This window comes from Stenotrophomonas sp. GD03819, from assembly GCF_029841665.1.
GTDB lineage: Bacteria > Pseudomonadota > Gammaproteobacteria > Xanthomonadales > Xanthomonadaceae > Stenotrophomonas > Stenotrophomonas geniculata.
This window is the reverse complement of record NZ_JAOCEW010000004.1, coordinates 1-54,821: the sequence shown is the minus strand read 5'-3', so window position 1 is coordinate 54,821 and position 54,821 is coordinate 1. Positions and strand designations below refer to the sequence as shown.

Sequence of the window (54,821 nt, the reverse complement as noted above, 5' to 3'; positions counted from 1 at the left end):
CAGGCTTCCTGTCAGATAGGAACGCGGTGGCACGGCAGGTGCCACACCCCGATGCTGTCCAGCGAACATTGCCGCAACCTTGCCTGTCCTCGCTCCCGGCCACGTATGGACAGGCGCCGGTTACACAGGTGCATGCGATGTGTTCAGTGCTCCAGCGGTGGCGTGCTGGTCACGCCCGGATGCAATGGAAACTCGACACGGATCAATGCACCACCGCCCGGCGCATCCAGAATCGTGACGTGGCCGCCGTGGCGGTCGATTACCTGGCGCACCAGGTTCAGCCCCAGGCCCGCGCCTGTCTGCCGCGGCCGCAACCGCTGGAAGGGTTCGAAAACCCGTTCGCGCTGGTCGACCGGTATGCCGGGGCCGTCGTCCTCGACCTCCAGGCAGCTGCCTTGAACGCGCACGATGATCTGGCGTCCGCCATGTTCGGCAGCATTCAGTACCAGGTTGGAAATTACCCGCTCCACTGCGCCGGTCTCGCCGAGCACCGGGAAATGTGATTCCACCGCCACGGCTACGGTCTTGTCCGACTGGATCAGCAGCGGCGCCAGATCGGCGGCCACCCGTTTGGCCACCCGCGCCAGGTTGATTGTTTCCTTCGGCCCGTCTTCGTCCATGCGGTGCAGATCCAGCAGCTGCTCTGCCAGCGTCGCCAGCCGCGCCACTTCCACGGCCAGGCTGCACGAGGTGGCGTCGTCGGCCGCATCGACCTTTACCCTCAGAATCGCAATGGGTGTGCGCAGCTCATGCGCGGCGGCGGCGATGAAGCGGCGTTGCCGTTCGTGCCCTTCGTCCAGCCGCTCCAGTGCTTCATTCACCGCCGTCACCAACGGAGCGATCTCCACAGGCACAGCGGTTTCTGTCAGGCGGACACCGCGGCGGCTGGCGGAGATGTTGCGGGCTTCCTCGGCGATGCGCTCCACCCCGGCCAGGGCCCGTCTCACGATGATCGGTGTCAGGACGATGGTGGCCAGGCCCAGCAGCAGGAAGATCGGCAGGGTGATGATGTGTGCCGCCAGCGCCATCTGCCAGGTCAGCGTATCGGTTTCGCCATGGGCCATGATGGTCAGCTTGCCGGCCGGCCCGCTGTGCTGGCGGACCACGACGGCCAGGCCATCGCTGCGATCCCGCCCGCGCAGGTCGCCAAAGGGGATGCCATCCAGTGCGCCTACCAGCGAGGCATAGGCCGGCGGCACAGGTCCGAACGTAACGTAGTGGCCATGCTCATCCTCGGCGATGAACCATGCACCGGGAACGATCTTCAGCAGTTCGGCCAGTTCCGGTGTGTTCTGCACGTACAGTTCGCCATTGCGGTCGCGGTGCACCGCGTTGGCGGCCACCGGCGCAAAGGTCTGGATGGTGTAGTAGCCACCGCTGTCGGCACGTATCAGCACCATCAGCAGCGCGAAGAACGCCACCAGCAACGCCATTAGCTGATAGATCAGCGTTTTGACGATCAACGGACGCTTCAGCGATGGACGACGCGCCATTATTTGGCTTCCCGCATCAGATAGCCGACACCGCGGATGGCGTGTATCTCTACTCCTGCGTCGGCATCGGCCAGCTTGCGGCGAAGGCGCGATACGTGCGAATCGAGCGTGTTGGAATGGATGCCGTCATCGAATCCATACACCGCCATTTCAATCGACTCGCGCAGCACGGTGCGACCCAGACGCCGGGCCAACGCGGCCAGTACACGTATCTCACGGCGCGGCAGCTCCAGCCGCTGCCCGCCCACGCTCGCCTCGCCCGATGCCGGGTCGAACACCAACCGGCCGATGCTCACCAGTTCCACCTGCATGCCGCTCGGCCGACGCCCGGCAGCGCGGATGCGGGCGAACAGCTCCTCCAGTGCGAAGGGCTTGGCCAGATAGTCGTCCGCGCCCTCATCCAGGCCGGCGATGCGGTCCGGCAGCTGCCCCAGCGCGCTCAGCACGATGATCGGCACCCCGGGGTTGCGCTCACGCAATAGCGAAATCAATCCCAGTCCGTCGCCGTCGGGCAGGGTGCGGTCCAGCAATACCAGGTCGTGCGATCCGCACAGGGCCGCTTCGCGGGCCAGCGCCAGCGTGTTGGCTAGGTCCACCACGTAGCGCTCGCGCTGCAGGGCGGACTTCAGGGTAGCGGCCAGTTCGGCTTCGTCTTCGATCAGCAGGATGTGCATCGGCGGGGTTTGCGCAGGAAGGGGGCGTGGCGGGGCGGTTCGGCACGCGCCGGCACCGTATTACAGGAACATTGCGTGAACATGGCGTGCCTTCCCGATGTCCCGCAAGGCTGTCATGGACGCAGGAAAGCGGATGTCGGCGCAAGGTTCGCGCAATCCGGGCACTCCAGCCTTGGCGCCCTTTCGCTGATCCCACCCCCTGGAGTACCCATGAAGTTGTTCGTTCCGTTGTTGTTCGTGGCCGCGCTGAGTGGCTGCACCACCGCCAGGATGACCGTTACCCCCGATGGCCGACGCGGCGTCTCCATCGACTGCAGCGGCTCCAGCTCCTGGAGTGGCTGCTACGAAAAGGCCGGGCAGATGTGCCCAGGCGGCTATGTGGTCTTCAGCAAGGATGGCGACGACGGCAACGCCATCGCGGTGGGCAACAAGAACGGCTTCACCTCTACCCAGATGGCCACCCGCTCGATGCTGGTGGCCTGCTCGCACTGACACCGGGAGGGGAGGTGGGCAGCCACCTCCCCCTGTCATCATGGTTCGCAGCCCTGTGTCAGAAGCTGTAAGCCGCCTGCACATACACCCGCCGTGGCTCGCCGGGGAAATGCCCGTTGCGTTCAATGAAGCCACTGGCCGCGTACACCTTGTCGAACAGATTCTTGACGTTGGCCTGGAAGTGCCACTGTCTCCACGTGGTCTTCCAGCTCACGTCGAACACGGTGTAGGCCTTGACCGTCTGCCCATCCAGGCTGAGGCGTTCGCCGACGTGATCGGCGCCAAAGCCGATGGCGGAGTTGATCGCCGGCAGGTCGTAACGCGTCCACAATCCCAGCTTGTTGCGCGGCGCATTGGCGAATCGGTCGCCGGAGGCGTTGGTGATGCCATTCGGGCCGGCGTCCTTCACCCGCGCATCGTTGTAGGCGTAGGTCAGGTTCAGCACCCAGCGCTCGGTGAGGTCGGCCAGAAGGTCCAGCTCCATGCCGGTGCTACGTACCAGGCCCAGCGCGGCCAACTGGTTCACGCCACCGATCACCTCGCCGGTGGCCTGCACGATGTTGCTGCGGTCGATCCGGTAGGCCGCCATGTTCAAGGTCACACGGTCGGCCAGCAGCGACTTCATGCCCACTTCCCACTGCTTGCTGCGCTCGGCATCGAACGGTCCGCCAGCGGCCGGGTTCTGGTTGGCGGCACTCTGCGGCACGAAACCATTGGCGATGTTGGCGTAGACATTCAGGCCCTCGCGCACGGTGAACGTGCTACCCAGCCGCCAGCTGAGATCGTTGCCATCCACGCTGCTGCCACCCATGCGGTCCTCATCCTTGAAGCCATCCCAGCGCAGTCCGGCCAGCACATGCCAGCGTGTGCCCAGTGCCAGTTCGTCCTGCAGGTAGCCGCCATAGCGCTTGCTGCGGGTGGACGTGCTGCGCCAGGGCAGGGCCGCCAGGTTGTAGTCGTGCCAGGTACTGGCGCCGTACACGGGATTGAACAGGTCGATGCCGCGCACCGGCCCGGCGCCACGCGCAAGGTCAGCGCTGTTCGCGGTCTGTGCGGTGAAGTCCGCATCCAGCCGGTATACATCGGCGCCGAACAGCACCTTGTGCTCCACCGCGCCGGTGGTCGCCCGCCAGACTGCATTTCCGTTGGCAGTGAATGCGTCGTTGTCGCGGATCTGGTTGCGCAGCTGGCGGGTCATCCATTCGGCCACGCCATCGCGGTCACGATCGAGCAGGCCCATCGGCTCGTGGTACATCTGGTGCTCGTTGTTGCTGAACCAGCGGGCGGCGAAGTCCAGGTCCAGCGTGTCGAGCGGCGCGAAGCGGTACTGCGCCAGCGCCACCTTGGCGCGCATGTCGAGAAAGTCGCTGGCCTCGTTGTGGTTCCAGCGGCGGTCGGTCAGGAACGTGCCTGCATCGTTGACCGGCACGCCGCGCAGACGGTTGCCGCCAAGGTTCTGGGTGATGTCGGTGAACTGCAGCACCAGTTCGCCGGTCTGTCCGACGTCGAAGGCCAGCGAGGCATCGCCGATCACGCTCTCGCTGTCGGTGTTCCAGCGCACGCCCTTTTCATTGTCGGCATAGAGCCCGGCGCGATAGCGCACGCTGCCGGCGGCATTCAACGGCCCGGTACCCTCGATCGATCCGGCACGGAAGTCCTTGTCGCCCAGCTGGACCTCGATGCGGCGCTCGGCAGCGGCTTTGGGCTTGCGGGTCACGTAGTTGATGACACCGCCCGCATCACCCCCGCCATACAGCGCGCCTGCCGGTCCCTTCAGCACTTCCACGCGCTCGATGTTGAACAACTGCGGCACCGAGAATCCTGCATACGGGTCGCCGCGCAGACCGTCATACAGCACGTTCTCCTGGCGGAAGCCGCGCAGGGTCACCCCGGCATAGCTGAAATAGCTGATGCCGCTGATGCTGCGATAGAGATCGGTTACCTGACGCGCCGCCTGGTCGTCGATCAGTTCACGCGGGATGACCTGGATCGACTGTGGGACCAGCTCCAGCGGTGTATCCGTGCGGGTGCCGACCGCGGCATCGTCCACCCGGTACAGCGCCTGTGCACGTCCGCGAACCTCGACCTTGTCCAGGTCCTTGGGCGCGGCAGTAGAGGACTCGGCAGCATGGGCAAGCGGTGCCAAGGGCAGGGTCAGTGCCAGGTACAGGGTGCGTTGCAGGGGTGTGGGAAGAGGCATTGGGGAGGGGCTATGTGTCTGCAAATGAGAAAGATTAGCATTTGCAACACTTCGAAACCTACCCCCCGAATGCGCTATGGACGCGCGCCGGGGTCCGTATATGGGGTGCCCGCCAAGGCCACCAGTACCCCGGTGGCGCCGCGCACGATCAGCTGCAGCATGGCCTCGCGCGGGTCCTCGCCCTGCAGTTGGCTTGCCAGTCCTTTCTCATAGGCCGCCACCATCGACGCCAGCAGCATGGCCGCGCCCAATCGCGCTTCGGCGTCATGTCCGGGCCGGCCGACAGCGTCGGCCATCAATTGCGCCAGATCGTCAGTCAACTGCGCCTGCAGCCGTCGCGCGTGCGCGACCAGTACCGGGCTCTCCGCCACGGTGCCCCAGAAGGCGGCAGCACCGGCATTGATGCGCAGCAGTGGATGGCCCGCCTCCAGCAACTCGCGCACGAGTGACTGGAAGGCCATCAGCGGGGTCATTCCGCTGCGCGCCAACATGCCCTCGCGCAGCAGCGTGCGCGCCTCCTCATCGCGATCGAATACCAGGTCTTCCTTGCTGGCGAAGTAGTTGAAGACCGTCTTGCGTGAGACGCCCGCGGCTTCGGCGATCTCGGACATGGAGACGGCCTCGAAGCCCCGCCGGATGATCAGCTCGGTGGCGACGTCGGAAATCGCTTGTCGGGTCTCGGCTTTGCGCTGCTCGCGACGGCCAGGAAGCGGGGTCATGGGTGGTTCACGTGTGAAAACGTACACCGAGTGTAACATTTTTCCCGCCAGGGCGCCGACCCGGCGCTCACAAGGAATCTCCATGCTGTACGACGTCGTCATTGCCGGTGCTGGCCCGGTTGGCTTGTTCCTGTCCTGCGAACTGGCCCATGCCGGGTGTTCGGTACTGGTGCTGGAACAGGCCGGGTCTGCTGATTCGCCGTTGAAGCGCCTGCCATTCGGGCTGCGCGGCCTGAACGTCCCCACGCTGGAGGCACTGGATCGGCGTGGCCTGTTGGACGCGGTCGTCGCAACTCAGGTGCTCAAGCCCGACAAGGGCGCGCCGCCGCTAGGCGCCGCCCATTGGCTGGCGCAACCGCGGGCGCTGGGTGGCCACTTCGCCGGCATTCCGTTTGCGTTGGACGACGTCGACCGCACGCGCTGGAGCTGGCGCCTGCCGACGCCAGTAGGCACTCAGATGGCGGTGGAGCTGCAGGCCCTGGAAACGGTATTGGCCGAACGTGCGATTGCGCTGGGCGTTCGCATCGAACGCGGGCGTGCGGTACAGGCGGTGGATGCGCACGAGGCGCAGGTTGCCGTGCACATCGGCTCCGGCAGGGTCCACGGCCGCTGGCTGGTCGGTTGTGATGGGGCCCGCAGCACGGTACGCAAGCAATCGGGCTTCATCTTTGCTGGAACCGGGCCGGAGTTCACCGGTTACACGCTGCTGGTCGAACTGGCAGATGGGTGTGTACTCACACCGGGCCGACAGTTCACCGATCACGGGATGTGCAATTTCAACCCGCCAGGCCTGCTGGCGCTGGCCGATTTCGACGGTGGCGCGGGCCATCGCACGCCACTGGACCGGCACTCCGCGCAAGCGTTGCTGCGGCGGGTGTCTGGCCGCGAGGCAACGATCACTGCATTGCACCTGGCCACGACATGGACCGATGCTGCGCGCCAAGCGACGGCCTATCGCAGCGGCCGTGTGCTGTTGGCAGGTGATGCCGCGCACATGCATTCACCGTTGGGCGGCCAGGGGCTGAACCTTGGCATCGGCGATGCGATGAACCTCGGTTGGAAGCTGGCCGCCGTAGTGCGGGGCAAGGCTGATGAGGCGCTGCTGGACAGCTATCAGTCTGAGCGCCATCCGGTGGGCACCAAGGTGCTGGACTGGTCGCGCGCGCAGGTTGCGCTGATGCGTCCCGGGGCCGGCTCGCGCGCGCTGGCAGCGATCATGGCCGACCTGGCCGGCACCCGCGATGGGGCCACGTATCTGGCCGAGCGGATCTGGGGTGTTTCGCAGCAGCTGGAACTTGGCGGAGAGCACCCGCTGGTCGGCAGGAGCGCGCCGGACTTCCGGTTGGCCGATGGCCGCCGCCTGGGCGAACTGCTGAGAGCGGGGCAGGGGGCGCTGCTTGTTTTCGACCCGGCGTCTTCGCCGCCGCAGCATGGCCAACGCTGGCAGCCTTCCATCGCCTGTGCCGCAGATACTGGAGATGCGGCATCGGGTCTGGGGGCGGTGCTGGTGCGCCCGGATGGCATCGTTGCCTGGACCTGCGGCATAGGAGGAGATATGCCCGGCCTTGATTCGGCGCTTGCTTCCTGGACCGATCCGACGCGGTGATCTGCCGGCTAAAGCGCAGTCACCATCGTCTGCGAGCGACGGCTGGCCTCGGTCATCACGGAGGCCAGCTGCTTCAGTGAGTAGGGCTTGCGCAGCAGCGTGAAACCGTGGCCTGGATCGCGGGCCAGCAGTTCGCTGTAGCCACTGGTGAGAATGATCGGAAGATCGGGCAGGCGGCTGCGGATGGTGCGGGCGAGATCCAGCCCATTGGTCCCGGGCATGACCACGTCGCTGAACACCACGTGGAAACGCGCAGCGTCGCGCTCGAGCTCCGCCAGTGCCTCGTCGGCATTGCGCGCGAGTACGACGTTGTACTCAAGCTCGCGCAGCGCCCCGACTGCAAACTCGGCCACATCCACGTTGTCTTCCACCACCAGTACGCACAATCCGTGGCCATGCAGCAGCCCCTGTTGCGTGGTCGGCAGCTCGATGGTGGCGTTTTCCTGCGCCAGCGGCAGATACAACGTGAAGCGCGTACCGACACCGGCCTGGCTCTGTACGTCCACTTCGCCCTCGGACTGCTTGACGAAGCCGAACACCTGGCTGAGGCCAAGCCCGGTGCCCGCGCCCACTCCCTTGGTGGTGAAGAATGGCTCGAAGATCCGGTCCACCACGGACGGATCGATACCGGCACCGGTGTCGCTGACGCTGATCGCAGCGAAGTTGCCTTTCATCGGCGCCGCGAACCGCACGGAAGGCACCGATGTCAGCTGTTCCACATCGATCGTCACCTTGCCGTGGCCGTCAATGGCGTCGCGCGCGTTCACCGCGATGTTGATCAGTGCGGTGTCGAGCTGGGTCCGGTCCAGCAGTACCGGCAACGGGGCGTCGGGCAGGTTTACTGATACGGAGATGCGCGCACCCAGTACTGTGGTGATGATGTCTGAAAGCGCGCGCACGCTCTCGCAAAGGTCGAACACCTGCGGCGACAGGCTCTGTCTACGCGAGAACGCCAGAAGCTGGGCGGTCAGGCGAGTGGCGCGGTCAGCGGCGGTTTCGATGGCCTGTACATAGCGCAGGCGCGCATCTCCGGCTGGCCAGGTATGCAGCAGCATGTCCACGGAGCCGGTGATGACCTGCAGCAGATTGTTGAAGTCGTGTGCAACGCCGCCGGTCAGCTGGCCGATGGCCTCCAGCTTCTGCGACTGCCGCAGCTGTTCGCGGGCGCGTACCAGTTCAAGGTGGGCCTCGCGTGCCTGCTCGGTGATGGCCGCTACCTGGCGCGTGTGCCGGTCGCGCTCGATCACCCGTTCGGTCTGCTCGCTGACGACGCAGATGATGCCGGCCACGCCTCCGCAACCGGCACGCAGCGGCGAGTAGGAGAACGTCCAGAATGTCTCGCGCAACGTGCCATCACGGTCCATCATCAACGGCATGTTCTTGAAACTGCGGCTCGTGCCGCCGAAGGCGTCGTTGACAGCATCGACGACGTCGGCCCAGACGTCCGCCCAGACGTCTTCCAATCGGCTGCCCATGGCGCCGTGCAGCTTGCCGCCCAGCATCGGCAGGTAGGCATCGTTGAAGAAGAACGCCTTGTTGTCGCGGCCCCATGCGATCCACAGCGGCTCCGGAGAATCCAGGATCATCGCCAGCAGAGCGCGAAGTTCGGGAGTAGCGTTGGCGGCGTCGGCGGAGCGGGCCCAGTCGCTGTCCTGCAGCAGCCGGTAGGCGAGTTGATCGGGTGCCGAGACAGGAAGGGGGAAGGGATGCATGGCCGTGCGCGAAGAAAGGTGCCGCAGCTTAGCCGAGGTGATGTCATTGCGCTCTGCACAGGTCCTGCGCCTTGGCCGTCATCGGCCCTTCGGGCCGACGAGGTGGCTCACGGGGCGGCCTCTGACTTCACCATCATCCCTGCGCCAACAGCCTGCGTCATGGCACCGTCGTATTCCAGCCTCAGACACCCAGAAGCGAATTCACCTGCCAATCGGCAACCCGCGCATGGCTCACCGCCTGATGACTGCCGCATCCATCGCAGCGGAACAAGGCACCGCCCGGCAGCTGGACCAAGTTGTCTTCGCTGGCCGAGCGGGTTTCAGAGCAATGCCGGCAGATGACAGTGAGCGCCGTAATGCGCTCCACCCCGCCAGACAGGTCGAACACAGCTTCAAAGGCATGGATGACAGGGTGACCAGTGGCCGGCATCGGGAAAGTCGTCGCGGTGGGGGAGGCCTTATCCTGCCCTCCTGATCGTGACGGGCTGGTCATCCGCATGCATCGGAACGATCAAGATGCCGGGCGGCTCAGAGATCCTTCTTCCTGCCGCTCAGGTCGATCGGCCTGTCACTGCCCTTGCGCTCGCTCGACCACACTTCCACGCCCTTGTTGCAGCGGCTCTCGCGGGCAGCCACTTCGGGCGGCAGGTCCTTCAGATGCGGTGATTCCTGGCAGGCCTGATGCATGTTGCTGTCGTCATAGGTGGCACAGGCGCTGAGCGAAGCCAGGGCAACGGCGGTGAGGGAGGCGCGAAGCAGGGGCTGCAGGGTCATGGGGAGGTCTCGGGTGGTGCCGGGCTGGCCATGGAATTCAAATCCGTGACCCCGGGCACGCACAATCCGACCAACCGCACTTGTTATTCTATAACAGATGCGCGATAGTCCGGCGCCTGCTGCTGTCAGGCGACGCAGATCATCAGCATCATGCACAGCGCCAGCATCAGCACGAATACGCGCCGGCTCAGCGCAAGGCAGGCCAGGCAGGCGGCCAGTGCCCAGGCAGCCAGCAGCGCGCAGGCCAGCAGCCACAGCCCGATCACCATCAAGGATCCACTTGCCAGTGCGGACAGTGCGATTGCCTTGAACAGCGTCACGCCCAACACACTGCCGAGTACACCGGCCTGAAGGGCGATGGCATCGTGTCGGGCAGGGGCGGGTGGGTGGTGCATGTCGGCGGCGTTCGTTCGCTGCAAGGGAGGCGCAGCCACTGTGCCCGACGGCATATCCACGCCATGTGTTTTTCGCGCACGCGATGCGAAGCCGGCGCAGGCTTCAGTCGAACTCGCCCTCGGCCGACTCCAGCCGTTGCCGGTAGGCCGCCCGATGCTGATACAGGCGCTGGCACTCGGCGGACCTGTGGATCCGGCTGGCCGGTTCGTTGGCCACGGCGTCGCACATTCTTGCGATGTGGTTGTTGGACGCCAGTTCGGTCACGAAGAACACGGCGGTGATACCGGTACCGAGCAGCACCACGTAGAGCAGGCGGCTGAGCCAGCGCGTGCGCTTGCGCTCGAAGTGCTGCTGGAGGGTCAGGTCGAAGCGGATGATGCTGAGCACGATCCAGATGATCGCGACCAGGAAGCAGAGGGTGGGCAGCAGGCCACGCCAGAGCCCGGCCTCGTAGACCGATTCGTTGTAGTGGATGGCCGCGCCGGCACCGGCGATGGCGATGGCAAGTGCGCAGTTGCGGCCCAGCGAGAGCAGGTCGTCGAGCAGCTTCTCGCGGTTCCTGGTCGATCCTGCTGCCACGTGGCTTCCATCTCCAAGTTGCGACCGGCGGCGGAGTGCCGCCGATCCTGCAGATGGTGGAGCATCGCTGCGGTGATGAGAAGTCCGCGCGGCTCAATGTGCGATGACGCGGGCGCCGATCCAGCGCCGGTAGCGGCGGGTCCGACACTTTACGTCCGCCTGTGCCAGCAGCAGTGCCCAGGCCGGTGAGATACCGGGCGCGGTGGGGCGGTGCCGGCTCAACCGGCCCAGCTGATACTTCACTGCGGCCATGTGCGCGCTGGCCGCCAGCGGCTTGCTGCGCCAGTTGATGTTGCGCAGTGTCGGCACCGGGTCGCGGCCCTGCTGCCAGTGCTGCGGCAGATCCGGCTCGATCGCCAGCGCGGTGGCGATGCCGACCATGGCCACGCCGCTGGCCAACACCTGTTCTGCCACTTCGCGGCGGCGGATGCCGCCGGTGACCATCAGCGGCATCGTTGCCACCGTGGCGATCTCGCGTGCGAATTCGAGGAAGTACGCTTCGCGGGCCACGCTGCGTTCGTCGCGTGCGGCGCCGGTCATGGCCGGTGCTTCATAGCTGCCGCCGGACAGTTCGACCAGATCCACGCCGAGGGGCGCCAGCATCTCCACCACGGCGCGCGCGTCCTCGGGCGAGAAGCCGCCCCGCTGGAAGTCGGCGGAGTTGAGCTTCACCGCCACCACGAAGGTGGGCGCCACGGCCGCGCGCACCCCCTGCACGATCTCCAGCAGCAGGCGCGCGCGGTTGTGCAGGCTGCCGCCCCAGCGGTCATTGCGTTGGTTCGACAGCGGCGACAGGAACTGGCTGAGCAGGTAGCCGTGCGCAGCATGGATCTCCACCCCGCTGAAACCGGCGCGCTCGGCCAGCTCGGCACTGCGGATGAAGCGCGCGATCACCGCGTCGATGTCGTCCTCGGTCATCGCCTTCGGCGGTGCGAACTGCTTGGACAGCGCGCCCATCTGCAAAGCAACGGCTGACGGCGCGAGCGCGGGTTGGCCGAGTGCGGCCGGCATCTGCCGCCCCGGGTGATTGATCTGCATCCACATCTGCGCACCCCGCGAGCGGGCAGTGTCCGCCCAGGCGGTGAAGCGGTCGAGGTGACAATCGTCTTCCAGTACCACGCCGCCCGGCCCGGTCATGGCGCGCCCATCGACCATCACGTTGCCGGTGATGATCAGTCCGGCGCCGCCGTCGGCCCAGCGCTGGTACAACTGCAGCAGCGCTTCGGAGGGGGCGTGGTCGGCATCGGCCATGTTTTCCTCCATCGCCGCCTTGGCGATGCGGTTGCGGATGACGGCACCGGAGGGCAGTGCCAGGGGCGAGAACAGCGACATCGGACAGCTCCAGGACAGGGGAATGGCGCTACGCTAACCTTCAAGTTTGATTGAAGGTCAACAGGTTCCGATGTCGAGGATTCAGGCAGATGAAGATCGGTGAGCTGGCCCGGCGCACGGGTCTGGCAGCGTCGCGCATCCGATTCTACGAAGAGGCCGGGTTGCTGGTGGTCCAGCGGCAGGCCAACGGCTACCGCGACTACCCGGAGCAGGCGGTGCTGTTGCTGGAGCTGATTACCGGTGCGCAGCGCGCCGGCTTCAGCCTGGAGGAGATACGCGCCCTGCTGCCACCGGACATGGGCCAGTGGCAGCACGACGCATTGATCACGATGCTGCAGCAGAAGGTGACCGACATCGAGGCGCTGCAGTTGCGGCTGGCACAGAGCCGGGCCCATCTGCTGGCCCTGATCGAGGACATCCAGGCACGGCCAGAGGGCATCGACTGCGCGGCCAACTCGCGGCGGGTACTGGACCGCGTACGGCGCGGTAAGTTGGCGCGACCGACGTTGGCGGCCGGCGATACGGCGTTGCTGCGTCCGGATCGCCGCCGCCGCGCGGGCAGCAGCTGACGATCCGGCGCGAAGGTCAGTGGCTGCCCACGCCGGCTGCCTTGCGCTTCTTGTCCAGCATCACCGCCACGCACCACAGCAGCAGGCCGCCGATCGCAGTGGCCGCACCGACATAGCCGGTGCTGGCCGGGCTGAAGCCGGCGCTGATCGCCATGCCGCCCAGCCACGGGCCGAGTGCATTGGCGGTATTGAAGGCGGCATGGTTGGAGGCAGCGGCCAGCGTCTGCGCCTCACCGGCCACGTCCATCAGGCGGGTCTGCAGCACCGCGGCCAGTGCACCCATGGTGCCGACGGTGATGATCATCGGGCCGATGGTCCACACCGATTGCGCGGCCAGCGGATACAGCAGCAGCATCACGATCGACCACAGCAGCACCACCGCGGCGGCCTTGAAGTGGAACTTGTCCACCAGCCAGCCACCGGCGATGTTGCCGATGATCGCACCGATGCCGAACACGCCCACCGCCAGCGGCATCCACGATTCGGCTACGCCGGTGACCTGCACCAGGGTCGGCGCCAGGTAGGTGAACACGCAGAACATGCCAGCGAAGCCAACGGCGCCGATTGCCAGCGCCAGCCACACCTGGGTGGTGTTGAAGGCGCGCAGTTCGCGCATCGGCGAAGTGCGCACTTCGTCCGGGTCCGGCAGCAGGAAGCGCGCGATCATCGCCACGGTGGCGATGGCCAGCAGGCTGACCAGGGCAAAGGCGGTGCGCCAGCTCAGCTGCTGGCCCAGCCAGGTGGTCAGCGGATTGCCGGCCAGGATCGCAATCGACAGGCCCAGCAGCACCCGCGACATCGCCTGGCCGCGCTGGCCGGCCGGGCTGATCGCCGCCGCCACCAGCATCGCCACGCCGAAGTAGGCGCCGTGTGGCAGGCCCGCGACGAAACGCGCGATCAGCATCGTGCCGTAGTTTGGTGCCAATGCGCTGGCCAGGTTGCCGACGGCATAGAAGCCCATCAGTGCCAGCAGCAGCTTACGGCGCGGGAAGCTGGCGCCGACGAAGGCGAGGATCGGGGCGCCGACCACCACGCCGATGGCGTAGGCGCTGATCAGGTGGCCGACCTGGGTTTCGGAAATCGACAGGCCGCGGCTGATCTCAAGCATCAGGCCCATGCTGGCAAATTCACTGGTGCCGATGGCGAAGCCGCCCAGGGACAGGGCAAGAATGATCAAGGTGCGCTGACGGGGCGTCAGCCGCGCAGCCAGGGAAGCGTTGGGGCTCATGCGGGGGCGCGATGGGGGCGCGATGGGGGCGGGGAGCCAGTCATTGTACTGCTGCACCGCAACAGCAGCAGCCACGCCGGGGGCAAATCAGTGTTTGATCGATGGGATTGCGGCACGCCGGGCACGGGCTCGGTGCTGCAGCGCGTGCGGCCCCCTGTTGCCGGACTCCTGCATGTGATGACGACACGGCGGTCGGCATGATGGGCGTGCAGGGGCTGTGGAATGCTGGAACAAGGAGGATGTCGATGCAGGAGTTCAGGCATGTGCTGGAGACGCGCGGCCGCTATCAGCTGGTAGCGGTGTCCTACGCGCCGGTGTACGCTCCGGGCGATGTGGTCGGCCATGCGGTCGTCGCCGACGATGGGGATCGTCTGACCGACCTGGTATCACTGGCCGAAGCGCGCCAACTGCTGTTGCAACGGGTGCGTGAAGAGGGCGAAGAGCCCGGGCTGGAGAACGAAAACCACCTGCGGAAGAAGGCGTCGCGCTGGCGCCGCCGTTAGGCCGTCGCGCCCTTGTGCGCATCATGGAGGATTCGGGTGTTGCCCAGTAAGAAGTATCTGCTCATCGCCATCACCACGCTGGCGACCCTGTTGCTTGGTTTCGTGTTTTCCGGCTACCTGACGTTGTTGTTCCTGGGCCTGGATACCAAGCTGTTCACCTGGAACACCTATTACCAGTACTTCAATGCGCTGGACCAGCCACAGGTCGCGCCCTTCGTGGGCAAGATCAAATGGGCTGGCTACGTGGGCTTCGGTCTGCCGCTGCTGGCCCTGCTGGTGACCGGCCTGGTGCTGCTGCTGAAGAAGGACAAGCGCTCGCTGCATGGCGACGCGCGTTTCGCCACCGGCGCCGACCTGTCCAAGCATGGCATGTTCAAGAAGACCGGGCAGAGCATCGTGGTCGGCAGCCACAGCGGCAAGCTGGTGCGGCTGGACGGCCAGCAGTTCGTGATCCTGGCCGCGCCGACCCGCTCGGGCAAGGGCGTGGGCGTGGTCATCCCCAACCTGCTGGAGTACGGCGAATCGCTGGTGGTGCTGGACATCAAGCAGGAGAACTTCGACCTGACCAGTGGCTGGCGCGCCAGCCAGGGCCAGGAGATCTACCTGTTCAATCCCTTCGCCGAAGATCGGCGCACGCACCGCTGGAACCCGCTCAGCTATGTGTCCGATGATCCGGCGTTCCGGGTTTCGGACCTGATGAGCATTGCCGCGATGCTGTATCCGGATGGGGCCGAGGACCAGAAATTCTGGGTCAGCCAGGCGCGCAACGCGTTCATGGCCTTCACCCTGTATCTGTTCGAGAACTGGGATGACGAGCGCAGCAGCGGATTCCCGGGCGGTTCGGGCACGCCCACGCTGGGCGCTGTCTACCGGTTGTCATCGGGCGACGGCACCGATCTGAAGAAGTACCTCAAGGCTTTGTCGGAGCGGTCGTTCCTCAGTGGCAACGCCCGTTCGGCGTTCGCCAACATGCTGTCCCAGGCCGACGAGACCTTCGCTTCGATCCTCGGCACCTTCAAGGAGCCGCTCAATCCCTGGATCAACCCGGTGCTGGACAAGGCCACCAGCAGCAACGACTTCCTGCTGACCGACGTGCGCAGGAAGAAGATGACCATCTACATCGGCATCCAGCCGAACAAGCTGGCCGAGAGCCGGCTGATCATCAACCTGTTCTTCAGCCAGCTGATCAACCTCAACACCAAGGAACTGCCCAAGTCCAACCCGGACCTGAAGTACCAGTGCCTGTTGCTGATGGACGAATTCACCTCGATCGGCAAGGTCGAGATCATCGCCTCGGCGGTGTCCTACATGGCCGGTTACAACATCCGCCTGCTGCCGATCATCCAGAGCATGTCCCAGCTCGATGCCACCTATGGCCGGGAAGTCTCGCGAACGATCATCACCAACCACGCGCTGCAGATCCTGTACGCGCCGCGCGAGCAGCAGGACGCCAACGACTACTCGGACATGCTGGGCTACACCACCATCCGCAAGAAGAACGTCACCCATGCCCGCGAGAAAACCCACAACTTCACCGAGGAGCGGCGCGCACTGATGCTGCCTCAGGAGCTGAAGGCGATGGGGCCGGACAAGGAAGTATTCCTCTACGAGGGCATACCGCATCCGGTGAAGTGCGACAAGATCCGCTATTACAAGGACCGCTATTTTACGTCGCGGCTGCTGCCGAAGGTCGACGTTCCGATGCTTAACGTCTAATTCACGTCGCTAAATTTGTGACATGGATTCATATTCACTGACATGAAATCGTGACCTGAGTCAAAAATTCGGCATCTGTTCATAGATTTTCAGACTTGTCTGACATGGAATTGACGCGTGGTTGTGTAACTCTGTGTTCGTCATCCAGAAGTGTGTGCTGGATGGCAAAAGTTGTAACGCAGGGTGGCCAGGAGTTTGTGCCATGGAAACAAGGATGGTTTCGACGTTGGTGAGGGTGTGCGGGTGTGTCGTCGGCAACGTCTGGCGGCCCCGCGACCTGGTTGGCAGCTTTCGGGCTGCAGGGGAGCCGGGGCAGGTGTGCTGCATGCCAGCGCGTCTCCCCGATTCCGGCGTGCGCCATGCAGCGCCGGACGACCAGGGAACCAATGCTCGGGACTGCTTTTTCGTACGTCAAAGTGAAGCCCGTATGAATCAGGCGTTTATCGCGAAAATGTCCATCGCCGCAGTCGCGGCGCTGATGGTGGCAGGGTGTGCCACCAAGTCCGCCCCCGATTTCGGTGGGCGCTGGAAGCCGGTCAATCGCTTTGCCGTGGCGACGACCGAGATCCCGCTGTACTCCAGCTACGTCTACCAGGCCTCGCCGATGGATGGCACGCTCAAAGCCATGCTCGAGCGCTGGGCCAAGGATTCCGGACGAACACTGGACTACCGCCTCAACTCGGACTTCACGCTGTATGGCGCGGTCTCGAAGATCGACACCACCAATGCACAGCAGGCTGTGATCGATCTGACTTCGGCGTATTCGGCGCAAGGCATCTCCGTCTCCATTGTTGGCAACCAGATCGTTGTGCAGAGCGCTGGCTCGACGCCCACCGCGTCGGCGCAGGGCGCTGATTCCAACAGCGGCACCTGAGTCCACCTCGAAACCATCGAACGTGCTGCTCCCCGCGCCTGTCGCAGGGGCTCCATGCCCATTGATGTTTCAGCAGTACGGAAGAATCCATGTTCCGCAAGAAGGATCCCGGCAACAGTCCCAAGGTCGAGCAGTCGGTCGCCAAGGCGGTCAGCTACGAGATCACCGTGGCCGACATGGCGCGTCGCAGCGAGCGGCGCGCGTGGTGGGTCGCCACGGGCTCGTTGCTGATGTCGCTCGCACTGGCGGGCGGCTACTACTACATGCTGCCGCTGAAAGAGAAGGTGCCGTTCCTGGTGATGGCCGACGCGTATACGGGTACCGCGACGGTCGCGCGCCTGCGTGGCACGTTCCAAGGCGAGACCATCACCGCCAACGAAGCCATCAATCGCAGCAACGTCGCCCAGTACGTGCTGGCGCGCGAATCGTACGACTCGGCGGTGATGGGCCTGCGCGACTGGGAACTGGTGTTCGTGATGTCCAACGGCCCGGTGTCGCAGTCGATGCGGCAGCGATATGCCGGCAACAACCCGCAGAACCCGTTCGTGATGTATGGCCGGGAGAAGGCCATCCGGGTCAAGATCCTCAGCATCACGCCGCTGGGCGCAGAGCCCAATGGCAGCTTCCGCGGCGCCTCGGTACGCATCCAGCGCAGCCTGCTGGACAAGCGAACTGGTGCGTCCACGTACCTTGACAACCAGCTGGTGACGATGCGCTTCGAGTACAACCAGAACCTGGCGCTGTCCGAGCAGGATCGCATCCTCAATCCGCTGGCCTTCCAGGTCACCGAGTATCGCGTCGACAACGACTACTCGCGTGGCGTTCCGGTGCCGGACGACGGCGCCATGCAGGCGCAGGCGCAGCAGGCGGCACAACAGGCAGCGCAGCAGGCGCAGGGCGTGTACGACCCGAACAATCCGGCCGCCGCCACCATGATCGACCCGGCCACCGGCCAGCCGGTCGCGGCACCGGTGCCGGCCAACGGCCAGGTCGCGGGCCAGCCGATGCCAGGTCAGCCTGTGCCGGGACAGCCCGTGCAGGGGCAAGCAATGCCGGGGCAGGCCATGCCCGGACAGCCGGCCATGAGGCCGGTGCAGAACAATTCCACCGGAACTGCTGATGGAGCAAGCAACCGATGAGTAGTCGAAAGATCAGGGGACGCGCGCTGGCGCTGCTGTCGATGTTGTCGCTGTTGTTTTCTGCAGCAGCGATGGCGCAGGCGGTGGACCACTACGAATACGAGAAGGACCGCATCTATCCGGTTCGCACCGGCCTGGGACTGACAACCCAGATCGAGCTGAGCCCGAACGAGAAGATCCTCGACTACAGCACCGGCTTCAGCAGCGGCTGGGAGCTGACGCGCCGCGAGAACGTGTTCTACCTCAAGCCGAAGAACGTTGACGTGGACACCAACATGATGGTGCGCACCGAAACCCACTCCTACATCTTCGAACTGAAGGTGGTGGCGACCGACTGGCGTCAGCTGGAGCAGGCGCGTCGTGCCGGCGTGCAGTACAAGATCGCCTTCGTCTATCCGAATGACACCGTGTTCGGCGTCGCCCAGGAAGCGGTCGAGGAAGAAGCCAAGCCGTTGCTGAGCGCTGAACTGGCCAAGGATCGCCAGTACAACTTCAACTACTCCTACTCGACCAGCAAGGCGAAGAAGATGGGCTGGCTGATCCCGGTCAACGCCTATGACGATAGCCGTTTCACCTATCTGAAGCTGCCGAACTCGCCCGAATACAAGACCGGCATCTTCCCGGCCGTGTTCGGTCGTGAAACGGAATACGGTGAAGACTTCGTGGTCAACACCACGGTTGAAGGCAACACGCTGATCGTGCACGGGACCTACCCGTACCTGGTCATCCGCCACGGCGACTTCGTCGTCGGCCTGCGAAGGAACGTGAAGAAATGAGTCAGCAGAACACCCCGGGCAACGACCCGAACCCGTCTCCCTATTCCCAGGGCGCCGCAGGCCAGGAGCCGCCGTCCAATCCTTACTTCGGCAACGCAGCCGAACAGCAGGCCGCGCCTGATCTTGATGCAGGAGCCCCGCAGCTGCGCTCGGCAGAGGAACAGCGCCTGAACCGCAAGGCGTTGCTGTTCCTGGGCGGTATCGTGCTGCTGCTGATGGCTATGGGTTTCCTGCTGTTCCGAAAGGGGCAGGACGATGCAGCCGAGCAGAAGAAACCACAGGAAGAAGCACGCGCCACCACGCCGCAGCTTCCGAGCGTTGTCGGGGCGACCGAGCCGGCGCCCCCGATCGCGGTTGCCGATCCGATCCCGATGCTGCCGCCTCCGCCGCAGCAGGAAGTGCCAATGCCGGGCTTCCCGATGGGCAACGAGGCCAAGGCGGATCATGATCGTGGACCGACGCTGATGGACCGTCGCATGGGCAGCGGCTCCGGCGTGGGCGGGGGCGAGGCGGGCGGCGCCGCCAACGGCCAGAGCGGCTCCGACTACAACCAGGCGATGATCGCGGCCATGCAGGCGGCGGCCAATCCGCAAGCGCAGCCGCAGAAGGTGCGCCGTGGACCGGATGTGGAGGATGTCTCCAGTGCCACCTACATCCGCAGTCCGGATGCACTGCTGGTGCGGGGCACGTACCTGCGCTGCGTGCTGGAAACCCGCATCATCACCGACATCGCCGGCTACACCTCGTGCCTGCTGACGGAGCCGGTGTACTCGATCAATGGCCGCAACCTGCTGCTGCCGAAGGGCTCCAAGATCTATGGCGCCTACGGTGGTGGTCCGACCGGAAAGCGCGTGGAAGTCATCTGGGATCGCATCACCACCCCGAATGGCATCGACGTGGCCATGTCCAGCCCCGGTACCGATGGTCTGGGCGGTGCGGGCCATCCCGGTCAGTACAGCGCGCATTGGGGCAGCCGTATCGCTTCGGCGCTGATGATCAGCCTGCTGGCCGACGCGTTCAAGTATGCCGCTGCAGAGCACGGTCCGGAGACCACGACCGTGGCCAACAACGGTATGACCATCCAGTCGCCCTATGAAAGCGCCACCGCACGCACCATGGAGCGCCTGGCCAACGAAGCTCTCGGCAGCAGTCGCCGTCCGCCCACCGTCACCATCAACCAGGGCACCGTGGTGAATGTCTACGTCGCCAAGGACGTCGATTTCACCAACGTGCTGCATCCCCGCCGGTAACCCAACGAACGACCATGGACGCTGAAGTGTCACCCCTCGCCCTCGTCTCCAGCGATTTCCTGCGCTATCAGTACGAAGTGCTGGGCATCGCCGAGTACATGACTTCGCCGGAAGTGACGGAAATCTGCATCAACCGTCCCGGCGAGCTGTACCTGGAAACCCGGGCCGGGTGGCAGCGGGTGGAGGTGCCGAGCCTGACCTTCGAGCGGGCCCGGCAGTTCTGCACGGCAGTGGTGAACGAGAGCAACACCGGGCAGCGCATCACCGATGCCGATCCGGTGGTCTCGCTCACGTTCCCGACCGGTCAGCGCGCCCAGTTCGTGATTCCACCGGCGTGTGACGCGGGCAAGGTGTCGATCACCATCCGCCTGCCGTCCAAGCACACCAAGTCACTCACGCAGTATCACGAAGATGGATTCTTCAACCAGATCCTGGAGAGCGACGGCAGCATCAGCGAACACGATCGCGAGCTGCTGGAGCTGCGCCATTCGCGTGAGTACGCCGAATTCTTCCGGCGTGCGGTGATGTACCGCAAGAACATCGTGGTATCGGGTGCGACGGGTAGCGGCAAGACCACCTTCATGAAAGCGTTGGTGAATCATATCCCGGACAGTGAACGCCTGGTCACGATCGAGGACGCGCGCGAACTATTTCTGACCCAACCAAACGTGGTGCATCTGCTGTACTCCAAGGGGGGGCAGAGCGCAAGCAATGTCACCGCCAAGAGCTGCATGGAAGCGTGCCTGCGCATGAAGCCCGAACGCATCATCCTGGCCGAGCTGCGCGGTGACGAGGCGTTCTACTTCATCCGCAACTGCGCATCGGGCCATCCGGGGTCGATCACGAGTTGCCATGCCGGCAGCCCGGAGCAGACCTGGGACCAGCTGGCGCTGATGGTCAAGGCCTCCAGCGAAGGCTCTGGGCTTGAGTTCAACGTGATCAAGCGACTGCTGATGATGACCATCGATATCGTCGTCCACATCAAGGCACATGCCGGTTCCCGCTACATCACCGGTATCGATTTCAACCCTGGGCGCGCCCAGGGGCAGGAGGGCTGAAGGATGCTGCCAGGACTGGAAATGATGGCGTGCCCGGAGATGGCCGTGTCGATGGACGTGATGCAGCACGTCATCAATGTCGAATCGTCGCGCAATCCCTACGCGATCGGCGTGGTGGGAGGTGCGCTGGTGCGCCAGCCCAAGGCGCTGGACGAGGCGTTGGCCACAGTGCGCATGCTGGAAGAGAAGGGCTACAACTTCTCCATCGGCCTGGCCCAGGTCAACCGCTACAACCTAGGCAAGTACGGGCTGGATTCGTACGAGAAAGCGTTCCAGCAGTGCCCGAACCTGCAGGCCGGATCCCGCATCCTCGCCGAGTGCTACAAGCGCTCGGGTGGCGATTGGGGAAAATCGTTCAGCTGCTACTACTCGGGCAATTTCGAAACCGGCTTCCGTCACGGCTATGTGCAGAAGGTCTACGACTCGATCCGCCGTGGGCAGCAGGTCGCCAGCAACGGCGTCACGCCGATCGACGTGATCAGCCGTGGCGAACGGCGCGCGGTAAAGGTCGAGCATCACCCGCAGCTGGCGTCGCCGGCACAGGCGCGCATTGTCGCCCAGTCGAACGGACCGGTGTACGTTCCTTCGGATGATCCAGCGCGTGCGTACGTGGTGTACCCGTCCACCGGTGCGATGGCGCGCGGCAGTCTGCTGAATATTGCCGATCAGGCGCTGTCCAAGGTCGTCCTGGGGTCGGTGGACCGGATGATGCAGCCCCAGCAGGCAGGTCAGCAGGGCGGGGCTGCACAGCCGCAGCAGGCGCAGTTCCCGCAGGGCATGGCCCAACGCCTGCCGTCCCAGAACAGCTTGGCAATGCCGCAACAGCTTCCTGGTACCGCGGGCGGCACCGACAATGGCCCGGTGATGCTGCGTCCGTGGAGCGAACGCAACCTACCGGTGGCGGAAAGCGCAGATTCGTACAACGCGCCGGCGCAGGGCGCGCCGGTGCAGCAGATTCCCGCAGGGGATGCGGCCTTCGTGTTCTGACGAAGTCGTGGTGCGGCCAGTCCCCCGGCTGGTCGATTCAGTTGTGTTAGTCCATCAACAAGGAAATCAATCCATGAAGCGATCCAATCTCGACCTCGTCCAGGCCCAGCGCACGCTGAAGACCCTGCTGATGGCAACGATCTTCGTCGGCGCATTGTTCGCCCCGCAGGTGTTCGCCACCAACGGCGCCACCAACTACGGCGGTACCGACGGCAAGGTCTGCGGCTTCTTCTCCAACATCAATGGCCTGCTGAACATGGCCTCGATTGCCGTCGTCACCATCGCGGTCATCTTCGCCGGCTATCAGATTGCCTTCGCGCACAAGCGCATCAGCGAGGTCTCGCCGATCCTGATCGGTGGCGTCCTGATCGGTGCCGCCGGCCAGATCGCCCGCATGCTGCTGGGTGACGAGTACGGCACCTGCGAAGGCAAGACCGCCATGCTGATCCAGCAGGCAGTGCTCTACTACAGTGCATAAGAACGTCGTCTTCCGCGGTTGCACTCGCCCGGCAATGTTCCTGGGCGTTCCCTACCTGCCATTCTTCATGGTGGCAGGTGGGTTGCTGCTGCTGAGCGTCTACACCAATTTCTGGTTCCTGCTCACCATTCCGGTAGCAATCTTCATCATGCGGCAGATGGCCAAACGTGACGAGATGATCTTTCGTCTGATGGGCTTGCGCCTGATGTTCAAGCTGCGGGTGCGCAACGTGCAGCAGCACGACGGCATGTGGGTATTCAACCCGAATCATTACCGCAACAAGCCGGCCCGAATGGATTGAGGTCCGGAATGGCCTGGCGGTCGCGTGCTGCCCGCCAGGCCACCTCGAAGTTCCCTGGCAGCAACTCTTTGGAAGCAGTCGTATGTTCAGCCCAGATACCTCCATCAGTGAGTTCATTCCCCTGTCGACGCATGTCGCCCCGAACGTGGTCAAGACTACGGGCGGTGACTACCTGTTGACCTGGTACCTGGAGGGGTTGCCGTTCGTGGGTCGCGAGGAATGGGAACTGGAACATCGGCACAACACCTTCAATCGCCTGCTGCAGACGCTGCGTGCGCCGGACTTCGTCAACGTGGCTTTCTGGGTGCACGATATTCGGCGCCGTCGCACGCTGAAAGGCAAGAGCACCTACCGGCAGCGCTTCAACCAGGACGTGTCCGATCAGTACATGGGCATGCTGTCCTCGCAGCGCATCATGCAGAACGAGCTGTACCTGACCATGATCTACCGCCCGGTGGTATCGGGTAAGCGCTTCGTGGAGAAGTCGGCGAACGTCGATCGCCTGCGTGCCGAGCAGGAACAGGCCATCGAGAAGCTGATGGAGCTGGCCGGCAACGTCGAGGCCGTGATCCGTGATTACGCGCCGTATCGCCTGGGCATGTACGAGGCGAAGAATGGCGTGGTGTTCTCCGAGACGCTGGAGTTGTTCGGATACCTGATCAACCGCATCGACGAGCCGGTGCCGGTGCTGCCGGCGCCGATCAAGGATTACCTGCCGGTCAGCCGGCACATGTTCTCGGCCAAGACCGGCGACTTTGTCATCAACACCCCGAATGGCGCCAACCACTTCGGTGCCATCCTCAACATCAAGGAGTATGCCGAGGGCACCTACCCGGGCATTCTCAACGGCCTGAAGTACCTGGACTACGAGTATGTCATCACCCATTCGTTCAGCCCGATGGGGCGCCAGGACGCGCTGAAGGTGCTCGACCGCACCAAGGGCATGATGATCTCCTCCGGCGACAAGGCGGTCAGCCAGATCGTCGAGCTGGACCAGGCCATGGATCAGTTGTCGTCCGGCAACTTCGTGCTGGGCGAGTACCACTTCATCATGGCGGTGTACGGCGACACGCAGGCCAAGCTCTCGCAGAACGTCGCCTCGACCCGGGCCGAGCTGTCCAACGCCGGATTCGTGTCGACCAAGGAAGACCTGGCGGTTACCTCGTCCTTCTATTCGCAGCTGCCGGGCAACTGGCGCTACCGTACGCGCCTGGCCAATGTCAGCTCGCTGAATTTCCTGGGCCTGTCACCGCTGCACAACTTTGCTACCGGCAAGCAGCACAACAACCCCTGGGGCGACTGCGTCACCACGCTGCAGACCACCAACGGCCAGCCGTATTACTTCAACTTCCACGCGACCCATCCGTCGGAGAATTCGCTGGGCGAGAAGGCGATCGCCAACACCATGGTGATCGGTAAGTCAGGTACCGGTAAGACCGCGCTGATCAACTTCCTGCTCAGCCAGGTGCAGAAGTACGAGCCGTCGCCGACCATCTTCTTCTTCGACAAGGATCGTGGTGCGGAGATCTTTGTGCGTGCCTGCGGCGGCAACTACCTGGCCCTGGAGAACGGTGCGCCGACTGGCTTCAACCCGTTCCAGTGCGAGAACAACGAGTCGAACGTGCAGTTCCTGGCCGACCTGATCAAGGTGCTGGCCGGCAAGCGCGAGTACAGTGCCCGTGAAGAAGAGGACATCTACCGCGCAGTGGAGAGCATGCTCGATACGCCGATGCACCTGCGCAACATGACCAACTTCCAGAAGAGCCTGCCCAACATGGGCGATGACGGTCTCTACGCGCGCATGCGCCGCTGGACCTCGGGCAATTCGCTGGGCTGGGTGTTCGACAACCCGGTCGATACCGTTGACCTGAGCAAGGCCAACATCATCGGGTTCGATTACACCGACATCATCGACAACCCTGAAGTGCGCGTGCCGGTCATCAATTACCTGCTGCACCGCCTGGAGTCGCTGATCGACGGCCGTCCGCTGATCTACGTGATGGACGAGTTCTGGAAGATCCTGGACGGCGAGGGTGGCCTGAAGGAGTTCGCGAAGAACAAGCAGAAGACCATCCGTAAGCAGAACGGCCTGGGCATCTTCGCCACGCAGAGCCCGGAAGATGCGCTGAAGAGCGACATCTCCGCGGCCCTGATCGAACAGACCGCCACGCTGATTCTGCTGCCGAACCCGAACGCCAGCAAGAGCGACTACATGGATGGCCTGAAGCTGACCGAGGCCGAGTTCAAGGTGGTTACCGCGCTGGACGAGCGCTCGCGCTGCTTCCTGGTCAAGCAGGGTCATGCATCGAGCGTCTGCCAGCTCAACCTGCGCGGCATGGACGACATCCTGTCGGTGATCTCGGCCTCGACCGACAACATCGACATCATGCATCGCGTGCTGCAGACGGCAGCGGTCCGCAACCGTGTGACGGTGGACGAGTTGACCCCGGATCAGTGGCTGGACGCGTTCTACAAGAATCGAAAGGGCTCGGGCAAGCGGGCCGAACAGGATCAGGAGGAGACGGCATGAACCTGCCCACTCAAACGAACAAGGAAACTGCCATGACGACCGAAACCCAACGCAAGCCCATTCGCCGGCGTCGCATGGCGCCCCTGATGGCAGCCGTACTGACGCTGGGCCTGACCGTGAGCACCGGCACCAGCCCGGCGCAGGCGATGACCGTCTATGACCCGTTCAACTGGGTCATGAACTTCCTGCAGGAGATGAAGGCCGGCAAGGAGTACTTCGAGACGGCCGCGCGCTGGAGCCAGACGGCAGAGCAGTACGGCAAGACCATCGACAACTGGCTGTCCAAGCTGCAGAACTGGACCCAGATCATTGCTTCGCCGCTGATGCCGCCGACGCCCACGCTGACGAAGATTCCCGAGAACTGGAACGTGGCCGAAAAGTGCGGTGGCGATTCCATGATCAGCATGAGCGGCCTGATGGCGGTGCTGAACATGAGCCCGGGTGGCGATATCGGCGCGCAGCAGCGTGCGATCTGCTCGTACATCCAGGTGCTTGAGAACAAGAAGTACAATGAGACCGTCGAGGTCGTGCAGATGTCCATGCCGGCAATGGAGCAGATGCTGCAGCAGCTGCGCCGGATCCGCAATGCGTTCAAGAACGAAGGCGCGCTGCAGGAGGATATCTCCAACAACACGGCAACTGCGGTCGAACTCGATAAGGCATTCAAGAAGTGGGAAACCACCGTCAAGGTCTACGATCAGCAGATTCTTGCCCTTCAGGGGCGGCAGAAGAACCTGGCCGAGCGCGCGTTGCGTGGCGAGCGCAATCCGATTGGCAGCGTCATCAAGGCCGGCGCGCTGAAGGCCGCGCTTTCGAAGTGAATCACGTGCGCAACGCACTCCAGCAGGGCCCCGATGCGGGGCGGGTGATGTGATGAGTCAGGGAATGATGCACGGTATGGTGTTCAATGATCTGTTGCACGGCACGTTGTTCGCGTCGGTGGGCGACTTCGTCTTCTTCCGGCTGATCCTGGATTATCTGCGCGACGAGATCACCAACTTCGGTAACGGTATCCTGAGCCGGATGATGACCTGGGTCGGCACGATGGCGTTGGTGCTGATGACGCTGTGGGTGCTCATCCAAGGCTTCCGCATCGTGACCGGACGGAGCCGTGACTCGATGGCTGCACTGATGACGAACATGGCGCGCGCCGCCCTGATCGTTACCGTCGCGACGTCGATGGCGATGTTCGGAACCAAGCTGCAGAACTTCCTGACCGGCGATGTGCAGGACCAGATCACCTACATTGTGACCGGCAAGAAGTCGACCGCGGAGGAGCTGATCGACAAGAACCTGGGCTACATGCAGCTGGCACTCACGTCGGTAAGCGTGCTGGATGTGGCCGGCGACGTGGCGCTGGATAGTGCCAAGACCCGCGCGATGTGGTTCATCGGCCTGGGAACGGGCGGTCCCGCCGTGACTGCGGGTGCGATGCTGCTGCTGTACCAGATCGCGCTGGCGCTGTTCATCGGATTCGGACCACTGTTCATCCTGTGCCTGCTGTTCGAGCAGACAAAGTCGCTGTTCCAACGATGGTTGTTCTATGGCATCGGCACCATGTTCTCGATGGCGGTGCTGGCGGCGATGACCGGCATTGCCATGGAAATGGTGGCGCGCGTGGCGGCTTCGTTCTGGGGCGCGTCCGCGCTGGGTGCACTGCTGGGGTCGAACCTGACCGAGGGCATGAGCAGCATGGCGCTGCAGCAGGGCGGCATGGGCCTGATCCTGACGACGCTGATCCTGACTGCGCCCCCAATGGCCGCGATGTTCTTCCAGGGCACCCTGGGTACCTTCATGGCATATTCGCAGATAGGCGGTAGCGCGGTGCCGACGTCGCCGGGTCCGAATGGGCAGCCGCCGGGTTCTAGTGGGTCGAATGGCGGAGGATTCTTTATGCCAGCGATGCCTCCTGCTGATACGCAGATGCGAACGGGTGCTGCTGGGGCCCAGCGGTCAGGATTCACCGGCGAAGCGGCGCCTCATGCAGGCCAACGGGGTGCTGCGAACAACGATCGGAATTGAGGTCTGACTATGTCTAAACGATTTATGCGAGCCGTCGTCGCAACAATGCTCCTTCTAGTATTCTCGTCTGCAAGTGCGGAGGGGAACTGCCCTCCCGGTATGTATCCGATTGGAGGGCAGGGAGTACAGGGCTGCGCGCCGATTCCAGGAGCCAGTTCTGGGGGTAGCGCCACGATTCCTACTCCTCCTCCCAGGCCCTTGGGTGAATGGGTTAAGACCTGGGGCGCACTCGCTGGCTCATCCAGCGGTTCGGAGGGGGGCGCATCTGTAGGTGAACCCAGTGAGCGTGCTGCGAAGAGGGCCGCGATTTCGAATTGCGAGAAGAACGGTGGACGTTGCAGGATCGAGTTCACCTACCAGAATCAATGTGTGGCTGCTGTCACCTCGGAACTGGCATCCACCGGTACACAGTACGCCAGTTCGGGGACCGTGGAGAGCGCCGGGGAGCAGGCCATGCGAGACTGTCAGGCAGCAGGCGGGGCGCATTGCAAAATGATCTACTCGGCATGTTCCGCGCCGATCTTCCGCAAGTATTGACGGTGTGTCCAGGCCTCGCTCGGATGCCTGGTGGCTTTAGGGGAGCGTTTGTTGGTGCAGGGCGGTACACCACCGTCACTACCTTCACGCGATTTGCTCGGCAGTCAGAGGTACATGGCCGCTGCCTCCGTTCTTCAATGTCGTCCTGGATGCCTGATGCGATACTTTGTCGGAATTCTGGCAGTGTTTCGTTCTGGTCCTCGCCGGTAGCGGCTGAAGGCAACTGCCCTTCTGGTTTCTACCCAATTGGTGGGCAGGGTGTCAGCGGGTGCGCACCAATTCCCGGTGCAGTTGCTGGAACGGCCTCACCCTCTGCTCCCGCTCCTGCTCAGCCGTTGGGGGAGTGGTTGACAAGATGGGGAGCCGTGGCTGAATCGCCTACGTCAAATCTCGTCGGCACCGCAGCCAATGAGTCCAGCGAGCGGTGTGCGGTGGATGTAGCGATAAAGAAGTGCGCGGCAGAGGGTGCAAAGGACTGCAAGTCTTCGGTCACCTATTACAACCAATGCGTTGCATTCGCTGTACCGTCCTCAGGAAAGGGGCAGGGCTCCTTGGATACGGCGGTGGATGCAGAGACCGTAGCTGGAAATGCAATTGGTCATTGTCGGGATACCGGAGGCGGAAATTGCGCCGTCGTCTATTCCGAATTCTCCTTGCCCGTCTTCCGGAAGTATTGATAAGGCGTCAGATAGGTCAGCAGAGTCGATCCCGCTTTTATGTGATCAAGTCCGCTTTTCGCTCCGTTCCCCCTTCGACGACTGAAGCCTCCTCGAAGTAAGCTGCCTGCGCGTCAAAATTCCGGCGCATCAGTGCCATCGAACGCAGGAGCTTTCCCGTCCATGAGGACGCTGACGACCCGCGGTGCGGGTGACGCACCCCCACAACACCACCGCCGCAGGGCCGGGGCTATCATCCGCTCTGGCGGACACCGGGGCCTGCGGCGCACTGCGCGGTGTCCCGGCCGGCGCACGGGTACTGGCAAGACGGGATCGAAGGAGTGGCAGGGGATGCAGAAGGGGAGCGGCACGAACATGGACAATGCGTTGGCGTTCGTGCCGTCCGGCGCGAACCTGCTGGAAGCCGTGCGCGGTGATCTGACCGGCAATGGCATCGACGACCAGTTGCTGGTGATCGATCAGCCCGCCCCCGATGGCCTGGTGCCGGGCGAGCACGGTCCCAACCGGGTGCTGTTGTTGCTGCTGGGCGATGCTGCCGGCCGATGGCAACTGGCGGCGCGCAACGACAAGCTGGTGCCATGCTCTACCCGCGGCGGCATTGCCGGTGATCCCTTCGCCTACGTGACGATCGAGGATGGCGCGTTCAGCGTGATCACCAACGGCGGCAGCCGCGAGCGCTGGAGCAGCACCTACACGTTCCGCTACGCGCCGTCCGAGCAGGTCTGTTGGGTCCATGGCGTGCAGCGCCGGGTGGTCGACACCGAGACCGAGGCAACCCACACCCGTGACTTCTCGGCGGCCGAGCTGGGTAGGGTACGGTTTGAGGACTTTGACCCGTCCGTGGTTGCCGACGTGAGCTTGCCTTGAGTGCCGCGCCTGTGAGGAGGCAGGAGGACCCCACGATGATCGAGCAGGAGTTTGACCGTGTCGCAGGATAGAGAATCGCAATTGTTGCGACAGGCCACGGAGGCCGGCATCACCTCGTCCCGGGAACTGGCCAACTTCATGGCGCAGGCCGGGCATGAATCCCGTGGCTTGAGCCGTCTCAACGAGAGTTTCAACTTCACCCGGGGCATCTCGCAGATCCCGGTGGAAGCAGCGTGGCGCAATGGCAACGGTGCGCTGGAGAGCGCCCGCCAGGAAGCGCTGCGTGGCCACCCGGAAAACCTGGCTGAGCTGATGTACGGCGGGCGCATGGGCAACGATGCCCCTGGCGACGCACTGAAGTATCACGGCCGCGGCTATCTGCCGCTGGTCGGCAAGGAGAACTATGAGCGTGCCGGCAAGGCGCTGGAACTGGACCTGGTGAATCACCCGGAACTGGCCGCGCAGCCCGAGCACGCAGGTCGCATTGCCGTGTGGCAGTGGCAGACGCGGGTGCCGGAGGCGGCGCGCGAGGATGTGCGCGAAGCCACGCGTGCCCTGAATGGCGCGCTCAACGGCATCGAAGCCCGCCAGCAGCGTTTTGACGTGTGGCAGCAGAAGCTGACCCCCGATGTGATGGCGCGCCTCGAGCGTGGCGAAGTGGGGGCGCCTGCCCAGCAGGCAACGGGACGCGACATGTCGCAACCGGGCGAGCCGGGATACACGCTGTTCTCGGGAGCGCGCCAGCACCTGCAGCAAATGGGGCCGCAAAGCGGTCTGCGCAGCGTGCAGGAACTGGACAATGCCGCCGGCGCACTGGCGCTCAGCGCGCAGAAGGCCGGAATGTCGCGTATCGATCACCTGTTGGCCGGCAATGACGGTCGCACGTTGTTTGCCGTGCAGGGCGCGCTGGGTGACCCGGCCATGCTGCGCGCTTCGGTCGATCGCGAACAGGCGGCGCAGCAGCCACTGGCGCAGAGCAGCCAGCAGTTGGCTACCAGCGTCGCCCAGCAGGACCCGGCGGCTGCGCTTGCCCGCGAGCAGGAGCAGCGTTCTCGATCCCTGTAGCACCTGATGCCTGCGGGCAGGGTGCCCGCAGGCGCTTTACGTACGACGCGTGGCGCCCTGTGGCGCCGACATGGAAACCCACTCGTAAGGACACCACATGCGAATCGTTCCCCCGAATGCCCGGCACGCCGCCGCTCTCTGCAGTGCATCCGTGCGCCGCCTGCCGCCACTCTGGCTGCTGTCACTTGGACTCACCGCAGCGTCGGCACAGGCTCAGGAGGCCGCGTCACCCGTCGTGGAGACGCCCCCCGCTGCCGAGGTGGCCGTTGAAGCGCCTGCAGGGACGGCGCCCGTTGCAGTACCCATGGCGGCCGAAGCTGTTGTCGCGGCACCGGCTCCCGAAGTACGGGTTGCCGCGACTCCCCCTGTGACACCTGTGGTGGACGCGCAGCCGGCGCCGGCTGCGGACCCGGCGCCTGCGCCCGTTGCGCCCGCAGCGGCGGCGCCTGTGGCTGCACCGCCTGCCGTCGTCGAGCCAGCCGTCCCGGCGGTAGCTCCCGCGCCACCCGCCTTGGTCATCGTGCCGTTGCAGCCCGAGCAGGCCACCGAGCGCGCGCTTGGCGCCCGTTGCCCGGTGGATCTGGCCGGGCGGCTGGCGACCCAGGGCGAGCTGCTGATCGGCGCCTGCCAGGGCAGGATGCCGGCGCATCTGGCCGCGCTGCTGGTCGCGCTGCCCCAGCAGGACATCCACCTGCCGCGCAGCTGGCGCGAGCGTGAGGTGCAGCAGAAGGCGTGGTTCAAGGCGGTGCCGGGCTACGGCCAGCGCCCGGACTTCATCGTGCGGATCGGCGACATCTGGGTGCGCTCGCTGGAAGGGCGCGACGCCGACAGCACGTTCTATCTGGTGTCAGCACCGTTCACCTGCAGCGACCAGGTCGCCAACCGAGATGAGTACGGCGCGGAGCCGGTCCGCGTGCCAGCGGGTGATTGCCGCGAGGCCTATGTGGCCCAGCGTGTGTACCAGGTCCGCGGGGACGCGGCGCCGAGGGATGTGACCGCCGATGCCATGCCGGCCATGCCCCCGGTCACGGAGGCCGATCGTGCGCGTCAGCTCTCGCGTAAGGGACGGATCAGCCTGGACCATAGCAAGTTGCAGTACGGCCCGGCCATGCGCTGGTTCGTGCAGTACCCGGAGTCTGCGCAGAAGGGCGGTCCGCGCGCCTACGGTGACTGGAACCGCGAGCACATCGCGTTCGTGGTCTGGACGGGGGATCGCTTCGAGCTGCGTGAGAAGGTCGCGCGGGCGCAGTGGCCCTGTGACCCGGTAGCGCCGGGCGATCGCGCCTGTGGTGGCTTCCCGGATTCCGGGCCGGATCTGTTCGTAACCGCCGGTGCGTCGGCGCCGGTCGCGGCCTCCAGCCCCTGACGCGCGATGCTGAAGTAAAGCGGGAGCCGGAATGACCGGCTCCCGCGCTGTTCATCAGGCCTGCATGCTGCGGGTCTGGTTCTGCTGTTGTTCCAGTTGCTGATCGCGGTCCTGTGCCAAGCGCTGTCCCGCGGCTTGCTGATCAATCCGCTGGCTGCTCTGCTCCAGCGGCGTGTTCATCGCCACCGCCGTGTCCACCGACACACGCAGGTGTGCCGGGTCGCCGCCCTGGCCCTGCACCGCGAAGCTGCGTGAGGCGTCGGCATTCATCACCACCTCGTCGATGCGCTTGCCGCCTGCAGCGTGCATCTCCGCCGCCAAGCTACCGGCCAACTGCGTACTCATCACATCCGGCACGCGGCCGACGCGAACGTCCTGCGCATGCACGCCACGGATCGCATCGTTGAACAATGGGTTGCCCAGGTGGTTGGCATCGTCCATGCGCAGCATGCTGGTGTGATGGCCGTTCTTCTCCGCCTCGCGGCGTGCCGGTTCACCGGGCTGCAGCGGGCCGCGGATGTGGTCGTACAGATCGATGGCGCCGCCCGGGATGCCCCGTGCCGCGCGGGTGACGCCGCGACGCAGTGACTCGACGTCATCGCGGTACTCCTCGATCATCTTGGCGTTGTCTTTTGCCAGCTTCTGGGTTTCCGGATGTTTCAGTACCGAGCCTTCGTCGAGGAAGTTGCCCAGTTTGTGCGCGCCGAACGAGCTGGTCGCCGCAATGATCGGCCGGTCCGGAATCAGATCACGCAGGGCGTGATTGCTGAAGCCGTTTGCCGCGAGCGTCTTGATCTCGTCGGGCTTGGCATAGATGCGGACCTGGCCGAAATGCGGCGAGGCGGCGCTGACCGGATCGGACGCCATGACGTGATTGATCATGGTGTTGCCGCCTTCCGGAATGCGGTAGCTGAGGCTGACCGCGCCGTAGGCATTGAAGGTCTCGCCCTTGACGTTGAAGTGGTGCGAGGTGATCTGGGCCAGAGCGCCACCGAGAGAGTGGCCGGTGACGGTGACTTCGGGGGGGCGCTGTCCGAGATCCTGCCCCTCCTTCTTGGCATAGGCGAGGGCGCGTTGGGTCAGCGCGATGGCGTCCGGTGCTTGGACGTTGGTGCGGGCGACAACCATGCCACCATCGGTCAGGATCGCATCGCGGGCGAACTGTTCGGTGCCGCGATGTGCGACGACAATTTCATTGGTGTCGACTCGCTGGTAGATCGTTCCCTGATAACCGTTCAATCGATTATCAACGTGCTCGAGGATCTTGTACTCATGCCCGTTGATCGCTACGAGCTCTTCCTTGCCGGGAGCGCGTCGACCGACCGCACGGTCCTTGTACACGTCGTCGGAAATACCCGCATAGTCTTGGCTGCTGAGGCTCATTGGCGGACCTCATTGGCTTCAAGTGAAGCCGAGAACAGCGAATTCTGCAGCTCAGGGCGGAACTTGGTGGGGTCTTCTTGGCCGCTTGCGCCGTAGTCAGGAATCTCGTTCACGCGCGGATAGTCTGAACGAGGATAGTGGCGAGTCTCGGTCTCGCCTTTGACGAATGGCGCTGCTTCAATAAATGAAAGGAAGCGCGTCTCGCCCTCGGCCCCCGTCGCCTTCAGCATCGCGCCTGCACCGGTGAACTCCCACTTGCAGACACCGCGACCGTAGTAATCCTCGTCCAGCATGCGGTCGATGTATACAGTGCCCCGGTACTCACCATCAGCGACCTTGCGCAGCTCCACCGGCTCCTGGCTGGTGATGCGTGCGGCGGTACCGGTGGCTGGTTCGATGTAGCCGCACTGGTCTTCGTTGGTGACGTCGTACTGCGCTACGCCTTCGACCACTGCGAAATCACCGGGGGCATCCTTCAGGCGCAGCACCAGTTCATAGGCCTTGCGCGGGCTGGGGTTGAGCTTGGCGAGGCCACGCCCACCCTGGGCGACATCGGCTTCAGCAGCGGCACGTTCCTGGTTCATGGCGGTCTCCGGATTGCAGGCGGTCAATAGAAGCAGAGCAAGGCACGGGATCATCTTGTGGCGCAATGTCGGCCTCCTTGGGGGTAGGGATGGTTGAACTGGCAGCTCATGGCGCGAGTTTCTGCACAGTGGTGGTGGTTGAGAACAGCGCGTCGCGCAGCTCTTCCTTGTACTCCGAAGGATTCTCTTTGCCGCTGGCAGGGTAGTTGGCAGCAAGCTCGGCGCGAGGATAGGCAACCCTCGGATAATAGAGAGTCAATGGGCTCCTCGCGTCCATGCGCTCCTTGTCGACGAACGTCAGGAATCGCGTATCCGCCTCGCCGGTCGTAGCGCGCAACATCGCACCGACTCCCGTCAGCGCCCAATGGCAGACACCACGCCCGTAGTAATCCTCGTCCTGCATGCGGTCGAGGTAGAACGTGCCGCGGTATTCGTGCTCGCCGACCTCGTGCAGGGTGACGGGCTCCTGGCTGGTGATGCGGCCTGCAGTGCCCGTTGCAGGCACGATCCGTCCACAGTCTGCGTAGTTGCTGGCGTCGTACTGGGCCGAGCCCTCAACAATCGCGAACGGGCCCGGCGCGTCCTTCAGTGTCAGCACCAGCTCGTAGCCCTGCTTTGGTGCAGGATTGAGCTTGGCCAGGCCGCGTCCACCTGCGGCAACGTCACGCTCTGCGTCCGCGTAGGGCGAGCAGGCCGTCAGTGCCAGCAAGAGGCCCATCGGTACCAGATGGCGTCCCTTGCGTGTCGGCATGGCTACATCCATGGCGGCATCCTGCATCGTGCGTCCGTGTCCATATATCCTTCCCTGGTGACAGGTTTATCGATTATGGAGTGTTCTGGAAACCTGACGCCAGCGACGGCAGGGCGTCTGCGACGGAATTTTGACGCATTCAGCGTTCAGTGGTGTCGCCGAATCGATTGCGGCACGGGCGATTCGAGGTTCGCGGGGCGATTGCGCCTCGCGCTCGACATTTCGCCGCCAATTTGTGACAAAGGTCTCAAATTCACCCAATGCTCACGCAAGCGAACATCACGCCATGAACTACACCATCCGTGCCGAAGCCATTGATGATCACGCCACCCTCCATGCGCTCACCGAGGCCGCATTCCGGGATGCTGCGCACAGCAGCCATACCGAGCAGTTCATCGTCGATGCCCTGCGCGCCCGCGGGGAGCTGAGCGTTTCGCTGGTGGCCGAGATGGACGGCAAGGTGATCGGCCATGTGGCGGTGTCGCCGGTGACGATCAGCGATGGCAGCACGGGCTGGTTCGGCCTGGGACCGATCTCGGTATTGCCCGCGTGGCAGGGGCAGGGCATCGGTGCGGCCCTGATGCACGCCGCACTTGAAGCGCTGCGTCAGCAGGGTGCACATGGCTGTGTATCGCTGGGCGAGCCGGCCTATTATGGTCGCTTCGGCTTCCGTGCCGAGCCGGGCCTGGTCCTGCCGGGTGTGCCTGCAGAGTACTTCCAGGCACTTTGCCTGCAGCCTCCGCTGGCACAGGGCGAGGTGCAGTACTCACCGGCCTTCGAGGCGACGGCCTGATCCGGGCCTGGCACGTTCCGGCTCAGGGCGCCCGCCAGACGGTCGGTTCGGGTTGCGGCTTCGGAATGCGGTAGCCGCCGATGTGTTCAAGCAGTTCGTTGGTACGGCGCTGCTCGACCAGTACCTCACGCAGCAGGTTGCGCACGGCGAAGATGGCGAACGGCACCAGGATCCAGACCAGGCTGATGCCCAGCGCAAACAGGGTCAGCAGGGCTTTTGCACCATCCATGCACGGCGTTCCTTGGTCGAAAGCAGCCACGCTAGCACGTGGCCGCTGCCGACGGATGTCAGCCGTTATGCCGAAGATGGATGAGCGGATACGGACGGCCTTGCGAATCGAGCGGTGAGCGGCCGCTTTCGACGAAGCCCATGCGCAGGTAGAAGCCGACGGCCTGTGCGTTCTGTTCGTTGACGTCAGTGCTCAGCTGCGGATGCTGGGCAAGTGCATGTTGCAGCAGTTGCCGGCCGATCCCGGTGCCACGTACGTCGGGATCGATGAACAGCGCTTCCATGTGCGTGCCGTCGATCAGCATGAAGCCCAGCGGCCGATCCTGTGCATCGACAGCAACGGTCATCGGCGCCTGCGGCAGGAAACCGGCCACTTCGGCATCGATGGCCTGGCGGTCTTCGGCACTGAGGAAGTCGTGGGTGGCGTCGACGGCGCGACGCCAGAGGTCGACAAGGGCGGCGCCGTCGTCGGCGCGAGAGGGGCGCAGGGTGGTCATGGGTTCACCAAGGTGCTTCGGAAGAGTGCGAAGTATGAGGCTTTCCGGTAGCGCCTGCAGGCGAAGATTCATCCCGCGTCGCGGTGGCGGATGAAGGGGCTGTGCGCAGTCGCGTCCGCGCGCAGCACCCCCCCATCCTCGAAGTCATCGCTGTCGTTGAAGGGCACGATTGGCCACTGCCGCCAGTGCGTCAGTCGCTCGCGGTAGGAGAGGGTGGCTGCAACCAGTGCTTCATCGTGGGCCTGCACGCGTTCCGCTGCAAGCCCGGAACGCACGCCATGCACCACGCATGGCTCCATCACCTCGAAGCCGACGTAGCGCAGGCTGTACATCAACGGCCACAGCAGCAATCGGGTGTCGCCTTCGCGGCCGTCCACCGCGCATGCCCGTGCCGATGAACCGGTGGTGACGCTCAGCAATGCACGCTTGCCCTGCATCACGCCATGTTCGTGGCGCTGACGGCTGTTGTACATCGGCCCATATACCAGCACGCGGTCCAGCCAGCCCTTGAGGATGGCTGGCGCCGCGAACCACCACAGCGGGAACTGCAGGATCACCAGGTCTGCCACCCGCAGCAGGTGCAGGTGACGTCGCACATCGGCGGGTAACTGCTCCAGTTCGGCGCTGTGGCGTTGTTCGCGCTGGGCATCGAAGCGCTCGGGCTGCAGGCGCCGTGGATGGTGCCAGGCCGCTTCCAGCGGATCGAAGCCTTCCGCATACAGGTCGACCACATCCACCTGCGAGTGGTCGTGCCTCAGCTGCTCGGCCGCCTGCGCGGCGAGGTGGGCATTGAAGGAGCGGGGTTCGGGGTGGGCAAGCAGGATCAGGGCGCGCATGGGCGAGGTGTTCGAGGAGTGTGCGACCATCCTCGCGGTGCCGGCATGCCCCGGCAATTACGCACCTTGAGGTAACCATGGCCTATCCGGGCGATGTCTATGCCGCCGATTGCTCGGCGCGCGATGCGCTGGCGCTGATCTCCGGCAAGTGGGTGATGCTGCTGCTGCCGGCATTGGCGCAGGGCCCGCTTCGCAACGGCGCGTTGCTGCGGAAGATCGAAGGCATCTCGCAGAAGGTGCTGACCCAGACTCTGCGACAGCTGGAGCGCAATGGGCTGGTCGAGCGGTGTGACCGGGGCAGCAAACCGCTGCATGTCGAGTACCGCCTGACCGAGGTCGCGCACGGTCTGGTCGAGACGTTGTCCGCCCTGGACCGCTGGGCGGAGCACAATTTCCCGGCGCTGGATGCGGCCCGCGAGCGCTTCGACGCGCGCTAGCGGCGCCTGCACGGCCCGGGGCGTACAATGGCCCCGGCGGCCATCCTGGCCCTGCACACACGCGAGAACCGCCATGACCGACGCCCTGGGCGTGCCGGTGCACGACACCGATGAACACTGGATGCGCCACGCGCTGGCGCTGGCCGAGCGCGCGCAGCGCGAGTTCGACGAAATTCCGGTCGGAGCCGTGCTGGTGGGTGCCGATGGCCAGCTGCTGGGGGAGGGCTGGAACCTCAACATCGCCTCGCACGACCCCAGCGCGCACGCCGAGATCGTGGCGATGCGGGCCGGCGGAAAGCTGCTGGCGAACCACCGCCTGCTCGGCAGCACGCTGTATGTGACCCTGGAGCCGTGCGCGATGTGCGCGATGGCGATCGTGCATGCACGCGTCGCCCGTCTGGTCTACGGCGCCAGTGACCCCAAGACGGGCGCCTGCGGCAGCGTGTTCGACCTCATTGGCGACGCCCGCCACAACCATCGCGTCGAGATTCACGGCGGGGTGCTGGCCAAGGAAGCCAGTACACGCCTGACCAATTATTTCCGCGCCAAACGTGGCAAGCCGCCGCTGCTGCTGGAAGACCACGCCGGCGAGGGCTGAGGGGCGAACGGGTATGATGGGCGCCTCTTTTCATTACCGGTAGGCCGCGCGCCTGCCCAGCAACGAGGCGACACAATGGCGGACACCGGCGCGGCCAACGAACGACTGATCTGGATCGACCTGGAAATGACCGGGTTGGACACCGACAACGATTCGATCATCGAGATCGCCACCGTGGTCACCGATGCCCAGCTCAACGTGCTGGCCGAGGGCCCGGAATTCGCCATCCATCATCCGCTGGAAACGCTGGAAGCGATGGACGAGTGGAACCGCAACCAGCATCGTCGTTCGGGCCTGTGGCAGCGCGTGGTGGACAGCACCACCACGCTGGCCCGGGCCGAGGCGCAGACCGTGAACTTCCTGGCACAGTGGATTCCGGCCGGCCTGTCGCCGATGTGCGGCAACTCGATCTGCCAGGACCGCCGCTTCCTGCACCGCCAGATGCCGCGCCTGGAGAAGTATTTCCACTACCGCAACCTGGACGTGTCCACGGTGAAGGAACTGGCCAAGCGATGGGCGCCGACCGTGGCCGCCGGCGTCGGCAAGAACAGCAACCACACCGCGCTGAGCGACGTGCACGACTCGATCGCCGAGCTGCGCCACTACCGCCAGTTCATGGGGGCGCTGTCGGGGTTGCCGACAGCCTGATTGGTGGTGCCAATCAGCGGCAGGCACTACCAATCAAATGGACACCACCGGTGCTGAGAAACGGGGGTAGAACCGCTCCCCCGGTTTCCACTCTCAAGGAGACCAGTTGGGTCCCGGGTCGGGACCCCTGCCATACAGGTTGACTGCCCGGGCGCAAGTGAAATGAACCGGTCGGCAACCGTTGGGGCAGGTCTGGCGTGCGACTTCGGTGCCGAGCGCCAATTCATTGTCGCTGCGGAAGACCACTTCAAACCGGCCGGTGTCGTAGTGCTGCAATGCGTAGGCGCATCTTTCAGTGAACGAGGCAATGATCTCGCACTGTGTTCCGCTGCGCTTGTTACAGGTCTTCAATGCCTGTTTCTCGGCAGCCTTCTGTTTGTGTTGGCGAACGCTCCAGCCGAGGAGTGTGCCATTCGGCGAACGGGCAAATGCAACCCATTCGGAGCCCATCTTTACTCGGGTGGTTGGTGCGGACGGAGAAAGTCCGGCGTCGCCACCACCGCCTCCGGGAATCGGCGCACAACCCAACACGCCTTGCCCGCCAATGGGGTAGGAACCCGGTGGGCATCGACCTTCGGCCTTGACGATGTGAGGCAGGCCGAGAGCAGCCAGGAAAAGGGGGCAGATCAGCAGTAGTCGGGCGAGCATGGGGCGTCCTTGCCTGGGTTGTTCCATGACCCCATGCAAGCGGGGCCGCTACTGGGATCATAGACCGGTGCCGAGGGCGCTACCACCCTCCGTTCAACTCCCTGGCGCTAAGATCAGCGCCATGAACGAGCCCATCCTGCTCCCCCGCGACATCGCCCACGACGCCCGCGACTGGTCCGACCTGCAGCGGGCGGTGGCGCTGCTGGAAGCGCCGACCCTGACCGCGCGCATGGCCAACCTGGTTGGCACGCCGCTGGAGTTCGCGGTGAAAGCACTGCCCAGTTCGGTCTCCAACCGCATCCACGGTGCGGTGCAGGCGGCGCTGACCAAATCGGCGCAGGCCGCGCTGTGGAGCATGGACAACACCCCGGGCAAGGGGGCCTCCACCCGCTGGCACAAATTGGCGGCGGCCACCTCCGGCGCGGTCGGCGGGGCATTTGGCTTTGCGGCCTTGTTCATCGAGCTGCCGGTGTCGACCACCATCATGATGCGCGCGGTGGCCGACGTGGCCCGCAGCGAGGGCTTTGACCTGTCCGAGTTCAGCACCCGCCAGGCCTGCCTGGAGGTGTTCGCGCTGGGTGGCAACTCGCCGCGCGATGACGCCAGCGAGACCGGCTACTACCTGGCCCGCGGCTTCACCACCGACGTGATGCGCCACCTGTCGGCCGAATTGGCCGGGCGCGTGGTGTCCGGCCGCGACCTGACCCTGGGCGTGGCACCGAAGGAGGCCGGCAAGCTGCTGGCGAAGATGGTGGAGAAAGTGGCGGCGCGTTTCGGCGTGGTGGTCACCGAGAAATTCGCCGCGCAGGCGGTGCCGATTGTCGGTGCCGCTGCAGGTGCAACGCTCAATACCATGTTCACCGACTACTACCAGGACATGGCGCGCGGTCACTTCATCGTGCGCCGGCTGGAGCTGAAGTACGGGGAAGACGTGGTGCGCACCTGCTATGACCGCGTGGCGCATGGCGCGGTAAAGATCGAACCCCGCCTGGAGTAGATCCACGCCATGCGTGGATGAGCCTTCATGCCGGGCCATCCTTGCCTGCCGGGCACAACTGTTTTGCCACAACACGCCTGTTGCCTTTCGCAGGCGGTCCCCATTCTTGCTGGCACTCCCCCCGCAAGAGATGTCCGCCATGTTGTTCACCTCCCACCGTCTGGGCCCGCTGACCCTGCCCAACCGCATCGTGATGCCGCCGATGACCCGCTCGCGTGCGGCTGCCGGCAACGTTGCTACCGCCGAGATGGCGACCTACTACGCGCAGCGTGCCAGTGCCGGCCTGATTGTCAGCGAAGGCACCCAGATCAGCCCGCAGGGCCAGGGCTATGCCTGGACGCCGGGCATCCACAGCCCCGAACAGGTAAAGGGCTGGCGGCAGGTGACCGATGCGGTGCACGCCGCCGGTGGCCGCATCAACGCGCAGTTGTGGCACGTCGGCCGCGTCTCGCATGTGGCCCTGCAGCCCGATGGCGCAGCGCCGGTGTCTTCCTCGGCATTGCTGGCCGATGGCGTGAAAGTGTTCGTCGACCCGACAGGGGCAGGTCCCGAAGCCGGCGTCGGCGAGATGATCCAGCATTCGATGCCGCGTGCGCTGCGCGAAGACGAGATTCCGGGCGTCGTCGCCGATTACGCGCAGGCCGCCCGCAATGCGCTGGAGGCGGGCTTCGACGGCGTCGAACTGCATGGCGCCAATGGCTACCTGATCAACCAGTTCATCGACTCGCAGGCCAACCAGCGTACCGATGGCTATGGCGGTTCGCTGCAGAACCGGCTGCGCTTCCTGCGCGAGGTCGTGCAGGCGGTGGTCGAGGTTGCCGGTGGCGAGCGTGTGGGCGTGCGCCTGGCGCCGCTGACCACGCTGCAGGGGGCGGTGGACGATACGCCGCAGGCGACCTATCTGGCTGCCGCACACCTGCTCGGTGAGATGGGGGTGGGCTACCTGCACATTGCCGAAGCGGATTGGGATGATGCGCCGCTGATGCCGGTGGCGTTCAAGCAGGCGCTACGCATGGTCTACCCGGGCACGCTGATCTACGCCGGCAAGTACACCGCCGAGCGCGCCAGGCAGGCGCTGGCCGAAGGCTGGGCCGACCTGATCGGTTTCGGCCGGCCGTTCATTGCCAACCCGGACCTGCCTGAGCGCCTGCGTACGGGTGCAGAACTGAATCCGCCGGATCGCGCCACATTTTTCGGTGGTGGTGCGAAGGGTTTCACCGATTACCCGGCGCTGGAAGAGGCCGCCGAGGCCTGATGCCCATCGGTGGGTGCCGACCGTTGGTCGGCACTCCCGGGTTGGATCAGGGCTTGTCGCGCACCAGCGCGTCCGCTTCGACCACGCCGCCATCCTTGCCATGCAGGTACAGGTGCATGTCCTGCTGCGGGTACGGGATGTTGATGCCGGCCTTGTCATAGCCCAGCTTCAGCTGTTCCAGCAACGTGACTTTGGTACCGAACCAGTCGGCCGACTTCACGTAGCAGCGGATGCCGAGGTTGATCGCGTGCGCGCCGAGTTCGTATACCACCACGTCCGGTGCTGGCGTCTGCAGCACGCGCGGGTCGGCCTTCATCAGCGCCAGCGCGGTGTCGCGTGCCAGCTGGATGTTGTCTTCGTAGCCGATGCCGATCACCAGTTCGACGCGGCGCGTCGGTTCGGCGGTGAGGTTGATGATCGGCGCGGCGGTGATCAGTGTGTTCGGAATGGTGGTGTGCTGGTTGTCGGCGCCGGTAAGCACGGTCTGGAAGATGCGCACTTCGCGCACGGTGCCGGTCTGGCCGGCCACGGTGACCACATCGCCCACGCGGAACGGTCGCAGCGTCACCAGCATCACGCCCGAGGCGATGTTGGACAGCGAATCCTTCAATGCCAGGCCGACCGCCAGGCCAGCGGTGCCGAGCACGGCCAGCAGCGGGGTGATCTGCACGCCCAGCGTGCCGATCGCCAGCACCACTACGATCACAATCGATGCGGCATACACCACGTTGCGCAGAAAGCTGCCGAGCATCGGATCCACGCCCATGCGCGCAGTGGCGCGCGGCATCGCATTGGACAGGCGTCGTGCCACCCACATGCCGACCAGCAGCACCACGATGGCGGCCAGCAGCGGCACACCATAGGTCTCCAGCAGGCGTTCCCAGTCGAGCGAGTGGAACCAGGGCGTTGCGGCGGGCGAGGGCGGTGCTGCGGCGATCATGCGGAAATTCCTTTGCTGCTGCGGGACAGGTGCGAGGTACGCGTGGCGTGCAAGGACGCCAGAAACAGCAAGCCCCGCAGAGGCGGGGCTTGCGTGCAGCAGCAGTATCGGCTGACGCCGATGAACACGACGTCAGCCTGCGGCCTTTACGGCATCAGCCGTTGGCCTTCAGCTTGGCCAGGCGCAGCCAGGTATCGACCACGGTGTCCGGGTTCAGCGACACCGACTCGATGCCTTCCTGCATCAGCCACTCGGCCAGATCCGGGTGATCGGACGGGCCCTGGCCGCAGATGCCGACATACTTGCCCTTGGCACGTGCTGCCTTGATCGCCATCGACAGCAGCTTCTTCACTGCCGGGTTACGCTCGTCGAACAGGTGCGCGACGATCGACGAGTCGCGGTCCAGGCCCAGGCTCAGCTGGGTCAGGTCGTTGGAGCCGATCGAGAAGCCGTCGAAGATTTCCAGGAATTCATCGGCGAGCAGTGCGTTGGACGGCACTTCGCACATCATGATGATCTTCAGGCCGTTCTCGCCCTGCTTCAGGCCGTTCTGTTCCAGCACCTCGATGACCTTGCGGCCTTCTTCCAGGGTGCGCACGAACGGAATCATGACCCACAGGTTGTCCAGGCCCATTTCGTTGCGCACGCGCAGCACGGCCTTGCACTCCAGCGCGAAGGCGGCCGAGAAGCTCGGGTCGACGTAACGGCTGGCGCCGCGGAAGCCGATCATCGGGTTCTCTTCGTGCGGCTCGTAGTTGCTGCCGCCGATTAGGTTGGCGTACTCGTTGGACTTGAAGTCCGACAGGCGCACGATCACGGCGTTCGGTGCAACCGAGGCGGTGAGGGTGGCGATGCCTTCGGCCAGGCGGTCCACGTAGAAGCTGACCGGATCACCGTAGCCGGCGATCTTCTCGTCGATCTTCTTCTTGGTCGCCGCGTCCTGGCGGTCGTACTCCAGCAGCGCGTTCGGGTGGATGCCGATGTGGCTGGCGATGATCATTTCCAGGCGGGCCAGGCCGATGCCGGCGTTCGGCAGCTGGCCGAAGTCGAAGGCACGTTCCGGGTTGGCCACGTTCATCATGATCTTCAGCGGTGCCGGCGGCATGTTGCCCAGATCGGTGGTGGTGCGCTCGAAGCCGAGCTTGCCTTCGTAGATGAAGCCGGTATCGCCTTCAGCGCAGCTGACGGTGACCAGCTGGCCATCTTCGATGACCTTGGTGGCGTTGCCCGAACCGACCACGGCCGGCACGCCCAGCTCGCGCGCGATGATCGCGGCGTGGCAGGTACGGCCACCACGGTTGGTGACGATGGCCGAGGCGCGCTTCATCACCGGCTCCCAATCGGGATCGGTCATGTCGGCGATCAGCACGTCGCCCGGCTGCACGCGGTTCATGTCGTCCAGCGTCTTCACCACGCGGGCTACGCCCGAGCCGATCTTGGCACCGACGGCACGGCCTTCGGCCAGCACGTTGCCGCCCTTTTCGGTCAGCGCGAAGCGCTCGATCTGGGTGGCGTGGCTGCGCGACTTCACCGTTTCCGGGCGCGCCTGCACGATGAACAGCTTGCCGCTGACACCGTCCTTGGCCCACTCGATGTCCATCGGGCGGCCGTAGTGCTTTTCGATGACCAGCGCCTGCTTGGACAGTTCCTGCACGTCCTCGTCGCTGATCGAGAAGGTGTTGCGCAGCTCTGCCGGGGTGTCCTCGATCTTCACGCGCTCGCCGGGGACGTCCGAATACACCATGCGGATCGCCTTGCTGCCGAGCGAGCGGCGCAGGATCGCCGGCTTGCCGGCCTGCAGGGTGGGCTTGTAGACGTAGTACTCGTCCGGGTTGACCGCACCCTGCACGACCATTTCGCCCAGGCCGAACGAGGAGGTGACGAACACCACGTCGCGGAAGCCGGACTCGGTGTCTAGGGTGAACAGCACGCCGGAGGAACCGACGCCCGAACGCACCATCAGCTGCACGCCGGCGGACAGGAACACGTCCTCATGCTTGAAGCCGTGGTGCACGCGGTAGGCAATGGCACGATCGTTGTACAGCGAGGCGAACACTTCCTTGACCTTGTGCACGACGTCGTCGGCACCGGTGACGTTGAGGAAGGTTTCCTGCTGGCCGGCGAAGGATGCATCCGGCAGATCCTCGGCGGTGGCCGACGAACGCACGGCCACGGCCACGTCGCCGCCGCCATTGTCGGCGCTCAGCTTGGCGTAGGCGGTGCGGATGTCCTGGTCCAGCTGCGGCTGCAGCGGCGCGTCGATCACCCAGCTGCGGATCTCCTTGCCCGCGGCGGTCAACGCGTTGACGTCTTCAACGTCCAGCGTGGCCAGCTTGTCGAAGATGCGCTTGGACAGGTCGTTGTGCGCGATGAAGTCCTTGAAGGCTTCAGCGGTGGTCGCATAACCTCCGGGAACGGAGACGCCCAGACCGGCCAGATTGCCGATCATCTCGCCCAGCGAGGAATTCTTGCCGCCTACGCGGGCCAGGTCGGCCAGACGCAGTTCGTGCAACCACAGGATGTTCTCGTTCAAGCGCGATGCTCCGTTTGGCCATCGCCCGAGGCGGGCTGAGTGGCCGCGTCCGTAGGAAGAAGCCGATATGATGCCGGGCAGACCGCTGTCGACACAAGCTTGTGTTGGCGGCTCTTTTAGGCTTCGTAGGGGGTAAAAGCGCGCATGTCGACCATCCGTCCGGTGTTCTACGTTTCCGATGGAACCGGTATCACCGCTGAAACCATTGGGCATAGCCTGCTGACCCAGTTCTCCGGGTTCAGCTTCATTACCGACCGGATGTCGTTTGTCGACGACCCCGAAAAAGCCCGGGAAGCCTGTTCCCGGATCCAGGCGGCGGGGGAGCGGTACCAGGTCCGGCCGATCGTGGTGAACTCCTGCGTGGACCAGAGCCTGAGCCTGATCCTGGCCGACAGTGGTGCCCTGATGCTGGACGTGTTCGCGCCGTTCATCGAGCCGCTGGAGCGTGAGTTGTCCAGTTCGCGCGTGAACCGTGTGGGCCAGGCCCATGGCATGGTCGACTTCGATACCTACCACCGCCGCATCAACGCGATGAACTTCGCGCTGACCCATGACGACGGTATCGCGGTGAATTACGACGACGCCGACGTGATCCTGGTGGCGGTGTCGCGCGCCGGCAAGACACCCACCTGCATCTACCTGGCCCTGCATTACGGGGTGCGCGCGGCCAACTACCCGCTGACCGACGAGGACCTGGAAAGCGACCGCCTGCCGCCACGGCTGCGCAACTACCGGCGCAAGCTGTTCGGCCTGACCATCGACCCGGACCGCCTGCAGCAGATCCGCCAGGAGCGCCGCCCGAACTCGCGCTACGCCAACCTGGATACCTGCAAGCGCGAGGTGGCCGCGGCCGAGGTGATGTTCCAGATGGAGCGGATCCCGACCCTGAGCACCACCCATACCTCGATCGAGGAGATTTCCAGCAAGGTGCTGGCCACGCTGGGGCTGCAGCGCGAGCTGTATTGATCCTTCCCGGGGCGCCCCACTGCAGGCCAGCGGCCGGCACTACCAATGGGTGCTTCAACCGCGCCCTGTAGAGCCGAGCCCACGCTCGGCTGGGCCACCGGGTTCTCCCAGAACAGCAGCCGAGCATGTGCTCGGCCCTACAGCGGTGGCGGCGACCGACGGGTTGGCTGTGGCTCGAGGCGCCCCCACGTTGAAGCACCAACGTGTAGGATCGACCCATGGCCCGAGCCTTGCCCCGCACCGAACGCATTCCCCGCCTGAGCCGGCTGAGCTGGCTCATGGGCCTGTACGCGGAAAACTACCGCCACCTGGTGCGCCTGTTCGAACCGGCCGGACTGGTGGCGGGCAGCTACATTTCCTCGATCGGCGACGGCCTGGATGTTCGTCTGGACGTGATCGAGTGCCACCGTTACACGGTGGAACTGCGCCTGACCTACGACCTGGCCGACCCGGTCACTGGAGAGCCGGATCCGTCGGCCTATGTGCGGCTGTACCGTGACGCCCGCCAGGCCGAGACCACCCACTGCTACGTGGGCCGCCGCTGGCAGGACACGATGGGCCTGTATCCGCCGCCGGCGGAGCTGATCAGCCATCGCATGCGGATGAACACCTTCCTCGGCAAGTGGCTGGAATACCTGGCCGAGCGCGGCCACGGCGTCGCCACCCTGCGCCGTGATCCCGATGGTGCCGGCACGCCCACCGAGCGCCGCCTGTCGCTGGTGCGCTGATCGGCCATAATCCACGGCTGACCTGCCGCTGGATGCTGCCCCATGCCGTATACCCCGATCGTCGCCACTCTGGGCTATGTGCTGTCGCCCGATCGTCGCCAGGTGCTGATGATCCATCGCAATACGCGCCCCGGTGACCATCACCTCGGCAAGTACAACGGCCTGGGTGGCAAGATCGAAGCGGACGAGGACGTGGCGGCCAGCATGCGCCGCGAGATTGCCGAGGAAGCCGGCATCGACTGCACCGGCATGCGCCTGCGCGGCACTCTCAGCTGGCCCGGTTTCGGCAAGCACGGCGAAGACTGGCTGGGCTTCGTGTTCGTCATCGACAGCTTCGAAGGTACCCCGCACGGTGGCAACCACGAAGGTACGCTGGAGTGGGTAGATCTGGACAAGCTGGACACGCTGCCGATGTGGGAAGGCGACCGCAACTTCCTGCCGCTGGTGTTCGACGCCGACCCGCGCCCGTTCCACGGCGTGATGCCGTACAAGGACGGGCGCATGGTCAGTTGGTCCTACAGCCGGCTGTGACCCGGTGAATCGGGGAGGTGCCAACCATTCCGGGGAGTGCCAATCTGGGTTGGCACGCTCTTTTGGTCGATTAATACCCGGGCAATATTGACAGTCATAAATTACCCGGGCAATATTCGCGCATCACCTCTGATGCCATTGCCATGCCTGCGTCCCGACTCCCTCCCTTCAGTTGTTTCGACGGCCATCGCCTCGTTGCCTGCGGCAGCCCGGAAGTGGCGGCACTGGCGCTCAAGCGGCTGCGCGCCGACAACGCTGCCGGACCATTGCTGGTGTTCGACAACGCCACCGGTCGCACCCGCGATTTCGATACGCGCGGCAGTGACGAGGAACTGCTGGCGCGGGTAACCGAAGCGTTTCCCCCCTCTGACGAGGCGGATGCCGAAATCACTGCCGAAGACGCTGCGACCCCGCGTGGCCGTGGCCGCCCCAAGCTGGGCGTGGTCGCCCGTGAAGTGACCTTGCTGCCGCGCCATTGGGCCTGGCTGGCCGAGCAGCCGGGCGGCGCCTCGGTGGCATTGCGAAAACTGGTGGAGGCGGCCAGCCGCGCCGGTGCGGACAAGGACCGCCGGCGTCGCGATGCCGAACGCGCCTATCACTTCCTGCAGACCATCGCCGGCGACCTGCCGGGCTTCGAGGAGGCCATCCGCGTGCTGTTCGCGCACGACCGTGCGGGCCTGGAAGCGGTGCTGCATTCCTGGCCCAGGGATGTGCGCGACCACGCCCTGCGTCTGGCGTTCGACAGCGCTGACGGCTGAACCATCGCGCCGTCGTTGAACGGCGGCGCCACCTGATCGCGGGCCACGGCCCGGTCCCCTGTGCTTGCTTTGCTGGTGGAAACGCCGGGCAGGGCAGCGCCTTGCCCAGAGAACCCCATGAACTCCCCTGTACATCCCACGCTCCTGGTCGCGCCGCCTCTGTGGCGCACCTACCTGGCCCTGCTGCTGCCGATGCTGCTGACCAATGCGCTGCAGCTTGCCGCAGGCACGCTGGACAACATCTACCTCGGCCATCTGCTGGGGACGCAGGCGGTGGCTGCCGCCGCAGCGTTCTTCCCGGTCTTCTTCCTGCTGTTGGCCCTGGTAATGGGCCTGGCGACCGGTGCGATGGTGCTGATCGGCCAGGCCTGGGGCGCGGGCCGGCCGCAGCAGGCGCGCGCTGTGGCTGGCAGCGCGGTGGCGCTGATCCTGCTCATGTCGGTGCTGGTGATGGTCGTGGGCGGCGGTTTCGCTCCAGAGCTGCTGGTGGCACTCGGTACGCCGGCCCCGATCCTCGGCGAATCCATCGTCTATGCCCGTATCCTGCTGCTGGCGGTACCGGTGTTCTTCCTGCTGTGGCTGGCCACTGCGGTGAGCCGCGCGGCGGGCGATGCGAAGACGCCGCTGCATGCGCTGCTGCTGGCCACGGTGGTCGGCCTGCTGTGCACGCCGCTGCTGATCCTGGGCTGGGCCGGCCTGCCGCAGCTGGGCGCAGCCAGTGCGGCAGTCTCGGCGGCGCTCGCCTCGCTGCTGGCCCTGGCCTGGCTGATGTGGCGGTGGCAGCGGATGGGGCACCCGTTGGCACCGGGGCATGAGTTGCTGCGAGCGATCCGTTTCGATGGAGCACTCATCCGTCCGATGCTACGCATCGGCGTACCGTCCTCGCTGCAGATGCTCAGTCTGGCCGTGGCCGAGATCGTGCTGCTGGGCTGGATCAATCGCCACGGCTATACCGCCACGGCCGCCTACGGCGCGGTCAATCAGTTGATGAGCTGGGTGCAGCTGCCTGCGATGTCGCTGGGCATCACCGCCACCATCCTCGCCGCGCATGCGCTGGGGGCGGGACGTACGGCACGGCTGCCCGCCATCGCCCGCACCGGCGTGCTGCTTGGACTGGCGATACTGAGCGGGGTGGTGATGCTGGTTGTGGCGCTGGCGCCCTGGTTGACTGGCCTGATCCTGGCGGCGACCGACGTGCGCGAACTGGCCACGCAGCAATTGCGCACCGTGGTGTGGGGCGTGCTGGCGATGGGAGGCAGTGCGGTGCTGGTCGGAGTGATGCGAGGCGGTGGCACGGTGTTGTTGCCGGCGTTGCTGGGCATGGCGGCCGTATTGCTGCTGGAGCTGCCACTGGCGATGTGGCTGCAGTCCCGGCACGGACTGGCCGGGCTGTGGTGGGCGTGGCCGCTGGGGTTGCTGGCCATGCTGGTGATGCAGGTGCTCTGTTTTGCTCGCTGGAGGCGGGTGCAGGCTGGGTAGTGCCGGCCGCTTGCCGGCAATCCGGAATCGTCGGGGCAGCCGGCCAGCGGCCGGCTCTACCACTCGGTCAGGCGGGCAGCTTCAGCGCCGCTGTGCCAACAGCAGGTGGAAGTGCTTTTCGCGGGTCTGGCCGTCATTGCCGGCCGCGGATTCCCGGTGGCTGCGCCAGGCCGAGACACGGAAGCCCGATACCCGCAGTGCGAGCTCCACCACATCCAGCTCATGCAGTTGGAAGTCGGCAGCGAATGGCAGGCTGCGCATGAAGCTGGCGTCGCCAAAGGCCAGGCACAGGCGGCCGCCCCGGCGCAGTACCCGCGCCAGCTCATCCAGCACCGGGGCCAGGTTCGGCCAGAAGTACAGGGTGTTGACCGCCAGCGCGGCATCCATCGCGGCATCGGCGACCGGCAGCGCATGGGCGTCGCCGTGCCGCATCGCCGCACGCTCGGCCAACCCGGCGCTGGCCAGCCGCTGGTTGCCGGCCTCGACCATGGCGGTGGACAGCTCGATGCCCAGATAGTGGCTGCCGGTGGCCTGCAGCATCAGCGGCGCGAAGGCCGCATTGCCCGGGCCGACCTCCAGGACCTGTTCACCGGCGCCGACGGCCAGCAGCCCGATCGCGGCCAGGTTGAGTGCGCCGTTGCTGCGGTTCATCGAGTCGGCGACCGCCAACGCGGCCTCGCCATGGGGCTGCCGCAGTTGTGCGGCCAGGGTGGGAGCATCCAGCATCATCATCGTCCATTACAGAGTTTCGGACGTGGCGGCGGCGGGTCCGCCGGTGACCATAGCGCCGACCTTGTGGCTTGGGAAGTAGGGAAACCCCGATGCAGGGTGATGAGGAAATGTCCAACGTCGCAGTCGGTGAGATCTGGTTGTCCACAGGGGGTGTGGATTACGCGTGGGCAACTTTGTGGATAAGCCGCGACAGGCGCCACCCCCCTAGGCTGTCAAGATGGGTGGCGAAAAATTCACCGCTGGTGAGGACAGGTGAGGGAGCGGTGAAGGCTGGGTCCTGCCAGCGCTGTCGCCAGTGGCGGCGCTCGCGGTAACCTGTGGGCCTTGATGCTCCGTGAGACCCCATGAAACGTCACTTCTCGATGCTGCGCGAATTCCAGCTGGCCGACTGGTTCACCCTGGCCAATGCTTTCTGCGGCACCGGTGCGGTCTTTGCCGCGATGCGCTTCCTGCAGGACGGCGAGCGCGGCTACCTGCTGTTCGGCATGGCGTTGATCCCGCTGGCTTTCATCTTCGATGCGCTCGACGGGCGCATCGCGCGCTGGCGCAAGTCCAGCTCTACCCTGGGCCGCGAGCTGGACTCGCTGTCCGACGTGATCTCCTTCGGCGTGGCGCCGGCGGCGCTGGCCTATGCCTGCGGCATGCAGGGCGGCTGGGACTGGCTGGTGCTGAGCTACTTCGTCTGCTGCGGCGTCAGCCGCCTGGCGCGCTACAACGTCACCGCCGAGGCGCTGGCCGGCGACGAGGGCAAGGTCAGGTTTTTCGAGGGCACTCCGATCCCGACCAGCCTGGTGCTGGTGATCGTGCTGGCGATCGCCGCCGGTACCGATGCCATCGGCCAGGACCTCTGGTTCGGCCAGTGGCAGATCGGTCCGTGGCAGCTGCACCCGATGGTGCTGCTGTTCGCCCTGTCCGGGTCGCTGATGATCAGCAAGACCCTGCGCATTCCCAAGCCATGAGCCAGCCCAGCGGAGGCCTGTGATGACCAGCTCGGCCCATGACGCCGGCAGCAGCGATTTCGAAGCCCTGGCGCGGCAGTACTTCGGCGCCTGGGGCGATGCCCTGCGCCATGCGAGCACGCCCGGTGCGCCGGCCGGTGACGACCCCGGCAGCTGGCAGCGGTTGTTCGACTGGTGGGGCCAGCTGTTGCCCGAACAGGGGCAGGGCGCACCGGAAGATGCCGTGCGCCGGTTCCGCGAACAGGCGGGCAGCTGGTACGGCACCATGCAGGAAGTGGCCGCGCGTTTCGCCGGCCGCGACGCCAGCAGCGCGGACGTGGCACAGGCCTGGCGCGAGGCGGTACAGGGGCAGGGCGACGGCATGCTGCAGTGGATGCTGCAGGGGGCCCGTGGCAGCACCCACGCCGGCGCCGCCGTGCCCGAATTCGCCGCATGGCTGCAGCAGTTCCAGCTGCAGGCTGGCCCGTGGCTGCAGAGCCCGGCATTCGGCCCGGGCCGCGAACACCAGGCGCGCTGGCAGGCACTGCTGCGCGCACAGGAGGAATACCAGCAGCATTCGCGCGCCTACGTTGATCAGATCAGGCAGGCGCTGGATGAGGCCTTTGCGCTGTTCGAGCAGCGCCTGGCCGAGCACGAACAGCCCGGCACCCAGCTGACCAGCGCCCGCGCGATGTTCGACCTGTGGATCGAAGTGGCCGAAGAGGCCTACGCCAAGGTCGCCATGTCCGAGCCGTTCCAGCAGGTATATGCCTCGCTGGGCAACGCACAGATGCGCCTGCGCGCCGGCCTGCAGCGTGAGGTGGAACAGATGAGTGAACGCATCGGCCTGCCGACCCGCAGCGAGATGGATGCCGCACACCGCCGTATCGCCGAGCTGGAGCGCAGCCTGCGCCGCCTGCAGGCACAGGTGGCGGTGCTGGCTGGAACTGCCGAGGTGGACCCAGTGGCGCAGCCGGCGCCGGCGAAGGTGAAGCCGGCCGTACGCAAGGCCGCGAAGAAGGCCGCGCCGGCAAAGAAGGCGGCTGCGAAAAAGGCGTCAGCGAAAAAGGCCGCACCTCGCACTTCCACTCGGACGCGTGACCGATGAAGGGGCCGCTGGGCTTCAACGCCGATGACCTGATGCAGGAAACCCTGGCCATGCAGCGCAAGCTGATGGAAGGGCTGAAGCTGCTGCCGCAGGTGGAAGACGTGGACTATGGCGTGACCGCGCGTGAGGAAGTCTGGCGCGACGGCAAGGTGGTGCTGTACCGCTTCGTCGGCGAACAGTCACCGACCCGGCGTACGCCGCTGCTGATCGTCTACGCGCTGGTCAACCGGCCGTACATGGTCGACCTGCAGGCTGACCGTTCGCTGGTGCAGAAGCTGCTGGCGCTGGGCCAGGACGTGTACGTGCTGGACTGGGGCTACCCGGATCGCTCGGAGCGCTTCCAGACCCTGGAGGACTACCTGCTGCGCTACATCGATGGTGCCGTCGATGCGTTGCGTGCGCGCAGTGGTGGCCCGGTCGACCTGCTGGGTATCTGCCAGGGCGGCGTGTTCGCACTCTGCTACGCCGCGTTGCGCCGGCAGAAGCTGGGCAAGCTGATCACCATGGTCACCCCGGTCGATTTCCAGACGGCCGACAACATGCTCTCGCACTGGGCGCGGCAGGTGGATGTGGACCTGCTGGTGGATACGCTGGGCAACATCCCGGCCGACCTGATGAATGCCAGTTACCTGATGCTCAAGCCGTTCCGCCTCAATGTGCAGAAGTACGTGGGCCTGCTCGACATCCTCGATGACAGGGCCGCGCTGGAGGACTTCCTGCGCATGGAGAAGTGGATCTTCGACTCGCCGGACTTGGCGGGCGAGGCGTTCCGCGACTTCATCAAGCAGTTCTACCAGGGCAACGGATTGATGAACGGCACTGTGCGGATCGGCGAGGAAGCGGTGGACCTGTCGCAGGTGACCCTGCCGGTGCTGAACATCTACGCCGAGCAGGACCATCTGGTACCGCCGGACGCCTCGCGCGCGATGCGTGGGCGCTTGGGCACGGACGACTACACCGAGTCCAGTTTCCGCGGTGGCCATATCGGCATCTACGTGTCCGGCCGTGCGCAGCGCGAAGTGCCGGCCACGATCGATGGCTGGTTGAAGGCGCGTGACCTGTAGAGTCGAGCCATGCCCGACTGACCTGGGGGGATGATGACGTACCGGATTCTGTTGATTCTTGCGGCACTGCTGGCAGCGCCGCTTGCCCACACCGCACCCAGTGCGGATGCACGGCGGGAGATCGCCCAGCTGATCGCCAGCCTGGACGGCTCCCAATGCCGCTTCCAGCGCAATGGCAGCTGGCACGATGGCAGTGATGCGCGCGCGCACCTGCAGCGCAAGTACGACTACCTGCTGAAGAAGGACATGGTGGACAGCGCCGAGCAGTTCATCGAGCGCGCTGCCAGCCAGAGCAGCATGAGTGGCAAGCCCTACCGCATCCAGTGTCCGGGACAGCCTGAACAGACCGCAGCCGCTTGGTTCGGCGCACGCCTGCAGGCCCTGCGCCACCGCACGCCGTAGACATGGGGGCGGTGTAGAGTCGAGCCATGCTCGACTGCTTTTTCCCGCAGCCCAGGAGAACCGCCATGAACACCACGCCGCGCACGCTGTCGCGTTCGTTGAACGACCGCATGATTGCCGGCGTGATGGGCGGCATCGCCCACCGCTTCGGCTGGAACCCCACGCTGGTGCGGATCGTGTTCGTGCTGGTCTCGATCGGCTCGGCGGCCTTCCCTGGCATCCTGGTCTACCTGATCCTGTGGCTGCTGATGCCGAACGAGGCCGATTGAAGACTGCCCCTGAGCCCTGGCCGATCTGGCTGCGCGCGCTGCAGGTACTGGGCGCGGTGTGGACGTCACCCAATTCCCTGATCGGCCTGATCGGCGGCCTGGCCGGCATGCTCGGCGGCGCGACATTGCGCTGGAGCGGCCGTGACTGTGCGTTGGTGTTCGACCGCTGGCCGTGGGGGCCGGGTGGGGCGATCACGCTGGGCAATGTGATCCTGCATACCGGTCATGATCTGGGCATTTCGTGCCGGACCTATGCGCATCAGGCGGGGTGGGGCGTGGAGCCGCTGATCCGGCTGGACGACCACGAACGCGCGCACGTCTACCAGTACATGGTGCTGGGGCCGCTGTACCTGCCGGTGTACCTGTTGTGTGGCGGGGTGAGTGCGCGGAATCCATTCGAGCGCGCGGCCGATCATTTCGCCCGGTTCGGACGTGGCTGGTGGCCGTAGTTTCCAGCCAACGGCGCAGCTCCTCGTGGCGTGGTTGCGGAATACGTTTCATGTGATCGGGCCGGGCGGGATGGGTTCGCGGGACACGCCGTAAACCCATCCATGGGGGCTCGATGACGCCATCCATGGCGCCAACGGTCCGGCGAACCCATCCCGCCCGGCCGCTGACAGTTCCCGGCCGCGTCCAGCCACGGAAAAGAAAAAGAACAGCAGAAGCGGGTCGCGCGCTGCGCTTGCTCGTGTAGAGCCGAGCCCGCGCTCGGCTGCTTTCAGGCCAGCTCGCGAAGCCGAGCGCAGGCTCGGCTCTACAACAAAAAAGCGGCCAGCCCGGCTGCTTCTGCTTTTGATC

General features: G+C 65.0%; 57 protein-coding genes and 1 pseudogene. 37 read left to right on the top strand and 21 right to left on the bottom strand.

Translation table 11 applies throughout. The annotated features are described in order from the left end of the window. Window positions 1-143 precede the first annotated feature (143 nt). Entirely contained in the window at window positions 144-1,493 is a 1,350-nt protein-coding gene (locus tag N5D45_RS03520; RefSeq protein WP_057503123.1) for a HAMP domain-containing sensor histidine kinase, read from the bottom strand. Continuing rightward, window positions 1,493-2,167: a response regulator transcription factor gene (locus N5D45_RS03515; RefSeq protein ID WP_019338179.1), complete on the bottom strand. Its 675-nt coding sequence runs from the start codon at window positions 2,165-2,167 to the stop codon at window positions 1,493-1,495. The genes N5D45_RS03520 and N5D45_RS03515 overlap by 1 nt, the downstream gene beginning before the upstream one ends. A gap of 210 nt (window positions 2,168-2,377) precedes the next feature. Here N5D45_RS03515 and N5D45_RS03510 point away from each other — a divergent pair, with 210 nt between their 5' ends. Continuing rightward, entirely contained in the window at window positions 2,378-2,659 is a 282-nt protein-coding gene (locus N5D45_RS03510) for a hypothetical protein (protein WP_010484816.1), read from the top strand. 58 nt (window positions 2,660-2,717) lie between these two features. Here the strand turns inward: N5D45_RS03510 and N5D45_RS03505 are convergent, their stop codons facing one another. After that, the gene (locus N5D45_RS03505) at window positions 2,718-4,859 is read right to left on the bottom strand and encodes a TonB-dependent receptor (RefSeq protein ID WP_164191446.1); all 2,142 of its coding nucleotides are present in this window, start codon (window positions 4,857-4,859) and stop codon (window positions 2,718-2,720) included. Window positions 4,860-4,933: 74 nt separating this feature from the next. Beyond that, the gene (locus N5D45_RS03500; protein ID WP_164191448.1) at window positions 4,934-5,578 is read right to left on the bottom strand and encodes a TetR/AcrR family transcriptional regulator; all 645 of its coding nucleotides are present in this window, start codon (window positions 5,576-5,578) and stop codon (window positions 4,934-4,936) included. 82 nt (window positions 5,579-5,660) lie between these two features. Between N5D45_RS03500 and N5D45_RS03495 the strand changes: the two genes are divergently transcribed. Continuing rightward, window positions 5,661-7,184 carry an FAD-dependent monooxygenase gene (locus N5D45_RS03495; RefSeq protein ID WP_197656368.1) on the top strand — a complete coding sequence of 508 codons (1,524 nt, stop codon included), beginning with the start codon at window positions 5,661-5,663 and terminating at the stop codon, window positions 7,182-7,184. Between the two features lie 8 nt (window positions 7,185-7,192). Here the strand turns inward: N5D45_RS03495 and N5D45_RS03490 are convergent, their stop codons facing one another. The 6 genes from N5D45_RS03490 to N5D45_RS03465 form a co-directional block, all read right to left on the bottom strand. After that, window positions 7,193-8,896, bottom strand: coding sequence for a PAS domain-containing sensor histidine kinase (locus N5D45_RS03490; protein ID WP_010484824.1), 1,704 nt, complete (start codon window positions 8,894-8,896; stop codon window positions 7,193-7,195). A gap of 181 nt (window positions 8,897-9,077) precedes the next feature. Further along, complete coding sequence (locus tag N5D45_RS03485) at window positions 9,078-9,326, bottom strand: hypothetical protein (protein ID WP_005410137.1); 249 nt, start codon at window positions 9,324-9,326, stop codon at window positions 9,078-9,080. Between the two features lie 98 nt (window positions 9,327-9,424). Beyond that, window positions 9,425-9,670 carry a hypothetical protein gene (locus tag N5D45_RS03480; RefSeq protein WP_057502489.1) on the bottom strand — a complete coding sequence of 82 codons (246 nt, stop codon included), beginning with the start codon at window positions 9,668-9,670 and terminating at the stop codon, window positions 9,425-9,427. A 125-nt stretch (window positions 9,671-9,795) separates the two neighbouring features. Beyond that, complete coding sequence (locus N5D45_RS03475) at window positions 9,796-10,065, bottom strand: hypothetical protein (protein ID WP_057502490.1); 270 nt, start codon at window positions 10,063-10,065, stop codon at window positions 9,796-9,798. A 103-nt stretch (window positions 10,066-10,168) separates the two neighbouring features. Further along, window positions 10,169-10,645: a hypothetical protein gene (locus N5D45_RS03470; protein ID WP_057502491.1), complete on the bottom strand. Its 477-nt coding sequence runs from the start codon at window positions 10,643-10,645 to the stop codon at window positions 10,169-10,171. A 93-nt stretch (window positions 10,646-10,738) separates the two neighbouring features. Continuing rightward, window positions 10,739-11,977 (bottom strand): NADH:flavin oxidoreductase/NADH oxidase family protein, encoded by a 1,239-nt coding sequence (locus N5D45_RS03465; protein ID WP_057502492.1) that lies wholly within the window; start codon window positions 11,975-11,977, stop codon window positions 10,739-10,741. 89 nt (window positions 11,978-12,066) lie between these two features. On the opposite strand from N5D45_RS03465, the gene N5D45_RS03460 reads away from it, so the two are divergent. Next, complete coding sequence (locus N5D45_RS03460) at window positions 12,067-12,546, top strand: MerR family transcriptional regulator (RefSeq protein ID WP_043398672.1); 480 nt, start codon at window positions 12,067-12,069, stop codon at window positions 12,544-12,546. A 16-nt stretch (window positions 12,547-12,562) separates the two neighbouring features. On the opposite strand, the gene N5D45_RS03455 is transcribed toward N5D45_RS03460, so the two are convergent. Continuing rightward, the gene (locus N5D45_RS03455; RefSeq protein WP_197656366.1) at window positions 12,563-13,774 is read right to left on the bottom strand and encodes an MFS transporter; all 1,212 of its coding nucleotides are present in this window, start codon (window positions 13,772-13,774) and stop codon (window positions 12,563-12,565) included. Between the two features lie 245 nt (window positions 13,775-14,019). On the opposite strand from N5D45_RS03455, the gene N5D45_RS03450 reads away from it, so the two are divergent. The 17 genes and pseudogenes from N5D45_RS03450 (at window position 14,020) to N5D45_RS03370 (ending at window position 31,920) form a co-directional block, all read left to right on the top strand. After that, window positions 14,020-14,277 carry a hypothetical protein gene (locus N5D45_RS03450; protein ID WP_029379975.1) on the top strand — a complete coding sequence of 86 codons (258 nt, stop codon included), beginning with the start codon at window positions 14,020-14,022 and terminating at the stop codon, window positions 14,275-14,277. Between the two features lie 36 nt (window positions 14,278-14,313). After that, entirely contained in the window at window positions 14,314-15,993 is a 1,680-nt protein-coding gene (locus tag N5D45_RS03445) for a type IV secretory system conjugative DNA transfer family protein (RefSeq protein ID WP_010484842.1), read from the top strand. Window positions 15,994-16,420: 427 nt separating this feature from the next. Then, the gene (locus N5D45_RS03440; protein WP_057503358.1) at window positions 16,421-16,867 is read left to right on the top strand and encodes a hypothetical protein; all 447 of its coding nucleotides are present in this window, start codon (window positions 16,421-16,423) and stop codon (window positions 16,865-16,867) included. A gap of 89 nt (window positions 16,868-16,956) precedes the next feature. Further along, window positions 16,957-18,006: a type IV secretion system protein gene (locus N5D45_RS03435; RefSeq protein ID WP_049455403.1), complete on the top strand. Its 1,050-nt coding sequence runs from the start codon at window positions 16,957-16,959 to the stop codon at window positions 18,004-18,006. Next, the gene (locus N5D45_RS03430; protein ID WP_049455402.1) at window positions 18,003-18,782 is read left to right on the top strand and encodes a TrbG/VirB9 family P-type conjugative transfer protein; all 780 of its coding nucleotides are present in this window, start codon (window positions 18,003-18,005) and stop codon (window positions 18,780-18,782) included. Before N5D45_RS03435 ends, N5D45_RS03430 begins: the two co-directional genes overlap by 4 nt. Beyond that, a complete protein-coding gene (locus tag N5D45_RS03425) occupies window positions 18,779-20,032 on the top strand; it encodes a TrbI/VirB10 family protein (RefSeq protein WP_049455401.1) in 1,254 nt (417 codons plus the stop codon). The genes N5D45_RS03430 and N5D45_RS03425 overlap by 4 nt, the downstream gene beginning before the upstream one ends. Before the next feature lie 14 nt (window positions 20,033-20,046). After that, on the top strand, window positions 20,047-21,090 hold the full coding sequence (gene virB11 / locus N5D45_RS03420; protein WP_049455400.1) for a P-type DNA transfer ATPase VirB11: 1,044 nt from the start codon (window positions 20,047-20,049) through the stop codon (window positions 21,088-21,090). A gap of 15 nt (window positions 21,091-21,105) precedes the next feature. Continuing rightward, window positions 21,106-21,570: pseudogene (locus tag N5D45_RS22555) on the top strand (lytic transglycosylase domain-containing protein); the annotation flags it as partial. Between the two features lie 580 nt (window positions 21,571-22,150). Then, entirely contained in the window at window positions 22,151-22,555 is a 405-nt protein-coding gene (locus tag N5D45_RS03410) for a TrbC/VirB2 family protein (protein ID WP_049455398.1), read from the top strand. Then, window positions 22,548-22,856 carry a VirB3 family type IV secretion system protein gene (locus N5D45_RS03405; RefSeq protein WP_080392955.1) on the top strand — a complete coding sequence of 103 codons (309 nt, stop codon included), beginning with the start codon at window positions 22,548-22,550 and terminating at the stop codon, window positions 22,854-22,856. Before N5D45_RS03410 ends, N5D45_RS03405 begins: the two co-directional genes overlap by 8 nt. 82 nt (window positions 22,857-22,938) lie before the next feature. Then, window positions 22,939-25,386 carry a VirB4 family type IV secretion/conjugal transfer ATPase gene (locus N5D45_RS03400; RefSeq protein ID WP_049455396.1) on the top strand — a complete coding sequence of 816 codons (2,448 nt, stop codon included), beginning with the start codon at window positions 22,939-22,941 and terminating at the stop codon, window positions 25,384-25,386. A 32-nt stretch (window positions 25,387-25,418) separates the two neighbouring features. Continuing rightward, window positions 25,419-26,207: a hypothetical protein gene (locus N5D45_RS03395; RefSeq protein WP_231298632.1), complete on the top strand. Its 789-nt coding sequence runs from the start codon at window positions 25,419-25,421 to the stop codon at window positions 26,205-26,207. A gap of 76 nt (window positions 26,208-26,283) precedes the next feature. After that, the gene (locus N5D45_RS03390; RefSeq protein WP_082587855.1) at window positions 26,284-27,408 is read left to right on the top strand and encodes a type IV secretion system protein; all 1,125 of its coding nucleotides are present in this window, start codon (window positions 26,284-26,286) and stop codon (window positions 27,406-27,408) included. A 9-nt stretch (window positions 27,409-27,417) separates the two neighbouring features. Continuing rightward, on the top strand, window positions 27,418-27,945 hold the full coding sequence (locus N5D45_RS03385; RefSeq protein WP_082587856.1) for a DUF4189 domain-containing protein: 528 nt from the start codon (window positions 27,418-27,420) through the stop codon (window positions 27,943-27,945). A gap of 1,007 nt (window positions 27,946-28,952) precedes the next feature. Next, a complete protein-coding gene (locus tag N5D45_RS03380; protein ID WP_049455020.1) occupies window positions 28,953-29,489 on the top strand; it encodes a hypothetical protein in 537 nt (178 codons plus the stop codon). 57 nt (window positions 29,490-29,546) lie between these two features. Continuing rightward, window positions 29,547-30,554 (top strand): XVIPCD domain-containing protein, encoded by a 1,008-nt coding sequence (locus N5D45_RS03375; protein WP_171954473.1) that lies wholly within the window; start codon window positions 29,547-29,549, stop codon window positions 30,552-30,554. A gap of 520 nt (window positions 30,555-31,074) precedes the next feature. Then, window positions 31,075-31,920: a hypothetical protein gene (locus tag N5D45_RS03370; RefSeq protein WP_279938464.1), complete on the top strand. Its 846-nt coding sequence runs from the start codon at window positions 31,075-31,077 to the stop codon at window positions 31,918-31,920. 54 nt (window positions 31,921-31,974) lie between these two features. On the opposite strand, the gene N5D45_RS03365 is transcribed toward N5D45_RS03370, so the two are convergent. From N5D45_RS03365 to N5D45_RS03355, 3 genes are read right to left on the bottom strand one after another with little or no spacing between them, the layout of a single operon-like run. Next, window positions 31,975-33,303 (bottom strand): XVIPCD domain-containing protein, encoded by a 1,329-nt coding sequence (locus N5D45_RS03365; protein ID WP_279938463.1) that lies wholly within the window; start codon window positions 33,301-33,303, stop codon window positions 31,975-31,977. Next, window positions 33,300-33,953 (bottom strand): hypothetical protein, encoded by a 654-nt coding sequence (locus N5D45_RS03360; protein WP_049413567.1) that lies wholly within the window; start codon window positions 33,951-33,953, stop codon window positions 33,300-33,302. Before N5D45_RS03360 ends, N5D45_RS03365 begins: the two co-directional genes overlap by 4 nt. A gap of 40 nt (window positions 33,954-33,993) precedes the next feature. After that, a complete protein-coding gene (locus N5D45_RS03355; protein ID WP_279938462.1) occupies window positions 33,994-34,665 on the bottom strand; it encodes a hypothetical protein in 672 nt (223 codons plus the stop codon). A gap of 259 nt (window positions 34,666-34,924) precedes the next feature. Here N5D45_RS03355 and N5D45_RS03350 point away from each other — a divergent pair, with 259 nt between their 5' ends. Continuing rightward, entirely contained in the window at window positions 34,925-35,431 is a 507-nt protein-coding gene (locus N5D45_RS03350) for an N-acetyltransferase (RefSeq protein WP_279938461.1), read from the top strand. 22 nt (window positions 35,432-35,453) lie between these two features. On the opposite strand, the gene N5D45_RS03345 is transcribed toward N5D45_RS03350, so the two are convergent. The 3 genes from N5D45_RS03345 to N5D45_RS03335 all read right to left on the bottom strand — a co-directional run bounded on the left by N5D45_RS03345 (window position 35,454) and on the right by N5D45_RS03335 (window position 36,992). Further along, window positions 35,454-35,660 carry a hypothetical protein gene (locus N5D45_RS03345; RefSeq protein ID WP_005410107.1) on the bottom strand — a complete coding sequence of 69 codons (207 nt, stop codon included), beginning with the start codon at window positions 35,658-35,660 and terminating at the stop codon, window positions 35,454-35,456. A 58-nt stretch (window positions 35,661-35,718) separates the two neighbouring features. Next, window positions 35,719-36,156, bottom strand: coding sequence for an acetyltransferase (locus tag N5D45_RS03340; protein WP_010484891.1), 438 nt, complete (start codon window positions 36,154-36,156; stop codon window positions 35,719-35,721). 68 nt (window positions 36,157-36,224) lie between these two features. Then, complete coding sequence (locus N5D45_RS03335) at window positions 36,225-36,992, bottom strand: NAD(P)H-dependent oxidoreductase (protein WP_279938460.1); 768 nt, start codon at window positions 36,990-36,992, stop codon at window positions 36,225-36,227. Window positions 36,993-37,069: 77 nt separating this feature from the next. Here N5D45_RS03335 and N5D45_RS03330 point away from each other — a divergent pair, with 77 nt between their 5' ends. From N5D45_RS03330 to orn, 3 genes are all read left to right on the top strand, one after another. Then, a complete protein-coding gene (locus N5D45_RS03330; RefSeq protein ID WP_010484895.1) occupies window positions 37,070-37,429 on the top strand; it encodes a helix-turn-helix domain-containing protein in 360 nt (119 codons plus the stop codon). A gap of 73 nt (window positions 37,430-37,502) precedes the next feature. Next, on the top strand, window positions 37,503-38,027 hold the full coding sequence (gene tadA, locus N5D45_RS03325) for a tRNA adenosine(34) deaminase TadA (protein ID WP_010484897.1): 525 nt from the start codon (window positions 37,503-37,505) through the stop codon (window positions 38,025-38,027). A 75-nt stretch (window positions 38,028-38,102) separates the two neighbouring features. Continuing rightward, entirely contained in the window at window positions 38,103-38,675 is a 573-nt protein-coding gene (orn, locus tag N5D45_RS03320; protein ID WP_279938459.1) for an oligoribonuclease, read from the top strand. 93 nt (window positions 38,676-38,768) lie between these two features. Here the strand turns inward: orn and N5D45_RS03315 are convergent, their stop codons facing one another. Beyond that, window positions 38,769-39,323, bottom strand: a complete 555-nt coding sequence (locus tag N5D45_RS03315) for a DUF4189 domain-containing protein (protein ID WP_228354622.1) — start codon at window positions 39,321-39,323, stop codon at window positions 38,769-38,771. A gap of 121 nt (window positions 39,324-39,444) precedes the next feature. Here N5D45_RS03315 and N5D45_RS03310 point away from each other — a divergent pair, with 121 nt between their 5' ends. After that, window positions 39,445-40,320, top strand: coding sequence for an EcsC family protein (locus tag N5D45_RS03310; protein WP_228354621.1), 876 nt, complete (start codon window positions 39,445-39,447; stop codon window positions 40,318-40,320). A 139-nt stretch (window positions 40,321-40,459) separates the two neighbouring features. Continuing rightward, window positions 40,460-41,575, top strand: coding sequence for an alkene reductase (locus N5D45_RS03305; protein ID WP_228354620.1), 1,116 nt, complete (start codon window positions 40,460-40,462; stop codon window positions 41,573-41,575). A 46-nt stretch (window positions 41,576-41,621) separates the two neighbouring features. Here the strand turns inward: N5D45_RS03305 and N5D45_RS03300 are convergent, their stop codons facing one another. Both N5D45_RS03300 and ppsA read right to left on the bottom strand, forming a co-directional pair. After that, complete coding sequence (locus N5D45_RS03300) at window positions 41,622-42,515, bottom strand: mechanosensitive ion channel domain-containing protein (protein ID WP_049413579.1); 894 nt, start codon at window positions 42,513-42,515, stop codon at window positions 41,622-41,624. Window positions 42,516-42,669: 154 nt separating this feature from the next. Then, window positions 42,670-45,048 carry a phosphoenolpyruvate synthase gene (gene ppsA / locus N5D45_RS03295; protein ID WP_019338196.1) on the bottom strand — a complete coding sequence of 793 codons (2,379 nt, stop codon included), beginning with the start codon at window positions 45,046-45,048 and terminating at the stop codon, window positions 42,670-42,672. Window positions 45,049-45,192: 144 nt separating this feature from the next. On the opposite strand from ppsA, the gene N5D45_RS03290 reads away from it, so the two are divergent. The 5 genes from N5D45_RS03290 to N5D45_RS03270 all read left to right on the top strand — a co-directional run bounded on the left by N5D45_RS03290 (window position 45,193) and on the right by N5D45_RS03270 (window position 49,510). Next, a complete protein-coding gene (locus N5D45_RS03290; RefSeq protein WP_010484909.1) occupies window positions 45,193-46,014 on the top strand; it encodes a pyruvate, water dikinase regulatory protein in 822 nt (273 codons plus the stop codon). A 218-nt stretch (window positions 46,015-46,232) separates the two neighbouring features. Further along, window positions 46,233-46,742: a DUF1249 domain-containing protein gene (locus tag N5D45_RS03285; RefSeq protein WP_010484911.1), complete on the top strand. Its 510-nt coding sequence runs from the start codon at window positions 46,233-46,235 to the stop codon at window positions 46,740-46,742. Between the two features lie 42 nt (window positions 46,743-46,784). Next, window positions 46,785-47,273: an 8-oxo-dGTP diphosphatase gene (locus N5D45_RS03280; RefSeq protein ID WP_005417168.1), complete on the top strand. Its 489-nt coding sequence runs from the start codon at window positions 46,785-46,787 to the stop codon at window positions 47,271-47,273. Between the two features lie 143 nt (window positions 47,274-47,416). Continuing rightward, entirely contained in the window at window positions 47,417-48,031 is a 615-nt protein-coding gene (locus N5D45_RS03275; protein ID WP_228354619.1) for a DUF2239 family protein, read from the top strand. A gap of 117 nt (window positions 48,032-48,148) precedes the next feature. Beyond that, complete coding sequence (locus N5D45_RS03270) at window positions 48,149-49,510, top strand: MATE family efflux transporter (protein ID WP_228354618.1); 1,362 nt, start codon at window positions 48,149-48,151, stop codon at window positions 49,508-49,510. 81 nt (window positions 49,511-49,591) lie between these two features. Here the strand turns inward: N5D45_RS03270 and N5D45_RS03265 are convergent, their stop codons facing one another. Continuing rightward, a complete protein-coding gene (locus N5D45_RS03265; RefSeq protein WP_010484920.1) occupies window positions 49,592-50,242 on the bottom strand; it encodes a class I SAM-dependent methyltransferase in 651 nt (216 codons plus the stop codon). A 344-nt stretch (window positions 50,243-50,586) separates the two neighbouring features. Here N5D45_RS03265 and N5D45_RS03260 point away from each other — a divergent pair, with 344 nt between their 5' ends. The 6 genes from N5D45_RS03260 to N5D45_RS03235 all read left to right on the top strand — a co-directional run bounded on the left by N5D45_RS03260 (window position 50,587) and on the right by N5D45_RS03235 (window position 54,472). Then, the gene (locus N5D45_RS03260; protein ID WP_019338201.1) at window positions 50,587-51,201 is read left to right on the top strand and encodes a phosphatidylcholine/phosphatidylserine synthase; all 615 of its coding nucleotides are present in this window, start codon (window positions 50,587-50,589) and stop codon (window positions 51,199-51,201) included. 22 nt (window positions 51,202-51,223) lie between these two features. After that, window positions 51,224-52,288 carry a class III poly(R)-hydroxyalkanoic acid synthase subunit PhaE gene (gene phaE, locus N5D45_RS03255; protein ID WP_228354617.1) on the top strand — a complete coding sequence of 355 codons (1,065 nt, stop codon included), beginning with the start codon at window positions 51,224-51,226 and terminating at the stop codon, window positions 52,286-52,288. Then, entirely contained in the window at window positions 52,285-53,352 is a 1,068-nt protein-coding gene (gene phaC, locus N5D45_RS03250) for a class III poly(R)-hydroxyalkanoic acid synthase subunit PhaC (protein ID WP_279938458.1), read from the top strand. Before phaE ends, phaC begins: the two co-directional genes overlap by 4 nt. 33 nt (window positions 53,353-53,385) lie before the next feature. Continuing rightward, window positions 53,386-53,754 (top strand): YfeK family protein, encoded by a 369-nt coding sequence (locus N5D45_RS03245; protein ID WP_029379982.1) that lies wholly within the window; start codon window positions 53,386-53,388, stop codon window positions 53,752-53,754. Between the two features lie 65 nt (window positions 53,755-53,819). Then, window positions 53,820-54,023, top strand: coding sequence for a PspC domain-containing protein (locus N5D45_RS03240; protein ID WP_010484929.1), 204 nt, complete (start codon window positions 53,820-53,822; stop codon window positions 54,021-54,023). After that, window positions 54,020-54,472: a hypothetical protein gene (locus N5D45_RS03235; protein ID WP_049413592.1), complete on the top strand. Its 453-nt coding sequence runs from the start codon at window positions 54,020-54,022 to the stop codon at window positions 54,470-54,472. The genes N5D45_RS03240 and N5D45_RS03235 overlap by 4 nt, the downstream gene beginning before the upstream one ends. Window positions 54,473-54,821 lie beyond the last annotated feature (349 nt).

What these genes read in the sequence shown, in the direction of transcription:
- N5D45_RS03520 (WP_057503123.1), bottom strand. Translation starts at nt 1,493, where the DNA reads ATGGCGCGTCGTCCATCGCTGAAGCGTCCGTTGATCGTCAAAACGCTG.
- N5D45_RS03315 (WP_228354622.1), bottom strand. Translation starts at nt 39,323, where the DNA reads ATGCTCGCCCGACTACTGCTGATCTGCCCCCTTTTCCTGGCTGCTCTC.
- N5D45_RS03475 (WP_057502490.1), bottom strand. Translation starts at nt 10,065, where the DNA reads ATGCACCACCCACCCGCCCCTGCCCGACACGATGCCATCGCCCTTCAG.
- tadA (WP_010484897.1), top strand. Translation starts at nt 37,503, where the DNA reads ATGACCGACGCCCTGGGCGTGCCGGTGCACGACACCGATGAACACTGG.
- N5D45_RS03385 (WP_082587856.1), top strand. Translation starts at nt 27,418, where the DNA reads ATGTCTAAACGATTTATGCGAGCCGTCGTCGCAACAATGCTCCTTCTA.
- N5D45_RS03365 (WP_279938463.1), bottom strand. Translation starts at nt 33,303, where the DNA reads ATGAGCCTCAGCAGCCAAGACTATGCGGGTATTTCCGACGACGTGTAC.
- phaC (WP_279938458.1), top strand. Translation starts at nt 52,285, where the DNA reads ATGAAGGGGCCGCTGGGCTTCAACGCCGATGACCTGATGCAGGAAACC.
- N5D45_RS03335 (WP_279938460.1), bottom strand. Translation starts at nt 36,992, where the DNA reads ATGCGCGCCCTGATCCTGCTTGCCCACCCCGAACCCCGCTCCTTCAAT.
- N5D45_RS03515 (WP_019338179.1), bottom strand. Translation starts at nt 2,167, where the DNA reads ATGCACATCCTGCTGATCGAAGACGAAGCCGAACTGGCCGCTACCCTG.
- N5D45_RS03280 (WP_005417168.1), top strand. Translation starts at nt 46,785, where the DNA reads ATGCCGTATACCCCGATCGTCGCCACTCTGGGCTATGTGCTGTCGCCC.
- orn (WP_279938459.1), top strand. Translation starts at nt 38,103, where the DNA reads ATGGCGGACACCGGCGCGGCCAACGAACGACTGATCTGGATCGACCTG.
- N5D45_RS03480 (WP_057502489.1), bottom strand. Translation starts at nt 9,670, where the DNA reads ATGACCCTGCAGCCCCTGCTTCGCGCCTCCCTCACCGCCGTTGCCCTG.
- N5D45_RS03425 (WP_049455401.1), top strand. Translation starts at nt 18,779, where the DNA reads ATGAGTCAGCAGAACACCCCGGGCAACGACCCGAACCCGTCTCCCTAT.
- N5D45_RS03290 (WP_010484909.1), top strand. Translation starts at nt 45,193, where the DNA reads ATGTCGACCATCCGTCCGGTGTTCTACGTTTCCGATGGAACCGGTATC.
- N5D45_RS03440 (WP_057503358.1), top strand. Translation starts at nt 16,421, where the DNA reads ATGAATCAGGCGTTTATCGCGAAAATGTCCATCGCCGCAGTCGCGGCG.
- N5D45_RS03435 (WP_049455403.1), top strand. Translation starts at nt 16,957, where the DNA reads ATGTTCCGCAAGAAGGATCCCGGCAACAGTCCCAAGGTCGAGCAGTCG.
- N5D45_RS03275 (WP_228354619.1), top strand. Translation starts at nt 47,417, where the DNA reads ATGCCTGCGTCCCGACTCCCTCCCTTCAGTTGTTTCGACGGCCATCGC.
- N5D45_RS03245 (WP_029379982.1), top strand. Translation starts at nt 53,386, where the DNA reads ATGACGTACCGGATTCTGTTGATTCTTGCGGCACTGCTGGCAGCGCCG.
- N5D45_RS03460 (WP_043398672.1), top strand. Translation starts at nt 12,067, where the DNA reads ATGAAGATCGGTGAGCTGGCCCGGCGCACGGGTCTGGCAGCGTCGCGC.
- N5D45_RS03330 (WP_010484895.1), top strand. Translation starts at nt 37,070, where the DNA reads ATGGCCTATCCGGGCGATGTCTATGCCGCCGATTGCTCGGCGCGCGAT.
- N5D45_RS03355 (WP_279938462.1), bottom strand. Translation starts at nt 34,665, where the DNA reads ATGCAGGATGCCGCCATGGATGTAGCCATGCCGACACGCAAGGGACGC.
- N5D45_RS03380 (WP_049455020.1), top strand. Translation starts at nt 28,953, where the DNA reads ATGCAGAAGGGGAGCGGCACGAACATGGACAATGCGTTGGCGTTCGTG.
- N5D45_RS03345 (WP_005410107.1), bottom strand. Translation starts at nt 35,660, where the DNA reads ATGGATGGTGCAAAAGCCCTGCTGACCCTGTTTGCGCTGGGCATCAGC.
- N5D45_RS03265 (WP_010484920.1), bottom strand. Translation starts at nt 50,242, where the DNA reads ATGATGATGCTGGATGCTCCCACCCTGGCCGCACAACTGCGGCAGCCC.
- N5D45_RS03270 (WP_228354618.1), top strand. Translation starts at nt 48,149, where the DNA reads ATGAACTCCCCTGTACATCCCACGCTCCTGGTCGCGCCGCCTCTGTGG.
- phaE (WP_228354617.1), top strand. Translation starts at nt 51,224, where the DNA reads ATGACCAGCTCGGCCCATGACGCCGGCAGCAGCGATTTCGAAGCCCTG.
- N5D45_RS03310 (WP_228354621.1), top strand. Translation starts at nt 39,445, where the DNA reads ATGAACGAGCCCATCCTGCTCCCCCGCGACATCGCCCACGACGCCCGC.
- N5D45_RS03390 (WP_082587855.1), top strand. Translation starts at nt 26,284, where the DNA reads ATGGTGTTCAATGATCTGTTGCACGGCACGTTGTTCGCGTCGGTGGGC.
- N5D45_RS03430 (WP_049455402.1), top strand. Translation starts at nt 18,003, where the DNA reads ATGAGTAGTCGAAAGATCAGGGGACGCGCGCTGGCGCTGCTGTCGATG.
- N5D45_RS03455 (WP_197656366.1), bottom strand. Translation starts at nt 13,774, where the DNA reads ATGAGCCCCAACGCTTCCCTGGCTGCGCGGCTGACGCCCCGTCAGCGC.
- N5D45_RS03350 (WP_279938461.1), top strand. Translation starts at nt 34,925, where the DNA reads ATGAACTACACCATCCGTGCCGAAGCCATTGATGATCACGCCACCCTC.
- N5D45_RS03510 (WP_010484816.1), top strand. Translation starts at nt 2,378, where the DNA reads ATGAAGTTGTTCGTTCCGTTGTTGTTCGTGGCCGCGCTGAGTGGCTGC.
- N5D45_RS03465 (WP_057502492.1), bottom strand. Translation starts at nt 11,977, where the DNA reads ATGTCGCTGTTCTCGCCCCTGGCACTGCCCTCCGGTGCCGTCATCCGC.
- N5D45_RS03240 (WP_010484929.1), top strand. Translation starts at nt 53,820, where the DNA reads ATGAACACCACGCCGCGCACGCTGTCGCGTTCGTTGAACGACCGCATG.
- N5D45_RS03410 (WP_049455398.1), top strand. Translation starts at nt 22,151, where the DNA reads ATGAAGCGATCCAATCTCGACCTCGTCCAGGCCCAGCGCACGCTGAAG.
- N5D45_RS03400 (WP_049455396.1), top strand. Translation starts at nt 22,939, where the DNA reads ATGTTCAGCCCAGATACCTCCATCAGTGAGTTCATTCCCCTGTCGACG.
- N5D45_RS03505 (WP_164191446.1), bottom strand. Translation starts at nt 4,859, where the DNA reads ATGCCTCTTCCCACACCCCTGCAACGCACCCTGTACCTGGCACTGACC.
- N5D45_RS03260 (WP_019338201.1), top strand. Translation starts at nt 50,587, where the DNA reads ATGAAACGTCACTTCTCGATGCTGCGCGAATTCCAGCTGGCCGACTGG.
- virB11 (WP_049455400.1), top strand. Translation starts at nt 20,047, where the DNA reads ATGGACGCTGAAGTGTCACCCCTCGCCCTCGTCTCCAGCGATTTCCTG.
- N5D45_RS03340 (WP_010484891.1), bottom strand. Translation starts at nt 36,156, where the DNA reads ATGACCACCCTGCGCCCCTCTCGCGCCGACGACGGCGCCGCCCTTGTC.
- N5D45_RS03485 (WP_005410137.1), bottom strand. Translation starts at nt 9,326, where the DNA reads ATGCCGGCCACTGGTCACCCTGTCATCCATGCCTTTGAAGCTGTGTTC.
- N5D45_RS03395 (WP_231298632.1), top strand. Translation starts at nt 25,419, where the DNA reads ATGACGACCGAAACCCAACGCAAGCCCATTCGCCGGCGTCGCATGGCG.
- N5D45_RS03495 (WP_197656368.1), top strand. Translation starts at nt 5,661, where the DNA reads ATGCTGTACGACGTCGTCATTGCCGGTGCTGGCCCGGTTGGCTTGTTC.
- N5D45_RS03450 (WP_029379975.1), top strand. Translation starts at nt 14,020, where the DNA reads ATGCAGGAGTTCAGGCATGTGCTGGAGACGCGCGGCCGCTATCAGCTG.
- N5D45_RS03300 (WP_049413579.1), bottom strand. Translation starts at nt 42,515, where the DNA reads ATGATCGCCGCAGCACCGCCCTCGCCCGCCGCAACGCCCTGGTTCCAC.
- N5D45_RS03500 (WP_164191448.1), bottom strand. Translation starts at nt 5,578, where the DNA reads ATGACCCCGCTTCCTGGCCGTCGCGAGCAGCGCAAAGCCGAGACCCGA.
- N5D45_RS03305 (WP_228354620.1), top strand. Translation starts at nt 40,460, where the DNA reads ATGTTGTTCACCTCCCACCGTCTGGGCCCGCTGACCCTGCCCAACCGC.
- N5D45_RS03285 (WP_010484911.1), top strand. Translation starts at nt 46,233, where the DNA reads ATGGCCCGAGCCTTGCCCCGCACCGAACGCATTCCCCGCCTGAGCCGG.
- N5D45_RS03490 (WP_010484824.1), bottom strand. Translation starts at nt 8,896, where the DNA reads ATGCATCCCTTCCCCCTTCCTGTCTCGGCACCCGATCAACTCGCCTAC.